The organism is Methanosarcina sp. MTP4, assembly GCF_000970045.1.
GTDB lineage: Archaea > Halobacteriota > Methanosarcinia > Methanosarcinales > Methanosarcinaceae > MTP4.
Genome location: NZ_CP009505.1, coordinates 1,845,486 through 1,903,156, shown reverse-complemented (window position 1 = coordinate 1,903,156; position 57,671 = coordinate 1,845,486). Strand labels below are relative to the sequence as shown.

Annotated in this window: 43 protein-coding genes and 2 pseudogenes (2 of these 45 cut by a window edge); 26 read left to right on the top strand and 19 right to left on the bottom strand. The window is 43.2% G+C overall.

The annotated features are described in order from the left end of the window. A protein-coding gene (locus MSMTP_RS08035; protein ID WP_048183063.1) for a 4Fe-4S binding protein crosses the window boundary here: on the top strand, positions 1-530 show its end. 742 nt of this gene lie to the left of the window's left edge; only the last 530 of its 1,272 coding nucleotides appear in the window; its start codon lies beyond the left edge, outside the window; the stop codon is at positions 528-530. A 97-nt stretch (positions 531-627) separates the two neighbouring features. On the opposite strand, the gene MSMTP_RS08030 is transcribed toward MSMTP_RS08035, so the two are convergent. Beyond that, positions 628-1,716 (bottom strand): transposase, encoded by a 1,089-nt coding sequence (locus MSMTP_RS08030; protein ID WP_052718324.1) that lies wholly within the window; start codon positions 1,714-1,716, stop codon positions 628-630. A gap of 68 nt (positions 1,717-1,784) precedes the next feature. On the opposite strand from MSMTP_RS08030, the pseudogene MSMTP_RS08025 reads away from it, so the two are divergent. Beyond that, positions 1,785-3,125, top strand: a pseudogene (locus MSMTP_RS08025) (IS1634 family transposase); the annotation flags it as partial. A 64-nt stretch (positions 3,126-3,189) separates the two neighbouring features. On the opposite strand, the gene MSMTP_RS08020 reads toward MSMTP_RS08025, so the two are convergent. The 4 genes from MSMTP_RS08020 to MSMTP_RS17930 form a co-directional block, all read right to left on the bottom strand. Further along, positions 3,190-4,314: an IS256 family transposase gene (locus MSMTP_RS08020; protein ID WP_048183057.1), complete on the bottom strand. Its 1,125-nt coding sequence runs from the start codon at positions 4,312-4,314 to the stop codon at positions 3,190-3,192. Positions 4,315-4,792: 478 nt separating this feature from the next. Further along, positions 4,793-5,065: a hypothetical protein gene (locus tag MSMTP_RS08015; RefSeq protein ID WP_052718323.1), complete on the bottom strand. Its 273-nt coding sequence runs from the start codon at positions 5,063-5,065 to the stop codon at positions 4,793-4,795. Between the two features lie 174 nt (positions 5,066-5,239). After that, a complete protein-coding gene (locus MSMTP_RS08010; protein ID WP_048178561.1) occupies positions 5,240-6,187 on the bottom strand; it encodes an MvdC/MvdD family ATP grasp protein in 948 nt (315 codons plus the stop codon). 84 nt (positions 6,188-6,271) lie between these two features. Then, positions 6,272-8,200 (bottom strand): S8 family peptidase, encoded by a 1,929-nt coding sequence (locus MSMTP_RS17930; RefSeq protein ID WP_052718322.1) that lies wholly within the window; start codon positions 8,198-8,200, stop codon positions 6,272-6,274. Positions 8,201-8,372: 172 nt separating this feature from the next. Here MSMTP_RS17930 and MSMTP_RS19145 point away from each other — a divergent pair, with 172 nt between their 5' ends. Continuing rightward, positions 8,373-8,522 (top strand): hypothetical protein, encoded by a 150-nt coding sequence (locus MSMTP_RS19145; protein ID WP_156153743.1) that lies wholly within the window; start codon positions 8,373-8,375, stop codon positions 8,520-8,522. A 146-nt stretch (positions 8,523-8,668) separates the two neighbouring features. On the opposite strand, the gene MSMTP_RS19140 is transcribed toward MSMTP_RS19145, so the two are convergent. Next, entirely contained in the window at positions 8,669-8,833 is a 165-nt protein-coding gene (locus MSMTP_RS19140; protein WP_156153742.1) for a hypothetical protein, read from the bottom strand. A gap of 281 nt (positions 8,834-9,114) precedes the next feature. Here MSMTP_RS19140 and MSMTP_RS07995 point away from each other — a divergent pair. Beyond that, a pseudogene (locus tag MSMTP_RS07995) lies at positions 9,115-9,846 on the top strand (IS5 family transposase). A 267-nt stretch (positions 9,847-10,113) separates the two neighbouring features. On the opposite strand, the gene MSMTP_RS07985 reads toward MSMTP_RS07995, so the two are convergent. Together MSMTP_RS07985 and MSMTP_RS07980 are read right to left on the bottom strand one after the other, a co-directional pair. Then, complete coding sequence (locus MSMTP_RS07985) at positions 10,114-11,964, bottom strand: PAS domain-containing protein (RefSeq protein ID WP_052718321.1); 1,851 nt, start codon at positions 11,962-11,964, stop codon at positions 10,114-10,116. Positions 11,965-12,085: 121 nt separating this feature from the next. Beyond that, positions 12,086-12,553: a universal stress protein gene (locus MSMTP_RS07980; RefSeq protein WP_231582967.1), complete on the bottom strand. Its 468-nt coding sequence runs from the start codon at positions 12,551-12,553 to the stop codon at positions 12,086-12,088. Between the two features lie 322 nt (positions 12,554-12,875). Between MSMTP_RS07980 and MSMTP_RS07975 the strand changes: the two genes are divergently transcribed. The 10 genes from MSMTP_RS07975 (at position 12,876) to mauJ (ending at position 25,268) form a co-directional block, all read left to right on the top strand. Continuing rightward, positions 12,876-13,529 carry a DUF2284 domain-containing protein gene (locus MSMTP_RS07975; RefSeq protein WP_048178558.1) on the top strand — a complete coding sequence of 218 codons (654 nt, stop codon included), beginning with the start codon at positions 12,876-12,878 and terminating at the stop codon, positions 13,527-13,529. Between the two features lie 886 nt (positions 13,530-14,415). Further along, positions 14,416-14,625 (top strand): hypothetical protein, encoded by a 210-nt coding sequence (locus MSMTP_RS19135; protein ID WP_156153741.1) that lies wholly within the window; start codon positions 14,416-14,418, stop codon positions 14,623-14,625. Positions 14,626-14,629: 4 nt separating this feature from the next. Next, positions 14,630-16,531 (top strand): Glu-tRNA(Gln) amidotransferase subunit GatE, encoded by a 1,902-nt coding sequence (gene gatE, locus MSMTP_RS07970; RefSeq protein WP_048183043.1) that lies wholly within the window; start codon positions 14,630-14,632, stop codon positions 16,529-16,531. A gap of 451 nt (positions 16,532-16,982) precedes the next feature. Continuing rightward, positions 16,983-17,372, top strand: a complete 390-nt coding sequence (locus tag MSMTP_RS07965; RefSeq protein ID WP_048178557.1) for a response regulator — start codon at positions 16,983-16,985, stop codon at positions 17,370-17,372. 369 nt (positions 17,373-17,741) lie between these two features. After that, positions 17,742-18,155, top strand: coding sequence for a response regulator (locus MSMTP_RS07960; RefSeq protein ID WP_048183040.1), 414 nt, complete (start codon positions 17,742-17,744; stop codon positions 18,153-18,155). Between the two features lie 446 nt (positions 18,156-18,601). Beyond that, positions 18,602-18,997, top strand: a complete 396-nt coding sequence (locus MSMTP_RS07955) for a response regulator (protein ID WP_048178556.1) — start codon at positions 18,602-18,604, stop codon at positions 18,995-18,997. A gap of 386 nt (positions 18,998-19,383) precedes the next feature. Then, positions 19,384-20,496 carry an IS200/IS605 family element RNA-guided endonuclease TnpB gene (tnpB, locus tag MSMTP_RS07950; RefSeq protein WP_048178555.1) on the top strand — a complete coding sequence of 371 codons (1,113 nt, stop codon included), beginning with the start codon at positions 19,384-19,386 and terminating at the stop codon, positions 20,494-20,496. A gap of 136 nt (positions 20,497-20,632) precedes the next feature. Next, the gene (locus MSMTP_RS07945; RefSeq protein ID WP_048178554.1) at positions 20,633-22,117 is read left to right on the top strand and encodes an aldehyde dehydrogenase family protein; all 1,485 of its coding nucleotides are present in this window, start codon (positions 20,633-20,635) and stop codon (positions 22,115-22,117) included. Between the two features lie 141 nt (positions 22,118-22,258). Further along, positions 22,259-23,647, top strand: coding sequence for an aminotransferase class III-fold pyridoxal phosphate-dependent enzyme (locus tag MSMTP_RS07940; RefSeq protein WP_231582966.1), 1,389 nt, complete (start codon positions 22,259-22,261; stop codon positions 23,645-23,647). A 289-nt stretch (positions 23,648-23,936) separates the two neighbouring features. Next, positions 23,937-25,268, top strand: a complete 1,332-nt coding sequence (gene mauJ / locus MSMTP_RS07935; RefSeq protein WP_048178553.1) for a methylamine utilization protein MauJ — start codon at positions 23,937-23,939, stop codon at positions 25,266-25,268. A 273-nt stretch (positions 25,269-25,541) separates the two neighbouring features. On the opposite strand, the gene MSMTP_RS07930 is transcribed toward mauJ, so the two are convergent. Together MSMTP_RS07930 and MSMTP_RS07925 are read right to left on the bottom strand one after the other, a co-directional pair. Beyond that, positions 25,542-26,393, bottom strand: coding sequence for a methyltransferase domain-containing protein (locus MSMTP_RS07930; protein ID WP_048178552.1), 852 nt, complete (start codon positions 26,391-26,393; stop codon positions 25,542-25,544). 225 nt (positions 26,394-26,618) lie between these two features. Then, positions 26,619-27,029: a hypothetical protein gene (locus MSMTP_RS07925; RefSeq protein ID WP_048178551.1), complete on the bottom strand. Its 411-nt coding sequence runs from the start codon at positions 27,027-27,029 to the stop codon at positions 26,619-26,621. Between the two features lie 197 nt (positions 27,030-27,226). Between MSMTP_RS07925 and MSMTP_RS19130 the strand changes: the two genes are divergently transcribed. Continuing rightward, a complete protein-coding gene (locus MSMTP_RS19130) occupies positions 27,227-27,436 on the top strand; it encodes a hypothetical protein (RefSeq protein WP_156153740.1) in 210 nt (69 codons plus the stop codon). 284 nt (positions 27,437-27,720) lie between these two features. On the opposite strand, the gene MSMTP_RS07920 is transcribed toward MSMTP_RS19130, so the two are convergent. After that, positions 27,721-28,218: a hypothetical protein gene (locus MSMTP_RS07920; protein WP_048178550.1), complete on the bottom strand. Its 498-nt coding sequence runs from the start codon at positions 28,216-28,218 to the stop codon at positions 27,721-27,723. Positions 28,219-28,408: 190 nt separating this feature from the next. On the opposite strand from MSMTP_RS07920, the gene MSMTP_RS07915 reads away from it, so the two are divergent. Beyond that, positions 28,409-28,849: a hypothetical protein gene (locus MSMTP_RS07915; RefSeq protein ID WP_048178549.1), complete on the top strand. Its 441-nt coding sequence runs from the start codon at positions 28,409-28,411 to the stop codon at positions 28,847-28,849. 295 nt (positions 28,850-29,144) lie between these two features. Here MSMTP_RS07915 and MSMTP_RS17925 read toward each other — a convergent pair whose 3' ends face one another. Next, a complete protein-coding gene (locus MSMTP_RS17925) occupies positions 29,145-29,789 on the bottom strand; it encodes a hypothetical protein (RefSeq protein ID WP_052718320.1) in 645 nt (214 codons plus the stop codon). Positions 29,790-30,424: 635 nt separating this feature from the next. Further along, complete coding sequence (locus MSMTP_RS07905; protein WP_197076168.1) at positions 30,425-31,024, bottom strand: hypothetical protein; 600 nt, start codon at positions 31,022-31,024, stop codon at positions 30,425-30,427. A gap of 385 nt (positions 31,025-31,409) precedes the next feature. Here MSMTP_RS07905 and MSMTP_RS07900 point away from each other — a divergent pair, with 385 nt between their 5' ends. The 3 genes from MSMTP_RS07900 to MSMTP_RS19945 all read left to right on the top strand — a co-directional run bounded on the left by MSMTP_RS07900 (position 31,410) and on the right by MSMTP_RS19945 (position 33,945). Beyond that, a complete protein-coding gene (locus MSMTP_RS07900; RefSeq protein ID WP_048178547.1) occupies positions 31,410-32,405 on the top strand; it encodes a hypothetical protein in 996 nt (331 codons plus the stop codon). An 810-nt stretch (positions 32,406-33,215) separates the two neighbouring features. Further along, entirely contained in the window at positions 33,216-33,419 is a 204-nt protein-coding gene (locus MSMTP_RS19950; RefSeq protein ID WP_231582965.1) for a CatA-like O-acetyltransferase, read from the top strand. Between the two features lie 55 nt (positions 33,420-33,474). Further along, the gene (locus tag MSMTP_RS19945; RefSeq protein ID WP_231582964.1) at positions 33,475-33,945 is read left to right on the top strand and encodes a CatA-like O-acetyltransferase; all 471 of its coding nucleotides are present in this window, start codon (positions 33,475-33,477) and stop codon (positions 33,943-33,945) included. Between the two features lie 429 nt (positions 33,946-34,374). Here the strand turns inward: MSMTP_RS19945 and MSMTP_RS07890 are convergent, their stop codons facing one another. Both MSMTP_RS07890 and MSMTP_RS07885 read right to left on the bottom strand, forming a co-directional pair. After that, entirely contained in the window at positions 34,375-35,895 is a 1,521-nt protein-coding gene (locus MSMTP_RS07890) for a hypothetical protein (protein WP_048178546.1), read from the bottom strand. A gap of 581 nt (positions 35,896-36,476) precedes the next feature. Continuing rightward, complete coding sequence (locus tag MSMTP_RS07885; RefSeq protein ID WP_048178545.1) at positions 36,477-37,337, bottom strand: tetratricopeptide repeat protein; 861 nt, start codon at positions 37,335-37,337, stop codon at positions 36,477-36,479. Between the two features lie 782 nt (positions 37,338-38,119). Here MSMTP_RS07885 and MSMTP_RS07880 point away from each other — a divergent pair. Further along, entirely contained in the window at positions 38,120-38,716 is a 597-nt protein-coding gene (locus tag MSMTP_RS07880) for a flavodoxin family protein (protein WP_048178544.1), read from the top strand. A 289-nt stretch (positions 38,717-39,005) separates the two neighbouring features. On the opposite strand, the gene mtaA is transcribed toward MSMTP_RS07880, so the two are convergent. Then, positions 39,006-40,043, bottom strand: coding sequence for a methylcobamide:CoM methyltransferase MtaA (gene mtaA, locus MSMTP_RS07875; protein ID WP_048178543.1), 1,038 nt, complete (start codon positions 40,041-40,043; stop codon positions 39,006-39,008). A 74-nt stretch (positions 40,044-40,117) separates the two neighbouring features. On the opposite strand from mtaA, the gene MSMTP_RS19125 reads away from it, so the two are divergent. Further along, a complete protein-coding gene (locus MSMTP_RS19125) occupies positions 40,118-40,273 on the top strand; it encodes a hypothetical protein (RefSeq protein WP_156153739.1) in 156 nt (51 codons plus the stop codon). 95 nt (positions 40,274-40,368) lie between these two features. Here MSMTP_RS19125 and MSMTP_RS07870 read toward each other — a convergent pair whose 3' ends face one another. The 3 genes from MSMTP_RS07870 to MSMTP_RS07860 form a co-directional block, all read right to left on the bottom strand. Then, positions 40,369-41,286, bottom strand: a complete 918-nt coding sequence (locus tag MSMTP_RS07870; RefSeq protein WP_048178542.1) for a glycine betaine ABC transporter substrate-binding protein — start codon at positions 41,284-41,286, stop codon at positions 40,369-40,371. A gap of 420 nt (positions 41,287-41,706) precedes the next feature. Next, the gene (locus tag MSMTP_RS07865) at positions 41,707-42,537 is read right to left on the bottom strand and encodes a proline/glycine betaine ABC transporter permease (protein ID WP_048178541.1); all 831 of its coding nucleotides are present in this window, start codon (positions 42,535-42,537) and stop codon (positions 41,707-41,709) included. Next, on the bottom strand, positions 42,531-43,976 hold the full coding sequence (locus MSMTP_RS07860; RefSeq protein WP_082090549.1) for a glycine betaine/L-proline ABC transporter ATP-binding protein: 1,446 nt from the start codon (positions 43,974-43,976) through the stop codon (positions 42,531-42,533). The genes MSMTP_RS07865 and MSMTP_RS07860 overlap by 7 nt, the downstream gene beginning before the upstream one ends. A gap of 990 nt (positions 43,977-44,966) precedes the next feature. Here MSMTP_RS07860 and carA point away from each other — a divergent pair. The 5 genes from carA to MSMTP_RS07835 all read left to right on the top strand — a co-directional run. Then, positions 44,967-46,073 carry a glutamine-hydrolyzing carbamoyl-phosphate synthase small subunit gene (gene carA, locus MSMTP_RS07855; RefSeq protein ID WP_048178540.1) on the top strand — a complete coding sequence of 369 codons (1,107 nt, stop codon included), beginning with the start codon at positions 44,967-44,969 and terminating at the stop codon, positions 46,071-46,073. After that, positions 46,073-49,276 (top strand): carbamoyl-phosphate synthase large subunit, encoded by a 3,204-nt coding sequence (gene carB / locus MSMTP_RS07850; protein WP_048178539.1) that lies wholly within the window; start codon positions 46,073-46,075, stop codon positions 49,274-49,276. Before carA ends, carB begins: the two co-directional genes overlap by 1 nt. Before the next feature lie 1,118 nt (positions 49,277-50,394). Continuing rightward, the gene (locus MSMTP_RS07845) at positions 50,395-51,582 is read left to right on the top strand and encodes an argininosuccinate synthase (RefSeq protein ID WP_048178538.1); all 1,188 of its coding nucleotides are present in this window, start codon (positions 50,395-50,397) and stop codon (positions 51,580-51,582) included. A 287-nt stretch (positions 51,583-51,869) separates the two neighbouring features. After that, entirely contained in the window at positions 51,870-54,674 is a 2,805-nt protein-coding gene (locus MSMTP_RS07840; protein WP_052718319.1) for a HEAT repeat domain-containing protein, read from the top strand. A 273-nt stretch (positions 54,675-54,947) separates the two neighbouring features. Next, positions 54,948-57,671, top strand: the 5' portion of a protein-coding gene (locus MSMTP_RS07835; RefSeq protein WP_048178537.1) for an AAA domain-containing protein. The gene runs 1,731 nt beyond the window's last position; only the first 2,724 of its 4,455 coding nucleotides appear in the window; its start codon is at positions 54,948-54,950; its stop codon lies beyond the right edge, outside the window.

The following is a 57,671-nucleotide window of genomic DNA, read 5'->3' as shown; positions in this document are numbered from 1 at the left end:
TGCAAAAGCCCATGGAAGGGCAGCTCAGCCTCATCGAAGCAAACCTGAAAGAGTGTGACCCTCAGGGCTGCCGCGGCTGTTTCAACGTCTGCCCCTCGGACCTCTGGTACGTCCCCACAGACCCCGAAGACCCACGGAAGATCGCCTTTGTCGAGGAATACTGCACCTACTGCGGAGCCTGCGTACAGGCCTGCCACCTGCAAGCCATAAAAGTCGAGAGGACCGAAGTCCACCACACCGAAATCCCCGAGACCCCCTGGGCAGCCCAGTGGAGAGACGCCATCGATTCATTGAAGACCGGCGTCCGGAGCGGAGTGGACAAAGCTGTCTTCCGGGAAACCGAGACCCTCAAAGCCCAGAAGTTCCTGGGAGTCGAACCTCCCGAAGTCGACGAGGAGAGGCTTGCAGCCGTCCAGGCAAAGATCGACTCACTTATGCCTGCCCTCAAGAACGCAAAGGTCAGGAAACTCTGGGAAAAGGATACTGCAGAAAACGTCCTTATTGCGGTGAAAAAGAAGATGGAAGTTTGATTGGCATCAAACTTCTTTATATTTTTAAGTGCGAATTTGTTTTGAAGATTTATCCTTTTCAAATTGGGTGGAAAGCCTCATTATATCAAAGTTGTAATCATATGCACTTACACCCAATTTCTTTGCTTTTTGAACATTTGTCATGTGTATCATTTGCCTTTGTTCCTTCATCTGTTACAGAGTGAAGGCTCACATCTCTTTTTCTGACCTTTGCTCTTGCTGCTAATTCTGCTGCGTTGTTATGCAAAGGTATTTCTGGCAAAATTAATACCATCAATAGACTTTCCTTGTTTTCTTTTGTCTTACTGATTCTATCATCGAGCTGTTCATATCCTGTTTTGGTCGAAAATAACTTATTAAACTCAGTGGATAACCGCTCCGCTACCTCTGATTTTGGATTTTCTCTAAACTCACAAAGTTTTCCATAATAATCCCAGTATCTATCCAGAAAAGCTTTCAGCTTTTCCTTACGATAAGGTACTACTGGACGCAACTTCTTGTAATTCCTCCCATCATGAATCCAGCATAGGGCATGATGGTATGTAAGTTGCTTGAATTGACGTGCATCATCACTTAAAAGAGTGGTAACCACAGGTATGTTTGTCATCTGATGATATGAAGCAATTTCACAGGCTTCAAGGATTCTCTTCTTAATGGTTTTATATCCATCAGGTGAGAAAAGAAGATCCAGTTTCCGATGCATTTCCTCGTCACTGAATACTTTGTTTTTGAAAGCAGAAAGTTTTTGTTGCCACTTTTTTGCTATGTTAAACGTTTCCATCAAATCAAATGCTTCTTCATTGAAGCAGTATGTTTTTTCATTTCCACATTGTAGTATCTCTAAAATTGTTCCCCGATTCTTACATGGAACTGTAAAATAAGCAGTGTAATGAGGATTGCAAAGGATCTGAGTATACCAATTATCTCCATTAACTCTAGCACTTGTGTCATCGATTTGCTGGTACTTTGTGGAATTGAGACCTGCTTGAAAAATCTCAGTTTTCTCTTTATGGAGGTAATTAATATTTTTTGTCAGCATCCGAGAAATTGTGGCTTTGGATATGAAAACATCCATATTTTCCAGAAACTCGTGGATTTTAGGTTCTGAAACATTGGCAACATGGTATAACGTCAGGACAAGGGTCCTGAGTCCAGGACCAAATTCACCTTTGATACCATCTGGCAATTTACCTGAATCCTAAGTTTGACAGTTAAATAAAAATCATAGTTCTTAGTAATGTTTGATCGACCAAAATGCAAGCAAAACTAAGAACATACGAAATAACTCCTAACGAGAATATATGCTTTCCCATCGGAACCATTCTTGCTGTTGAAAACCTGTATGAACAGCTTAATTTTTCCTCAATTTTAGGAAAGCATAAGACTAGAGGTATCGACTTCAATTCTTTGATCAAAGCTTTGCTTAGCTATAAACTTACAGAGAACTTTAGCATTGATCGGGCTCATAAATGGATTAACCAGGACGAAGTCCTGGAATTTTTCAATCTTGAAAAATTCAATGAAAGGGTTCTGTACAGAACCCTTCAAACTTTGGGAAGTAATAAGGAAGAGATCATTCTGGATATTCAGGATGTTTTGTTCTCCATATACAATTTTGAACACACTAATATCAACATGGACTGGACAAGTATCGTTCTTTATGGTGACAAGTCTCCACTTGGTAAATATGGTTACAGCCGCAACCATCGTCCGGATAAAAAACAGATTACTTTAGGAGTAAGCGAACTTGCAGATCCAATAAACTTACCTGTTGGAATTACTGTAGAAAAAGGAAACGTTCCCGATCAGACTCATTTTAAAAAAACGTATCAGCAGGTAAAAAGCAGACTTAATAAAGAGTCACTTGTTGTTTTTGACAAAGGTGCAAATAGCATAAAAAATCTAGCTCTGATCAAAGAAGATGAAATGAATTACCTTACTGCGAAAAAGCTCAACACCAGTGATGATAAGCTGATTAAAAGGTTTGATCAGCTTGAAACTGAAGTCGTTGATAAAGAGAAGGGAATCTATGGAATAAAGATCGCAAAACCCAGTAGTACAAACTACCTCTATTTCTCAGAAGCTTTAAAAAAACAGCAACTGGAAGCAAGAGTCAGAAAAGTGCAGAGAATGGTGGAAGAGGCAAAAGAGATACAGAAATCAATTGATGAGAATAAGAAACTTCCTAAGAAATTCAGAATCAATAATAAACTCATTGATATAAGTTATTCATACCAGACAAAGCTGGTTGAGATGACTGAAAAAGAAGCCTTTGATCTCCTTGAAGAAGAGGTAATTAACGGAAGAGAAGGATTTTTCTGCCTAAAATCAAGAAAGAATTTGACACTTATAGATGCTCTTGAAACCTACAGGAAAAAGGACTCACTTGAAAAAATATTTAACTCGCTGAAAAACGAAATCGAAATAAAACCACTAAGGGTCTGGACGGATGAAAGCATCTACGGAGCAATAATCATAGGATTCATTGCTCAATTACTCATATCGCTGATGCGATATGAGTTCAAAGAACTCAAGCATACGTCAACAAAATTCATAAAAAAGAGCCTATCGAATTTGACAGTTACCGTAGATTTTCTGAATAGATAGTGTCCCTTGTTTTCTGTAAAATTCTCTCTGTACCCTCTACTCTCTATTTTGATTACTCTTCCATTACTAAATATCTGTTGCCTGTAATCCAATCTTCGTTGATGTCTATCAGTATTGAGACTGCAAGTCTCAATACTGACTCCTGACTCGGGAATGCTCCAACTACCCTGCTTCTCCTTTTGAGCTCCTTATTTGTCCTCTCCACCATATTGGTTGTTCTTACCCTTCTCCAATGTTTTTTTGGAAACTGCATATAATTCAGTAAATCAAACTGGAAACTTTCAATGGTATTTGCTGCACTTTTGTATCCACTTCCATCAAGTTCCCTGATTAAATCCCTCAACTTTTCCGGGTCTTGTAATGCTTCTTTAATCTTGTCTGCTATCTCTTTGTGCTTCTTTTTTGGTACCTTCTTAAGAGCTTGCCTTATCAAATGTACGTGACACATTTGCCAGCTTGCACCGATAAAAGACTCCTTTACTGCCTTCTGTATCCCTTTATGGCCGTCAGAAACGATTAGTTCAACACCTCTCAAGCCTCTTTCCTTCAAATCGTCAAAGAGATCTTCCCAGAAAAGAGAGTCTTCACTGTCTGCTAATCTTGTTCCAAGGATTTCACGGTAACCGTCTTCCCTGATGCCGGCAACGACGAAGAGGGCCTTGCTTCTATAATGGAGCCCGTCTCTTACTTTAAAATAAGTTGCGTCAACAAAAAGATATTTAATTTCATGCTCAATCGGCTTTGTAAGGAATTCTTCAACCTTCTCATCCAGCTCTTTAGTAATCCTGGATACAGAAGATGCTGAGATATTTCCCACTCCCAGGGCAGTCATAATTTTATCCACCCTTCGGGTGGAGACTCCCTGTAAGTAGGACTCTGTTACGGCTGTCAAGATGGCCTTCTCAACTCGAGAATACTTCTCAAACACTTCTGTCTCGAACGAAAACTCTCGGAATTGAGGTTTGGAGAGTTCCAGTTGACCATATTTCGTAAGGAGAGTACGAGGTTTGTAACCGTTTCGATTGGCTCTGTGGGAATCAGTCCTCTCGTAGCGTTCTGCACCTGACTGTAGAAGGGCTTCCTCTTCCATTACAAGGTTTAAAAACCAGGTAATTAACTGGCGAAGTCCTTCTTCCTGATCGATAAGATAATCTCTAATAAGTGGTAATACATTGATCATTGACTCTGCATCCTGTTTTTTTTGTGGTGAAAGGAAAAGGATACAGAGTCAATCATATTTTACAGAACTTTCGGTACGCTATCGAAGAATAAGAATAAAACTTATATTTATGCCAATTTTGATTCCATAAATCGCTTGATTTTAACCCAAAAACAGGGAATTTCTTAGAAAAATTGACAAATTTATTTGAACTGTCAAATACCTTTTTCTGACAAAAATCGGGAAAACTGAAGGAAATTTTAATTAAAATTAGTGGAAACTGTCAAAGTCAGGCTGAATATGTTTTACCTTCTGAAGGTGAGTAAAAAACCTCTATCAGATGGTTGGTATTCCAGGGTTTCACAATGATATCTCTAACCGTTACGCAACGATAACCTTTAAAACATGCATCGCCAGGTAAAGTAGATTTATCAACTTTGTAAGTTTCAGTATGATGAATCTCGATTTTATCTTTTCTTGAATTATAACCCCTAATCTATGGAGGGGTTCTTATTTTTCTTTCTTTTTCAGAAGAGATGTCACGATTCTTTTTTGAGCCACGAATTTGAGGTTTGGCTTGTTCACCTTTGAGTAAGTTGATTTCATCTCGAAGCTTCTGGTTTTCTGCTTTAAGGAATTCAATCTCTCTGTTCTGTTCCTCAATGATAAAAAGTAGAGTGCGAATAATTTTGGCATAGTTTTCATTTTCAATGTCATCTGGATCGACATATAAAGATGTCAATAATTTTGTGAGAGTTCCATGATTCATTTTTATACCAAAAATGTGAATAAGAGTACATGGAACAACTATTATATTTTTCCTGTGATTGAAAATCCATCAGATTTAAAGAGGATACGATTAATTGCATATCTGTTGGTTTTGTGGAAAATAGTATTGCTATTCCTGAGATTTTCTACAAAACCAACCAATTATACGACAAAATTATCGATCGTGTTCAGCGAGCAAGTTAGCAAAGGCAGTTGTTATTGGTTGGCCAGTTCGTTCCTCAATGAAAAGCCACTGTCCCGCCGGGTTTATTTCAAAAAATACATAGCGTCCTTCGGGAGTCACACGCATATCGATTGCGCCATAGACTATGCCGAGTTTTTTCATGTATTTATGCAATTTTTGCTCAATATCTTCTGGAAGATGAAAAGGCTCGATTCGAGCACGTGACATTTCCATGCGGTAGTCGACTTTATAGTTCACATCTTTGGAATGAATTGCTGAAGCAAAAATTTGCTCTCCAACAATTGTGATTCTGAGGTCAATTCCCGCAGGAATATACTCTTGAAAGATTACAGGTGCATAGCGTACGCAGTCTATTAGAGCTAGTTCTTCATGTCTTAGGAGGCGGGTTTCGCGCCATTCCTGTTCGGTCGCAAGAAATGATTTGTAAACAGTCTTGTCATAGCCTTGGTCGGCTATGAAGTTCTGTGCAGCGCCAGGATCATTGGTGATGAGAGTGGTTGGGATGTTAAAACCTACTTCTTGAGCGATCCGAAGTTGGTAGGCTTTATGACTAGCAACCTCGTCACGAATTGGATGGTTAATCCAAAAGGCATCTATTGCCTGCCACAAACCAGAAAACGCCTCATGACTTTCACTGTAAGCAAATCTGCGATGCGATTCTTGAACAATTTCAGGATGTGGGTCAAACGGTTGTGGGCGTCGAGACCAAATGACCTTGCAGTCCCCTAGTGGAAGATCGACCTGATTTGATAGGCATAGGGAAAAATTGCGGATGGAGTTTTTATAAGACATGGTTAGATGCATTTGCTGGGGAAATTTAGACAGGTCAAGCAAACTGGCATTTGCTCCCATCTGCATCAGTTTCTCCATTACAATTTTCGCGTGGTCGTCGCTTTGTGATGAAATAATAAGAATCAAATTCCTACCTCCGTTAGCTCGTAGAGAGGAGGCAAACCAAGTGAGAGAACTTCAACTCGGCAAGCCACCACATCTACAACACTATTAACCCTGTTGAGTTATTTCTTGATATTCTGAAAGTAATGCCTGATACTGCTGGCGCAAATATTCAAGTTTCTGCATTCCATTTTCAGTTAGTCCATTCTGTTGACCTACCTCTTCTAGCAAAGCTATATTTGACGCAAGGTTTGCGAGATTGACCTCGTAGTTTCCAGCCATAGCCGGATAATCTGCAGGATAAGATGCAACCCAGGCATCAGAATGGTGAGGTGTTGCAAGTATGAATGGTGCACACCTTTCTGGCAAGTAAGGTGGACGGCCCTGATCAAGGCCCGGCTGCTTAGGTTCATCTCTAAACTTAAATTTTGGTGGATCATCCCGAAACTTCAGCTTTATAGGGTCATCTGTAAACTTAAACTTTGGTAGATCATCCTGAAACTTAAACTTTGGTTGATCATCCTGAAACTTAAACTTTGGTTGATCATCCTGAAACTTAAACTTTGGACCATCTACAAATTTCAGTTTAGGGCATGCTCTGTTAACGGCAGCTTTAGCATCCACAAGACCATAACCGTAGTTATCATTTGGCACTGGATCATCTGCTTTGTCTCTAAGTGCACGAGTCGTGTCTCGCAGAATTTGAGCAACTTGGGAGCCTGTCAGGTTGGGGTTGCAAGACTTAACCAGTGCGGCTACACCGGACACGTGAGGCGCAGCCATCGAAGTGCCACTTTTGTGAGAATATGTGTTGTTCCAATCGGTGCTACGAATCATGAGACCAGGGGCTACGAGATCAATATGGGAGCCAGTGTTGGATCCCCACCAACCGTTCGTATTCTTTTTCGTTACACGCTGTTCGCTCTGATTGATGGCTCCAACAGCCACTACATCAGGATAGGCGGCAGGATATGATAGATCACTAACATCATCGTTGCCCATAGCGGCAACCACCACGCAACCTTTCATTATAGCATAAGCGACAGCATTTCTCTCAACGAAGGTATCGTTATAGCCGCCCAAACTCAAATTGATTATATGTGCTCCATGGTCTGCTGCATGGCGAATGCCAGCAGCGATATCCACAGCAGAACCAACACCTGAAACCCAGCCGTGAATATTGTGCACAATGCGCGCTAGGACTTTCACTGGCAGTATCTTGCATTTCCAAGTAACTCCTGCAACGCCAATGGCGTTGTTCGTAAGGGCAGCGATTGTGCCTGCAACATGAGTGCCATGACCTACTTCATCCTGTGGGTTGTTGTCACGAGTCAGAAAATCGCCCTCAAAATGCCATCCTGGCTCTGGAGAAACGCCAACCAGATCAACCATATCATAGCCTGGCAGCAGGTTCTCTTGGAGATCAGGATGATCGAGGTCTACGCCCGTATCAACAACAGCCACAGTCACGGAAGCACTTCCCGTAGTCCGGTTCCACGCCTCTGAGCAGTTAATCTTCTCTAAGCCCCATTCCGTGCTGTACAGCGGGTCGTTTGGAGTCACCAAAGAGAACCTAAAGTAGTTAGGAGATACCTCGACTACAGATTCGACATTGGAGAGCTTTTCAGCCGCATTGTTCAAATCCTTTGCAGGGTTAAAACGCAGGCGATAGGTCGCACTCATTTCTTCAGCTGTGCTCGCCAACCGAGTTTGTGCAGGTCTCCTTGAGACGAGACCAGGAATCTCTTCAGTAAAGAGTTCATCAATCCCCGCCATGGTTATATTCGATATGGGACTGTGAACTTTTGAGATAGACTTGATTTCGAATTCCTCAATTACCTGATCCAAAGCTTCGATACCAAAATGAGTCGGTAGCGTTGAAGAGACGCGACGAATAGGTCCAGAAGGCATGCTTTCAGTTATACTCATCTCGGCTTCCTGGTTAATCTTCACTAGCAACTCTCCAGGAACGCGATTATCAAAGTCTGGACCGAACGGAATACCTTCTTGAATATCCTTAGTTCCTTTTGTAGACACTTGTTATTCACCTTCTTTTAATTTATTAGACATCATCATTTCCCCCGAGCGCCTTGCTCATTGCATCCAAATCGGCTTGGTCTACCCCATCTGTTGTACGAAGTAGTGCGATTACTTTGCGTGCTTGCACTTCGTTGGGCAAAACAGCCGTCATAATGTGAGGAGGGATTCCGTGTGGTTCGGAAAGGTGAGTTCCTCCTGCGTCCAGAATAATCTTCTTGACCTTGGCCCACTTTTCTGGCTCTCGGGTGGGATTTTCAATGAATTCAAATACTATACGCTGACCCATCATAATCACCTTTCAATTACAGTGTTCGTGTGAACACCTATTGGACAAATGATACTGGAAAGAAACCCCTTTTCCCTCTTTCTTGAGTACGGCTTAGTCCAATATAAAATTAGATTATTGTTATAAATAATATTGAGAATTATCTATCCTTTTCAAATTTAGTGGCAAGCTCTTCACTTTCAACTCAATGCACTTTTTTCTTTGATGAGTTGAACCAGAGATTGCATCTCAAATTTATTGCTCATTCTATCAAGGATGTAATCATATGCATTTAAACACAATTTCTTTGCTTTTTGAATATTTGTCATGAATGTATCATTTGCCTTTGTTCCTTCATCTGTCACAGAGTTAAGGCTTACATTCCTTTTTCAGATCTTTGCTCTTGCTGCTAATTCTGCCGCATTGTTACGCAAAGGAATCTCTGGCAAAGTTAATACCATCAATAGACTTTAATTGTTTTCTTTCGTCTTACTGGTTCTATCATCGAAATTTTCATATCCTTTTTTAGAGCCTATCCGAAAAGTAAAAGAACTGCTATGTATGGTAATTTGTAGTAGTGACAAAACGAAAAAAGGGACATAACTACGAGATCTCAGACGAATTCTGGAATATAGTCAAATCTTAAATACCACTCCCAAAGACGAAAAAGAAGCCTGGAAGACGGCGAGAAGACGATCGGAAAATAATGAACGGTATTTATTATCTCCTTCGCACTGGCTGTCAATGGAAAGCCTTGCCAAGATGTTATGGAGCTCCAAGCACTGTACATGATATATTTCAGGAATGGCAAAGGGCAGGATTATTTGAGACAATGTGGCAGAGTATGACAACAAAAAAGGATTAGAGTGGGAGTGGCAAGCAATTGATGGAGCTATGACAAAAGCACCATTGGGAGGAGATGGAAGCGGTGCTAATCCTACTGACCGTGGTAAAAAAGGAACAAAAGGGAGTATGTTTACTGAGGGTAAAGACATACCACTTTCTGTTGCCGTGGATGGAGCCAATCGTCACGATAAAATGCTTGTAAAAGAAACTCTTGATGCCACAATTATTGAAAGACCTTCACATGAAGTAATTCAGAATATGTGCATGGATAAGGGATATGATTTTCCTGATATCAGAAAATTGGTTGAAGAATATGGATATACTGCCCATATCCCAAGACGTGGAGAAGAAAAAATAGAAAAAGATACCAAGTCATAAGGCAAGAAGGTGGGTTCTATAAAGGACGTATTCTTGGCTGAATCGATTCAGAAGACTGCTAATTCGATGGGAAAAGAAGCTTGAGAATTACTTTGCTATGCTTCATTTCGCATGCTCATGGGTTACTTTCAGAGCAGCGGGACTTTTCGGATAGGCTCTAAGTTGATTTCATCTCGAAGCTTCTGTGTTTCTGCTTTAAGGAATTCAATCTCTCTGTTCTGTCCCTTAATGATAAAAAGTAGAGTACGAATAATTTTGGCATACGTTTCATCTTCAATGTTATCAGGATCGATATCCAGAAAGGTCAGTAATTGTTTGAGAGCTTCAGGATTCATATTTATACCAAAAATGTGAATAAGAGTATTGATTCTAAAATTTGTTCTGGATCATTATTCTGCCCATTAACGTCTGCTTTTTACGATTACTTTGCCTTCCCGAACCCTATCCTGAACTCTGTCCCCCCGTTTGTTTTAAGCTCGATATCCCCGTCGATCTGTTTCACCAGAGTGTTTACGAGCTGGAGACCCAGGGTCTCGGGGTTTTCAAAATCGATGTTTTTCGGGAAACCTGAGCCGTTGTCCGAAACGATCAGCAGGCACCTGAAATTTTCGCAGCACCTGCCTTTTTTCATATCGCCTTCTGTTCCACCACTGTCCCCATTCCTGGCACAGTTTTCCATGCTGTAGAGCTGAATCCGGATTTCCCCTTCCCCCCCTTCGGGAAAAGCGTATTTCAGGGAATTTGAGACGAGTTCGTTGACAATTATCCCCAGGGGAATTGCGGTATCCATGTAGAGGTAAATCTTCTTTTCAGCCTCCACTCGGAGCCGGATTTTACTGTTTCCTACCCGGTAGGACTCGAAGAGGCCGGAACTTAGTTTCATGAGGTAAGCCGAAAAATCAAGGGTTTCGACGTCTTCGGACCTGTAAAGCTCTTCGTGGATAAGAGCCATGGAAATCACCCGGTTCTGGCTTTCCCGGAAGGCATCTATTACTTTTCTGTCCCTGAAAAAGTCGGCCTGGAGGTCGAGGAGGGAGGAGATCACCTGCAGGTTATTCTTGATCCGGTGATGAATTTCTTTCTTGCTGATTTCTTCAGCCCTCCTGATGGCTTCTTCTGAGAGCTTTCTTTCCGTAATGTCCTTTATTATCCCGATCAACCGGTAGACCCGTCCGGCTTTGTCTTTCAGGAAGATCCCGCTAACGTCCACGTGGGCATAAGTTCCGTCTTTTCTTTCCACCCGATATTCCTGATGGTACTTCCCGCCCTTTTTCAGGGCCTTTCCAAAAAATTCGGCTGCCCTCTTCTGGTCTTTGGGATGGATGTGGGATATCCAGAGTTTTTTTGAGGCCAGGCAGGGGTCTTCACAGGAGTAGCCCGTGATCTTTTCCACAGCCCCTTCCCAGCTCAGGCGGTCCGCAAAAACGTCGTAGTCGTAGATCCCCTGCCCGGTCTGCTCCACAATGAGCCGGAAACGCTCCTCGTTCTTTTCCAGTCTCTCCCGTGCAAGTTTCTTATCCGTTATGTCCTTTACCATGGCAAGAACCCGGTAGACGGAGCCTGACTCATCCCTTAAACAGATCCCGGTGCCTTCTACACAAATATAACTCCCGTCTTTCCTCCTGAACCTGCACTCCCCGTGGTACTTTTTTCCGGTTCTCATGCATCTTGCATGAGCTTCCAGGGCTTTTTCCCGGTCTTCGGGGTGAATATGCTTCGTAAAGGTATGGAGGTCAAATTTCCGGAACTCTTCCGCAGAGTATCCCGTAAGTTCCTCAATGGCTCCCGCCCACTCAAAACATCCTGTTTTTACATCGTAGTCCAGAATGAACTGTCCTGCCTGTTCTGCAAAGTGCCGGTACTTTTCCTCGCTTTTCCTCAGTTTTTCTTCCGTACGCTTCTGCTTTGTTATGTCAAAGCCGCAGATAGTTACATACCTCTTTTCCGGGACAGGGTGAAACACAAGTAAAAAAACCTTTTCTCCGACCCTGAGCTCTAACTCTTCCTGCTCACCCCGGGAAATCGATGTTTTCGCAGGATTTTCAATTGTTTGCGGCAGTTTATCTCCTACCCGGAGTCCCCATTCCCTGAGGAGAAAATCCCCTGCCCTGTTTGCATAGAGAATCCTTCCGTCTTTTCCCGTCAGGAACACGAGATTCTGGCTTGTTGCAAGGAATTCCTCCATCCAGTGTTCCTGATATTCCCCTTTTTCAAACTGCCTTTCAGGCTGCTCAGTCTCTTTAATGCCCCTCACATCCGGCTTTCTGTGCATTTATGCCCTTCTTGTCCTGAATAAAATTGTGTAGGAAGCTTTGAAGAAGATAAACGTTCAATTCCCTCTCCTGCTCCCGCTCCCTCAATCCTGAAACTGAAACTGAACCTTTAACTTTAGCTTAATTTCCAGGCTGGCTTTTTCTCCTTACAACCATCACCGGTACCTTGCAATGCCTGACAACATGCCCTGCAACACTCCCCAGCAAAATCCGGTTCAGGCCTGTCCTGCCGGTCGTCCCCATGACAACGAGGTCCATCGCGGTATCTTCTGCAAAATCGATCAGCTCGGGAGCCGGATGTCCTTCAAGCATGACGGGCTCTACCGGGACCCCTGCTTCCTTACAGGCAGCAGCTACGTATTCAAGGGTTTCCTTTCCCTCTTTTTTCAGGAACTCGTACATCGATTCCCAGCCCGCGTCAACCGCCATGGAAGAAAAATAGTCCGTTGACACGACGTACACCGCATACACAACTCCCTCGCTCAGACGGGCCAGTTCGATCCCTGCAGAGACAGCCTCCTTCGAACATTCCGAACCGTCCGTAGCGACCATGATTTTCTTAAAAGTAGAACTTCTCGCACCTGCCATGCAGTCCCCCCCATTAACTATTAACTATCCGCATGCAAGAAATATAATGGCATCGAATTTTCAGGAAAATAAATTCCGGAAATAAAAAGGCCTGTCCTGAAAAAGGCCTGTCCTGAAAAAGGCCTGTCCTGAAAAAGGTCATCTCAAAAGGTCATCTCAAAAGGTCATCTCAAAAGGTCATCTCAAAAGGTCATCTCAAAAGGTCATCTCAAAAGGTCATCTCAAAAGGTCATCTCAAAAGGTCAGCCCAATGCATCAGGCACCTCCGTGGGTCATCCCGATGCACGAAACTATTTTTATTTTATACCCTGTTGTATAAGCCATGATGATCAACGCCGACAACTACCGCCTCCTTGAAGAAAAAGCAAAAGCACTGGGCGCAAAAGCCGTCCGGCTGATCCCCGCAGAAACCATCGTGGTCGAGAACCGGACAATTTTAAAGTGCATCTTCGGCTGCAACGGCTACGGAAGCCGGGTCTGTCCCCCTTACATCCCAGGCGTGGATGAGTTCAAGAAAATGCTTGCCGACTACGACTGGGCCCTCCTCGTTGAATGGAAATCCGAAAACGTCTTTTCCCGGGAAGTTAGCGAGAACTTTATAAAATTCAGCGTCGAACCCCCCGAAAGCGAAGAAACGAAAAACCGGTTTTTTGAAAATTTGAAAACCGTAATGAAAGACCGCAAAGAAACAATCCAGCCCGGAGTCCTCGAAATCGAAAAACTCGCCTGGACCCTTGGTTACAACACCGCCCTTGCCACCTTCCCGGGCATGTGCACCTGGTGCGCTACCAGCGACTATTCGGACGTAAAATGCGCAGGCTCTGGCCCCTGCCACCACCCGACCCTCCGCAGGCCCTGCCTCATGGGGCTCGGGGTAAGAATGGACAAAACGCTTGAAAAGCTGGGAACGCCCCTTCAGAACTTCCCGATGGATGATACGGCTCCATCGCCTTATACACTGGTTCTGCTGGATTGAAGAAAATCAGGCATTTCAGGGCTTCTGCCCCTTTTTCCGGGGTTGAGCCCCCAATACTAAATTAGAGACTGGATTAGTAATTGCAGGAAGTTTCGATTAACGACAAAACTATAATTCTATATATGGGAGGAAATTATTGTATAATTTATGACAGACTCTCCTAAGAATTCCCCCTCCCCTTTGAAACAAAACATCTCCTCTTTGAAAGCTCATAAGGTAAATCGTGAAGTAATGATTGCAATATTGCTGCATTCATTCCTTTTTCTTTGCCTGATCATTTTACTATACCTCTTAGCAAAACAGTTTATGTTGATATGATAAGTGAAACTGTACGGCGCAGACCCAGACAGGGCCTCACCCAATCTCCTTTCGTAAGCCTGTCTCATTGGGCTCGGGGTGAGGACGGAGAAGATAATTGAAAAAACGGGGTTTCAACTTTATAATTTTTAGATGGGTGAGGGGACTCCGGTGACGTATACGTTGATATTTCCGGATTGAGGGGAAAACCCCAAATCCAGAGTATCTCTTTTTTCTTCAGTATCGATATGGATGCGGGGGTTCTATCGACTTTCGGGAAACGGGGCTCTCACCGGTCAGCTTGCTGACCGGCTTTTCCTTGACTGAAATGAAAAAGAAGAAGCAATTTGTAAGACATAACAACCCTTATCTGAAAAATTATTGGAAATTATTAGCTAAAGGCTGCTTTGGTGAAGTGCACGCAGCTGCCCTCCAACCGGCATAATATAAAAATCAAGTCTTGAAAATTTCATTCCGCTTGAGCGAGCGTAGCGAGCGAAACGGACAGCGTACTGTTGCGATTTCATCGCAACTAAAAGAAAAATCAAAGATTTTTCTGATGCCGAGCCGCAACTCGGCTGGCGCAACTTTGCCAATAGATACCTTTATACCTTCAGGCACACCTTTTACATTCAGTTTCATATCATCAAATACAAGAATTACAGCACCTAAAAGAGCTAAGAAAGGAAATCCGGAGCCCAAAGAGACTGTTTTAGGCGATGGAGTTAAAAGGAAAGGGAGAACAAAAAGAGCTGGACTTGAAGAAAAATACGGGCGCTTCCTGCTTAGATTCGGGTGAGAATATGGAAAAATACGATTACAGTGAACTAGGGCTAAAAGCCGGGCTTGAAATTCATCAGCAGCTGGATTCGGAGGAGAAACTTTTCTGCAGGTGTCCTACGCGGATAAGGGATACCGGAGAGTCGAACTTCGAGTTTTTCAGGTACCTCCGGGCTACGGAAAGTGAGATGGGAGAAAAGGACAGGGCTGCCGTGGAGCAGACCAAAGTCAGGAGAAAGTACATCTATAAGGCTTATGATACGACCTGCCTGGTCGAAAATGATGAGGAGCCTCCGAGAGGGATGAACCGGGAAGCCCTGGAGATCTCCCTTGGGGTTGCAAAGCTCCTGACCATGAAGCCGGTTGACCAGATGCACGTCATGAGGAAGATCGTCGTGGACGGGTCGAATACCAGCGGGTTCCAGAGGACAGCGCTCCTGGCAAGCGGCGGGGAAATCGAGACCTCGGAAGGGCCCTGCGGGATTGACAGTCTCTGTGTGGAAGAGGAAGCCGCCCAGAAGATCGAGGAAATAGGAGATTCCATCGTCTATTCCCTGGACAGGCTTGGGATCCCGCTAGTGGAAATCGCAACCGCGCCCGATATCATATCCCCCAGGCATGCCCGGGAAGTTGCCGAGCAGATCGGGATGATCCTGCGCTCCACCGGGAAGGTCAAGCGGGGGCTTGGGACCATCAGGCAGGACGTGAACATCTCCATTGCCGAAGGGGCAAGGGTCGAGATTAAAGGAGTCCAGGCCCTGGACCTGATCGAGGACATAGTCCGGCGGGAAGTCGAAAGGCAGCTCAACCTCCTGTTCATCAGGCAGGAACTTATTGAAAGAAACGCCTTTGTCTGCCAGGAAGTCTTTGACGTGACCGGGCTTTTCCTGGACACCAAGTCCAAGGTCCTGCAGCGGGGAGTGAAGAAAGGGGCAATCCTTGCAGCCCACCTCCGGAAGTTCGACGGGCTAGTGGGAAGAGAAGTCCAGCCCGGAAGAAGGCTCGGGACCGAGTTCTCGGACCGGGCAAAGACCGCAGGAGTAGGCGGGGTCTTCCACACCGACGAACTCCCGAACTACGGGATCACAAAATATGAAGTCCAGGCCCTCAGGGACGCGATCGGGGCAAAACCCGATGACGCCGTGGTCATGGTCGCAGACAACGCAGATAAAGCGAGGCTCGCCATCGAAGCCGTCATCACAAGGGCAAGGGAAGTCCTGGAAGGCATCCCCGAAGAGACGAGAAGAGCCCTTCCTGACGGAAACACCGCCTATATGCGCCCGCTTCCGGGAGCAGCAAGGATGTACCCGGAAACCGATGTCCCGCAAATCGAAATTTCCCACGAATATTACAATTCAATCGAAACCCCGGAACTCCTGACCGAAAGGGCAAAACGCTTTGTATCCGAATTCGAGCTGAATAAGGAACTTGCCGAAAAGGTCGCCTACTCAAAGGACCTTCCCCTCTTCGAAAACCTGCTCGAAACCTACAAAAAAGACGCAATTGTAAACGCAACCCTAATAGCCAGGACGCTCGTTGGACTCGTCCCGGAACTCCGGCGGAGCGGCGTGGAGACCGACCATCTCAACGAAGAGCACTTCAAAGGACTCTTTGCAGCCATCTCAGCCCAGGAGATTGCAAAAGAAGCCATCCAGGAGCTCCTGACCGCCCTTGCAAAAGAGCCGGAACTCAGCGCCGAAGAAGCCATTTCCCAGCTCGGACTCAGCACCTTTGACCCTGCGGAAATCGAAAACTTCATCAAGGAAATGGTAAGGGAAAGAGGCGATTTCATAAGGGAGAAAGGTCCGGCAGCCCTCGGCCCCCTCATGGGCATAGTCATGAAGGAGTACAGGGGCAAAGTCGACGGGAAAATCCTGAGCCAGATGCTCAAAAAGGAAATCGACAGCTTCATGGACCAGGGCTAAAACCCGGTCCAGCTTTTATTTTTTTTCTTTTTTAATATAACACATTAATTTTGTTTATTGATCTTTTTCTTAATTCCATTTTAATATAGCACATTAATTTTGTTTGTTGATCTTTTTCTTAATTCCATTTTTTAATTTGGCTGCACGAAAACCGAATAATTTATAAAAATTTATATACAAAGACATGTATTTTGTATGAAAAAACTAATTTAAAATATGAAATAATCATAAAATATTAGCATAAATAATCCCTTGAAAGCTAAAAAATCGATACAAATGATCATAAGATGTTGATTATAAAACTAACGATCATTAGCATAAAAAATCGGTACTTATACCGGGATCAAGGTCTCTTATTTTAAAAAAAACGGGATTTCCGAAAACATCGCTGAACACTGGAACAAACTCGTATCACACAAATCCATTAATTCCGAAAATCGGAGCAAAGAACATGGCTAAAGTTTTACTAGTAGACGATGATCCTTTCTTCCTCAAGCTATCAGAAGAATTTCTTAAACCATACCCGGACATTAAGGTTGAAACTGCAGGATCGCCATGTGAAGCAATTCCAAAACTGCAGACAGGTGGCTATGACGCAGTGGTTTCGGATTACGAGATGCCAGGGATGAACGGCATAATCTTCCTGAAGAAAATCAGGGAACAGAGTATCAATGTCCCGTTTATCCTGTTCACCGGAAGAAACAAAGAAGACGTCATGTTTGAAGCTATGGAAAACGGAGCCAGTGCATGTCTCCATAAAGGGGGAGACCTTAAGGCCCAGTATTCAGCCCTTTCCCGACAGATAGAAGAGGCTGCCAGGGAGAAAGGCGGGATGAATTAGGAATTCTGCAGGGCTTCGGGTCTTGCCCAGCCAGTTATTAGAAATTTCAGTTGTTAATGCTTCAGCTTGAGTTGTTAATGCTTCAAATGGAATACTTCATCGGCGATTTTCCAATTCAGGGAAATTCTAACGGGAAACTGACCCTTACGTCACAAAAATGTGAAGGAAGAGTTAAAATTTATATAGAATGACAGGCAAATTCGACTGAGTAGAAAATTGAAAAACGAACCCCAGACCCGAGTACTTGTCCCACCCCAGAAAAACTCAAACCTGACCTGTCATGAAGGACTCATAGAAGCCTTATGTCCCTGAAACCTGAATAGTTCAAGCAAACCCAGCCAGCACATGAAAGAAGCCGGAGGGACAAACATGTTAAGGATTTTACTCGTGGATGACGACCCAGCATCTCTGGAACTTTCAAAAGATTATCTCGAAATTTTTTACGAGATTGAAGTTGATACTGCATGTTCTGCAGGCGAAGCCATACCCAAACTCAGGACCGGAACCTTTGACGCCGTGGTCTCGGATTACCGGATGCCTGGCATGGATGGAATAACTTTTTTGAAGACTATCCGGGAAAAGGGTATTGAAACACCTTTCATCCTGTTTACCGGTGCAGGCAAAGAAGATGTACTGATAAGAGCCCTGGAGAGCGGAGCCAGCTTTTTCCTGCAGAAAGGAAAAGAACCGAAAGCCCTGTATGCCGAACTCTCTGAACATATCCAGGAAGCCGTGGGAAGGAAAACACAGCTTGAGACCGGATTCTTTCCCATAACAGGATAAGTCTGGACAGGCTTCCCGGGGCATAAAAGAACGGGCTTCGAAAAGGAATTAAGCAAATCTCACGAGATAAGGTTTTTTGATCCGGAAAATCCTGATTATCACCGAAATCTCTATTGGGAAACCCGGGAGTGGAAGCAGGACCCGAAAAAAAGCAGCCTTAAAATTGAGCAAGGTTCATGAAAATAAGTTGGAATATGAAAATAAGTTAGAATATGAAAATAAGTTGGAATGTTAACTTTTTATATTATTTGAATCGTTTCTATTATTCACAGTATAACATTTAACTAATATATACATCATAGTAACAATTAGTAGTCCCGTAAAATAATATAAAATCAAAGAAATCCAACCCTCATAAACGTACTAAAAGTACACAAAAAGTCGGAACATATCATTCCTGCAAAACGGATTTATTTAACCCCAATAAGAAAATTGGAGAAAACCCCATGAGAGTACTGCTTGTAGATGACGACCCCTCATTCCTGGAATTATCAAAAACGTTCCTGGAAATGTTCCATAATATTTACTCCGATACGGTGGATTCTGCAGGAGAAGCAATCAATAAATTGCAAAAGGATGCCTATGACGTGATAGTCTCGGACTATGACATGCCTGCCATGGACGGCATCACCTTCCTGAAATCTCTCCGTGAGAAAAGTATCAACGTTCCCTTCATCCTGTTTACGGGCATAGGAAAAGAAGAAGTCATGCACAGGGCCATTGAAAACGGTGCAAATTCCTATATCCAGAAGGGAGGAGACCCCAAAACCCAGTATTCCGAACTATCCAGGCAAATAGAACGGATCGCAGAAAACAGGGCTGCAAGCTTCTTCCAAAGGTGAAAAAGAGTTCCTGCACTTTTGCACGGTTTTTCCCTCTTTACCCTTGTATCCTTTTTCCCTCTTTACCCTTTTTTGATTCATTTTATTCTCCAACAATTCCGAACAAACCGCTTTGAACGGCCTATTTGAACAATCTTTTTTGAGAGATTTGTTTTAAGAGATCTGCTTTGAGGAATTTGTTTTGAGCTCCTGCTCTTAGTTTCTGCTGGATCTATTTTCCGGGAATATATTTATAAATAAGAGCGTAAAAACCCTAGGTCTTTAGCCTAGGGGATATAAGCGTAAACTTAACCCTGATTCCGCATATATATTTCTAAAGTTTCCCTGCTAACTTCTTTTTACGTTTACTAGAACGTATATAAACCGTTAAAGCATATGGTGATATGATGTTAAAAGCCTATAAATTCAGGTTGTATCCTACAACTGAACAAAAAACGATGATAGCAAAACATATAGGTAGCTGTCGATTTGTTTTTAATTGGGCTTTAGAACTAAAAATTAAATCATACCAAGAAGAAGGAAAATCGTTTTCCAGATATGACATTAATAAGATGATTCCAGAACTGAAAAAAGAACATGAATGGTTAAAGGAATCAAATTCTCAGTCATTGCAAGCAATGACTAAAAATGTGGAAAATGCTTTTACTAAGTTCTTTAGAGAAAAAGCAGGTTTTCCAAACTTTAAATCAAAGAAGAATCCAGTTCAATCCTTCGAAATACCTCAACATTACATAGTTGATTTTGACAAAAATATAATAAAACTTCCTAAAATAGGGAAAATTAAAGCTGTCCTGCATAGGAATTTTGAAGGTAAATTAAAAACAGCAACAGTATCCAGAACTTTAACCGGAAAATATTTCATTAGTATATTGGTGGATGATGAAAAGGATTTGCCCGAAAAGCAAACATTCACAGAAAATACTACAGTAGGTGTTGATGTTGGAATAAAGGATTTTGCTGTTTTGTCAAATGGAGAAAAAATAGATAATCCGAAATATCTTTCAAAATCTTTACAGCGTCTTAAGGTAGTTCAAAAACAAGTAAGTAAGAAGGTTAAAGGCTCTAATAACCGGAAAAAAGCAATAAAAAGGCTTGCTAAAATCCATGAAAAGGTAACAAATCAAAGAACTGATTTTCAGCACAAAGTTTCATCAAGATTAATCCGCGAGAACCAAGCAATAGCGTTTGAAACTCTGAAAGTCGAGAACATGGTACAAAATCACTGTCTTGCACAGGCCATAAGTGATGCTTCATGGTCAAGCTTCATAACAAAAATGGAGTATAAAGCCGAATGGTACGGAAAAACCATTCTGAGAATAGGCCAGTTTGAGCCATCAACAAAATTGTGTAATGTTTGCGGCTATCATAACAAGGACATTACCCTAAAAATAAGGGAATGGGTATGTCCCAAATGCAAAACAGAACATGATAGGGACATAAACGCAGCTATAAACATTAAAAAGTTTGCTTTGCAAGATCAAAATTTGATAGTCATATAATCCCTATGGAACGTGGGGTTAAGCTTGTGGATTCGTCTAGGATGCTAGGGAAAATGAAGCAAGAAGCCCGTTAAATCTTTAGATTTAGCGGGTAGTTCACCTCCTATTATATTCAATGCATTCTGGGGGATGAAATATGCAGGAGTATGGACTGCTTATAGGTGGAGAGTGGACGGATTCTTCAACAGGAGAAACTTTTGATGATATGAACCCGGCAACCCTGGAGAATTTAGCTGTGCTGCAGGTTGCCGGTATAGATGATGTGAACAGGGCAGTTGAAGCTGCAAAGGCGGGATTTGAGCTGTGGAGCAAGACTCCGCCTCCGAAAAGGGCTGAGGTGCTTTTCAGGGCTGCCCGGATCTTGCAGGGGCGAAAGGAAGAGCTTGCCTCCCTGATGACGCAGGAAATGGGAAAGGTGCTTGCCGAAACCAGGGGGGACGTGCAGGAAGCCATCGATATCACATATTACGCCGCAGGCGAGGGACGCCGGATGTTCGGGGAGACCACGACTTCGGAACTCCGGGACAAGTTCTGCATGACCGTGCTCCGGCCCCTGGGGATTGTGGGCCTGATTGCACCCTGGAACTTTCCGATTGCTATTCCTGCCTGGAAAATCATGCCAGCCCTTGCCGCCGGAAACTCGATCGTCTTCAAGCCGGCAAGCGATACCCCGCTCCTTGCAATCAAACTGGTGGAAATCCTGATGGAAGCCGGTCTGCCCCCGGGGGTCATAAATCTGGTGACCGGGCCCGGGGGGACTGTCGGAAAAGCAATCGTCCGGCACCCGGATATCCGGGCAATTTCCTTTACCGGCAGCCTTGAGACCGGGAAATGGATCATGGGGGAATGCGCAAAAGCCATGAAGCGGGTCTCCCTGGAACTGGGTGGCAAAAACCCTGTGATAGTCATGGACGACGCCGACCTGGACCTTGCCCTTGACGGTGTCCTCTGGGGAGCCTTCGGGACAACCGGCCAGCGCTGCACCGCAACCAGCCGCCTGATCCTGCACGAAAAGGTAAGGGAAGAATTTACCGCCCGGCTGCTTGCAAAGACCAGAGCCCTCAGGGTAGGGGACGGCCTCCTTCCCGAAACCGACGTGGGACCTGTGATTAACAAAGCCCAGCTCGAAAAGATCGAACGCTACGTCCGGATAGGGCAGGAGGAAGGAGCAAAACTGCTTATCGGGGGAAAGCTCATTGCCCCGGAAACCTCTGGCCTCTCCGGCTATTTCTTCGAACCCACGGTCTTTACCGACGTTAATCCGGACATGCGAATCGCCCAGGAGGAAATCTTCGGCCCGGTGCTCAGCATCATCACGGTTTCAAGCTTCGAAGAAGCAATAGAAGTCGCAAACAACACCCAATTCGGCTTATCCTCTGCCATCTACACGGAAAACATGGGAAACGCCTTCCGGGCAGTCGAAATGCTCGAAACCGGGATCACCTACGTCAACGCTCCCACCATAGGCGCCGAAGTCCACCTGCCCTTCGGGGGCGTAAAAGGGACAGGAAACGGTTTCCGGGAAGCAGGGACCGATGCCATAAGGGAGTTTACGGAAGTAAAAGCCGTGTACATCGACTACAGCGGGAAGCTGCAAAAGGCCCAGATCGATACCGATTGAAGGGATTTGAAAGAAAGAGCTGAAAGAAGGGAATTGACGAAAAGGATTTGAAAAAGGGGATTCAGAGCAGGGGATACCAGATAAAAAGATCAAAGATAGGGGATACCAGCTAAAAGGATTAAGAACGAGGGGGAATGGTTTGTGGAAGATAAAAGAAAAGGGGAAAGAAAAAGGGAAAGAAAGGAAGAGCACGGAATGGGAACAGGAGATAAAATGAATCCTCAGATGCAGGAAATCGGAATGCTTGACACCATCGGTCCAAGGTCCCTTGAAGTGATCGAAGAGGACTGCAACGTGATGTCCGCCTGCGAGACCCGTCCCTACCCCCTGGTGGTGGACAGGGCGAAAGGTTCCGTAGTAACGGACCTGGACGGCAGGGAGTACATCGATTTCGTTGCCGGGATCGCGGTCCTGAACGCAGGCCACTCGAACCCGGCTGTACAGGCTGCCATCTCCGCCCAGCTTGAAAAAATGACGCACTGCTGTTCTGCGGACTTTTTTGCCGAGCCTCCCCTGAAACTTGCCCGAAAACTCCGGGAACTTTCCGGCTACTCGAAAGTCTTCTACTGCAACAGCGGGACCGAAGCCGTGGAAGCCGCAATCAAACTTGCCACCTGGAAGACCGGTAAGCAGAACCTGATCGGCTTTTACAACTCCTTCCACGGCAGGACCTTAGGCTCGCTTTCCCTCACCTCCTCCAAAGCCCGGCAGAAAGAGCACTTCCCCGGCATCCGCACCGTGCACACCCACTACGCCTACTGCTACCGCTGCCCCCTGAACCTGGAATACCCCGGCTGCGGGGTCGAGTGCGCAAAGCAGATCGAAAACCTGATCTTCAGGAAAGAACTGAACCCCGAAGACACAGCAGCCGTTTTCGTAGAACCCATCCAGGGCGAAGGCGGCTACATCGTCCCTCCCCCCGAGTTCCACAAAGAGCTCCGGAAAATCTGCACCGATAACGACGTCCTCCTGGCAGCCGACGAAGTGCAGGCAGGCTGCTTCCGCACCGGCCCCTTCCTTGCCATGGAAAACTTTGGAGTAAAACCCGACATCTCCTGCCTTGCAAAAGCCCTCGGCTCAGGCCTTCCCATGGGCGCAATGCTCGCCGACGCCTCTCTCATGGACTGGCCCCCCGGTGTCCACTCAAACACCTTCGGCGGAAACCTCCTCGCCTCAGCAGGCTCCCTTGCAGCCCTGGAATTCATGGAAAAAGAAAAAACCGGAGCCCACGCCAGGTCCCTCGGCTCCCATATCCAGCAGCGCCTCCGGGAACTCCAGGACTCCTACCCCTGCATAGGCGACGTCCGGGGCCTCGGCCTCATGATCGGCGCCGAAATCGTCAAACCCGACAAGTCCATCGACCCCGCAACCCGGAACCGCATCGTCCGGGAAGGCTACAAACAGGGCATCATGCTCCTGGGCTGCGGGGAATCTGTGATAAGGTTTTCACCGCCGCTGGTTATGACAGAAGAGGAGGCTGATAAGGGGCTGGAGAGGTTTGAAGAGGCGGTGAAGAGGGGAGTGAGGTGAAAGAAGGTTCGTGTTTTTTTTGAAAATTGCTGTAGCCGGAAAAGTCTGATAGAAAAAAAAGCCAGTGTGGCCGGAATAGCCGTCTCACATGGTTATTGTTACCGTGCTCAGCACGGGCTTTTCCGGAAAGAAGTGGAGTAAGAGGAAATGAAAGATCGGATTAATATATAGAACATCTCAATTTTCTTCATAAAATTAGTTTTTCAAAATCTGAATCCCAAACTCCGATAACTTAATCTGTTTTTAAAATCTAACCGTAAAGTCGTGATAACTTTTATGATGTGGTATCATGGCTAGGTTAGGCGGCATTCACCTTGGAGGAACTAAGAATATAAGTCCAAATCAAACGTTTAATAGTGGTGTCGGTTTTTTTCTTGCTTCAAATAGTGAAATTAGCAAACTTTATTCATTAAATTGTAGGTCAAATGAAAGTTTTCCATTAGTTACTGAAATTGAGAAAACATTTTCATTTTTTGATGAAACACCACCTTTAAGCATTGAAAATAATGAGACATTTTCTTTAGATGACGGTATGTGGGAAGTAGAAGTAAAAAAAGACCACAAATCGATTGTTGCAAGATGCCCCCACTCTTTAAGCCCCGGCCAAATATTAAAATATGGTTTCGAAGCATGCCAGAAAGCTTTGGATCTCATATCTGTCATTCATAAGAAAAATATGATACTTAAAGATCCAGGAACTTCACACATATTACTTTTCAAAGAAAAAAACAAGTACATACTCAGAGAAGTTTCAATGGTAGATTTAGCTATTTCATTTGAAGTATCAGTTACTAAAATGGACAAGAATGGAAATATTGTTCCCGAACCGGTTCAACCAGAACCTGAATGGTTACCAGCATTTCGATACTATCGTCTATCTCAGTCAACTAACGACCTGTATGAAGCCTATAGGAATCTTTACTTGGGCTTCGAATCATTATTAAATGAAATACATACAAAAAGTAAAGAGGGAGAGGGAAAGTGGCTAAAAGATGCATTGTATAGTATAAATAAAAAGATTAACCTTTCAGAATATGTACCATCTGAAAGGATGGAAAATCCTGTAGATTTTATTTTCAAAAATCAGTATATATCAACGCGATGTCCCCTTTTTCATGCCAAAGATAAAGTAATTTTACCTCATGCACTTCTAAACCCTGAACAGGTTTCAACAGAATACAGAAGGTTGATAGAAATCTGGCATGCGATTGTATCAAGATATTTCAACGTATCTCCAAGTGGAGGTTTGGTTACAGACCAAGGATTTAAAGCTTTGATGGGGGGAATGTTTGATAATGGTTTTACATTTCAAGTAACAGATGACCCAACACCTTTGTCACCTGATGATTCTGTTGTTAGTCCCCTGAATCATCCAGTGATATCATTAAACGATATCGAATTTAAGAAAGATCATGCATTATGTCAAGTTATGCTAGCTGGAAACTTAGAAGGAACTGGCTTAAAAAAAATTGAGCTAATTCATCGTATTGGCCTGTTAAAAGAAGGCTTAATAACTGAAGAATTTATAGATGATGGATTGTTTTTGGAAGGAGTTGATCGGATGGAAATAAATCAAACCATTAGGTTAATAAACAAAAATAAACCCAAGACGGAGTTCTGAAAAAATTCATTCAACTGAATTTTAAACCCGAAAAAGATTCCCAGATAGAGAATCACATCAACTTCCTTAAAATACCCTTTTAGTCTACAAGCTAACCTTCCCATACTTTATATTTCTTTTGGAATACCTCCCTCTATACCCGCAGATTATGAAAATGCAGTCCAGCTTTGTGAAGTGTTCGCATTTCCTGCACTCCGTAAACCTTACGCTTTTCCCGATCTTTGGACAATTTACCACCCATCCCTCAAGCAATGAAAACACCCCTTAACCATCTTATTTTATCAACCCGACAACCCTGCCTAAAAACCCCTTCTCCTCTCCTCCCTCTTTCTCAATAACTGCCACATACACCGAATCCCCCGAATCAATGAACTTTCTAACCCTCCACCCGCTCCCCTTCAATATCTCTTTCATTTCGCCCTTTGACACATACAAATAATCAAACCACGGAGTCACGTAGCCACCGTACCTAACCCGAAGTCTCAACTGCCCGGGCATCCTCCCCCTCTTTTTGTTGGACTCCAGGTATTGCAGGTAAGAAGGATCAATCGAATTATACGGATCGGTGCTCTCGGCAATGATCCTCGCGTTATCCTCCGTAATTTCATGGAACTTTTCAAGCAGCAGCTTTGCCCTTTCGAAGCTCCCGAAAAGCCCGAAGTTATTTCCCAGCATGAGAATGGTCCCGAATTTTCCGGGTCCGGAATCTACTTTGGAATCAATCACGGAACAGACCTCGCTTATGGACATCACTTTTACTTTTTTAAGGCCCCTCAGTTTACAGACTTCAACCGCCAGGGGAGAAGTATCTATACCAAGGACATCGAACCCTTTTTCCTGAAGATACAGGGCATGCCTTCCGGCTCCGCAACCTATGTCCAGAACCCGCCCTCGTACGTAGCCCATGGCTTTTTGCTGGTATGAAGGCCAGTCTTCATATTCGGAAAGATAAACCTCCGGGCTTTCGGATACGCATAAGTGCCCGTATTCGCATTCTACAAGCTCAGATGCGCATTTTCCTCTAAAGCAGTCGTAGATTTCGTGGCCGTATGCATCCTGGTCGTCGTTTAGAACCTGGCCGTCGTCCACAAGCTGGTCATTGTTCAAGGCCCTGTCATCGTGCATAACTTACCCCACAAAAGTTCCCTGGATATCGATAAGAAGACAATGGTGAAAAAGGTGATGATATCCGGGTGATTTATCTGATATTTTACCATTAAGGAATTCTAAAGGCATAACGATAACCTGAAATATATTCAAAAAGAGGAATGAAACCCTGGAAAATCGAATATGAATTTCAGGATAGTCCTCCAATCGTCCTCTTATATTTCTCTTTCTCGACGTGGACTCTCAAACCGTAATCATGTCTATCAGTATAGGGGACTCGCTGTCTTGATATACATGTATAAAAACCGTGCTCCAACGGTGCAGGCTTACGTGTACTTCTTCCTCTACGGTTCCGTTATCCAGCGTAATCCTGAACGTATATTCTTTCATCTCAATGGAGTTTCGGAGGGAAAACGGCTTTTCTTCCGAGACCTTTTCATTTGGGCCAGGGGTGTATGTCTCTTTGAGTACGGATCTGTTATTCGAATCCAGTATTTCGACAGTTACTTCATGGCTGCCGGAATCATGGTTTACAACCTCAAAAAAGTGGGGCAAAGCCGGCCCGCCGAGCAGAAATATCAATACGTAATAACCCACGATTGCAGCCAGGGGCACCATTGCTACAAGGATGAGTATTTTCTTAAGATCTCGCATTTGCATCCCCTCTTCTGGAGAACAACTTCACAACATGCCCCAAATATTTCATATTTGTAGTTGAACAAAGGGATATATGCCTTTTATGGCCAAACCATCAAACTGTCAGAAAGAAACGGTTTATTCACTGTGCGCAACAAGGACCTTTTAGAAAACACAGCTCCTGCATAATAGTTAAAAAATAATAATGATCTCTATTGACAATTATATGGCATCAAAAAGATTATATAAAAGAGGGTGCATTGGAAATTGTGTTTGAAAATATTATGGAAGTTGTGGGAGAGGGAGTATGGGATATATTGCTAAATTTCTTGGGCATAGGAGTGGTATTTTTCCTACTGCTTGGTCTGGCCGTTTTTGTGTTTATTCTTCCATTTATCTGGCGGAAATTTTTATTTGGAGAATAACCCTCAGCATTAAACCCTAAAGTTTCCACATACTTTTTTGACTCTTTTATTATATATAGTGAGAGTCGCCGTTTTTCCCAACCCCCCTCAAAAATAACATTAGCCTTGCTGAACCGGCACTGATTTTTTGAAATCAAGCCAGCTTCAAGCCGCCTAATAAAATGAAAAAAGAGCAGCCCCCCTGCCCCATATCAGAAAGGAAAGCTTCCCTGATTCCTTCCTTTTTACTTCTGAGAACTTCCTGATTACTTCCTTATTCTTTTTTATTTCTGATTACTTTCTGATTATTTCCTGTTCTTTTCAGCATTCTTCAGCTTCTCTCCGGTGCTGCTGAGACTCATCAGCCTGCTCTCAACCGGTCCCTGTGGAAGATCAGCGCCAATGGAAAAGGACACGACTTTCTCTCCGGAAAGTGTTCTTCCCGGGATGTCGGGTTTAATTTCAAGCCTTTTCCCGGCTGGAAAATCAAGCCCTTCAGGTTTTGCTTCCATGGGCATGCCTGTCCCGAGCCCGAAGCCCTGGCCTGAAAAAAGCCTTGGTCTGGTCTCGGAGCTGAGTCTGGGCTGACCGGAAGGGGAAAGCCCTAAATCCCTGTCCTGGGAAAGCCGCCTGTTCAGGTCGGGAAATACGCCGTCAAACTGGTCAAGGGCGGGTTTGGAAAAAGCTGCGGTTTCGTAATTCGGAGTCACGTTTAATGCCTTATTTTCCCCCACTGCGGCCTGCCTGGAATGTTCGGATGAATGTGAAGATGAATTTGAGTCCTCGGATTTACTGCCTATCATACCAGTATGAATTGTCTCAAAGGTATATCAATTATACGAGGGGTTTGCGCATAATGTATCCGGGTCTTGCGAGCCAAAATAATTTTCTCTGGATCCACAAAGGATATTTGAAAGAGCTTCCCGGAGGGAAAGGCCCAATAACGAGAAAAATAAAGTAAATTCTTTGTAAAATGTGATGGAGTAAAATAGAATGATCAAAAAGATTACAAAGTTTATCACGCCAATTGTTACTTCAACTATTATTACAACTATTATTTTACTGGGATATTTTTATCTTGCACATGGTATCCCTCTTGTTCACGAAATGGGAAGAGATAATATCGCATCTGTACAACTTATGCAGGGAAACAAAACCATTACTCTCACTGATGATGAAGATATTGAGCAAGCGGTCAATGTTGTAAAAGTATTAAGTTTTCGATTTGGAGAAGCCAATGGCGGACCTGCTGATACGACATGCACATTTAATCTTAGAGATGGTTCAAAGATAGAAATAGGAGCCAGCAATGATACCATTTTTAAGAATGGCAAGCAACATGCTGGTATGAATGATTCATGTCGACTTTTTGGAAACTTAATGCAAGCTATTTTCTTCCCGGAAACACTGCAGGATGGGAAACTGTATAATTAACGAATTAGCTAATTCCAAAACTTGATTTAACCGCATTACTTTTGGGGGAGGTTCATTATAAAGAAAAGCCCCATGCTATTAATTGCTTTTTTTATCTTCCTTAATTCATCATCTGAAAAGACAAGATCCTGATAATGACGCATAGAGGTTAATGAATCGTGACCCTGAAGCAAACATAAACTGTATAAAATAAGCTATTTTTTACAATTAAATGATTCTAGAGTTTATAGGAATTTCATTTAAGGATTATGAGGAATCTTATATACCTTGTCTACCTTTGTTGTATTTTCAGTCTTTACTTTATAAAATTATACAAATCAAGGTAAAATCTCAGGTATTCATCATAGTCTTTTTCGTCAGCTTTTATTTCTACCTCTGCTCCAAGAGAAGGGCATGAAAAGATTAGCTTCGAATTAATACAATCTAGTTCTAATATATTTAAATACCTTCCTTCGCCATCCCCATAACTGAAACCAAAATCAGAAATTGCCTGAAACAGATATTTGTTTGTGTAATTTATGAAAAGTATGGCTACATCTAAAGCATCTTCAACTTCTTCTTCGCTTGGATTCTTGTACTCATGTTCTAAAAGATTTCTTTTCTTGTTGATTTTAGTCAAAATTCTAGGTGAAATTACCCCTACTTTATTTAAGAAATCAATTTTTTGGGGGAATCTCCATTTTTTCGATCTTTCAGATAAGCCAAATCCAATTAATAAGGAATCCAATTGAGCATCAATAGCTCTTTTAGAATTAGATAATGAATTTACTAAGTGGTGATCGTACTTAGCTGTCAAATCTTTCTCAGCAAATGTAAGAAAATCTGTTGGTGATATTTCAAAATTTGTTTCAACATTATCATAAGAGCAATGACTAAAATTATCCATAAAATTATCCATATCAATAATACTATTAAGGGACTCTAAAATAAATTCTTTCACGCACATCACCCTTTAAAACCAATCAATAAGAGTCTAGGAAAAGTCAACAATGCATGCTGTCAATGTTTCAACAGGATACAGGAGACTAAAGCTCTAACTTTCATTTCTACACCATTTAGGTGTATTTAAGTCCATAATTATTTCTTTTTCGATTTTGTTTAAATTTAATCTAGTTCATACAGTATCTAGTGGAAAGGGAATCCAAAGTCTTTACCTGAGTTGTTTTCCCTGTTGCTAACATTGCCCTAACGCCTTAAAAATACTTAAATTATCCAAACTTAGTTGTTGAAACCTGCTTTCGGCAGGTAAACATAAAAATTCATTTTATTTTTTACCGCTATCGATTATTACTATAGTTTGTGAATTTATTTAGTGTAAATTCCTTTGCTCTGTTGACAATATCCTCTAAAATTTAGGTTCATAGTGGAAGAGGAATATTCCAAAATACTTTAAATATTTAGTTATATTGATAGTGATTTTTAGATTTGTATCAATAATAATGCGATCTAAAATATTCATATGTTTAAATGTTGTTGCTGCCGAATGTAGGTTGAAATACTAGATTGTGGAATTATAATTAAAACATTCAGCTACCATCTTTCATTTATTTGAAAGAAACACTAAAAGATTTACCCTTATTCACTGTCTATTTTTCCTTTGTTTAGCAGTTCATCATACCCATTTTTCTTGTTATATTTCTGAGCCGAGTGTATAAATAGGGTTTCAAATATATCTATAAATTTTTTATTTGTGTCTTCAAAAGGAAGTATTGCAAACCAGATACTTTCTTTTTCGAATTGTGAGAAATCTAATGCTCCATATAGGCGTTCATATGATCGTATTGTTATTTTCAGGTCTTTTTCGATCCGTTCCTTAATCATTTTCTTATCGTTCTTATCGTAACTTTCTAACTTTTTTTTAAAGCCGCCTAATTTTGGTTTAGAATAATAATCTCTTAAAATTTCAGAGATGCCACATTGAGTTGGACTTTTATATGTTGTACCATTTTTTCGAGGTATATATCTGTTAAATAATCTCTTTTCAAATGATTTTTCTGTTTTGCCTATATATCGGGGTATGTCATCACGACCCCAAAGGTAAATTCCTGGCTGCTTAAAAAGAGGATAGATTTTATAGCCTGATGCTGACGTATAAGGTATTTTATGTAAGAAAAGTTCGCTCTCATGTTTACATAGACCATTATTATTTAATTCCTGTATCCATATGTCGAACATTTTGTCACAATGATTTTGCAAAGATGTGGACAAACTATCGCTGATACTTCTAGAGATACTAAGGATATCTTCTGAGATTTCTCTTCTTTCTTCTGTTATCGACTCTATTTCTTTTTCTAGTAAATTAAGACATTCCATATAAACCAAATTGACTACAACATATTAATAATTTTATTTAAGATTCAGGGTCAATTTTAAATAAGAACTCAAAAACTATGTTTATGGAGAAATGAGGATAAGACTAGAAAAACACATTGTTAGCAGGAAACAAAGAAAACACACAGGTTTTACTTTAAAACCTGTGTATGAATCTTTAATAATAGATGAAAATAATTTATAAGAAAGAATAGAAGGAAAAATAGAATTATTTATCGAAGGCGTCATCGTGTTTGCAACAGTTAATGATATGGATGTGAAATGTCCCAAACTATCTTGTTTGCTCAAAAGTTCTGACGTTAAAATTAAAATTTTTGAAGAAAACAAAGATAGAGATGAGGAACTTTTAGAAGTCGAAACTTTAATTTGCGACCTTAATCAGCTTGGATGTAGAGGACTTAACTCAAAATTCGATAGTGTAGATACCAATGAAACATTTAAGTCAACAGTTTCTGAGCTAAAAGTTGCAAAAATATTACTGAATAATAAGTATGACGTTGAATTATTATCTGAAAAAGATCCACGTTTTAAGAAAAAGAAAGGTGAGACATACAAATCTCCAGACATAATTTGCATAGACAATGATTCTACGATATGCATAGAAGTAACTAGCCTCAAAAATAGAACCGAATTTGAAGACTTTTTATCTATCTTCCTTTCTTCAGATTTGACTGATAAATGGATTGAAGTTCCTGTCCCTGGATCAAAGAAACTTTTAGAAAACAAACAAATAGATGGCAAAAATAAAGTAAAAGATTTTCCCAGCGAACTCACAAAAAATCCATTTATTATTGCCATCGAGATTCATGAATGGGGAATTAACGACGAGGATATTCGAAAAATATTATATGGGAATATATGCTGTTTTGGTTCAAACACTATGGGTATTCCAGAAGAGGCTTACGAAAGATCGAAACTCGAAGATTGGGAAAAAGTTAACACTGATGTGCAGACTCGTGATTCATGGATAAAAATCCAGAAGGCAATAAGTAAAGGATGGGGATCCTTTTTGAGTAAATATTCCTTGATTCCAAATTCATCAAATAACTCATATATAAATGAGGAGGGAATATTTGTTTTAGATAAAATGGATGATGTAAGTGCAATTTTAATACTTGACCACAGTAGTGACTGTTTCTTTTATCCTAATCCTTTTTGTAGGGATGAAATAAACAGTACAGAAATAACAAATTTCATCAATATGACTGAAGATGCTGAAGTATAAAATAAATGGTTCTACTTGTAACCTCAAGTTTCTGAATTGTTTCCCTGATTCTATGAGCAATTTCCTTACAGCTCTAACAGGTCAGGATAACATTTTCCTCTTTCAAATATCCTATAGAGCAGCCCCCAGATTTACAAAATAAACCCAAATCTTTAAACATTTTTTCACTCCTGCATAAATAGCTCAAATGCCAGTCTATTCTATTTTCTAATTTGGAAACCACACCAAACCGAGCCCATATCCTCGCAATTCGTACATTTCAGGAGATTGTTTGATATTCTGGGAAGCTGTCCTGAACTGAATGTTATATATCCAGTAAGTCAGGCCAGGTTTGGGGCTCATGCTCTTTTCTAGATAATCAGATAGATATACTGAAGGAGCCTTCCCGCCTGCGTCCTAGGAGATTCACGAGCCCAGGTCCAGCCCCCCGATCCTGTCGGAGAGCATATATATCCACTATAGGACCACTACCATAGCTGACCCATATTTTTTTAAAGCCTAAATTAGGAGGAGCCAGTTTATACCGAATATGATTACATGGAAATGCAAACGTCCATTTTGCTGGAAATTCTGGACGCATATGTATGTTAAACCCCTAGCAAGTAAGAATCAAGGAAGCGGCCTGTTTTCCCCAAGCTTTTAACATCTGAATATTTGTATCTCAAAGGGACATGGCACGAGGTGGAGCGGTAAGAGTCAGGAAAACGGCTTAAGGAAACGGTAATGTATGAGATCTATAGCGAAAATAGGTCGTGAAACTAAAAAGGAAATATATCGTAATGTAGATTGTGTTGAACGAAGGTGTAAACTATGGGAAACAGATACCAGATAACAGATTTTGAAACATGGAAAAGAAAAGAGTATTGTCAAATATACAGGAGCGCTGTGCAGCCTCAATATTGTGTGAGTTTTGAACTTGATGTGACAAATTTTAAAAAGCACGTTAAAGAAAATAAGGCTCTTCGTTGTCTTGTGTGGGAAGCCATCACAAAAAACAACATGGGCTTGAAGTGAAAATCACCTAATCCATCGAGAATGACGAAGAGCCGAAAATAATTGGCCATTTACGATGGCGTTTATATTTGCTGTTACGAAATGCGCAAATGAAATCGAGGAATTTCGGTATCGTTTTCTTGATGGTGAAGTTGTGTTATATGAATCCATTGATAAATCATTTACATATCTGGATAAAGAAACAGAATTATTTAAGGTAGTAAATGTTCCCATGCAGGATACGATTGAGAAGTTTGTACAATTGGCAGTCGTAACGGCAGAAAATCAAAAAGAACACTTTACAGGACCTGTAGAAAATGATGTATATCAATTCTCTGCCCTGCCGTGGATAACATTTACGCATATTTCGCACACGGATTTTGGAAATCGGGAAAAAGCGCAGCCCATATTTGATTGGGGTAAATATCATGAAAGAGAAGGCAAACTTATGATGCCGTTTTCAGTCCAGGTTCATCATGCATTTGTTGATGGTATTCATATTGGAAAACTTGCAGATAAGCTGCAGAGATACCTGGATGAAGTGTAGGTTAAAAGCATAACGTGAGAATCAGTAGTTCACTAATTTTTACTTTTCTTAAAGTTATGTCTTCAGATATCTGTATAATTGAAACATCGCCAGCCGGTTACATACCTGTATACGCTCGGGATTAAAAGGATTACTTTTACCTTCGGCTAGGCCGCAAGACCTCGCGGAAGTGTTCCAGGGCCCCAGAGAAGAAGGCGTAGAGTCTGACCTATGGGAAACCCTGTACCCGGTTATTTTGCTGACTATACCTTTTAAAAAATGTTTTGCCTGGCCGTTTTTATTGCTACCTCACCTAAAAACCTTAAAAGTTTCTAAATCTGCACATTTAGAAACCCTTTGCAGGTAAAAAAAGAAACAGGTTTTGTGCTAAAAAATGTGCACCAATGAATCATTAATGTTATTCACCCTTAGGGGGTGGGGGCTTTCCCCTTATGTTGTGTCTTCCCCCTTATATCGTTCGCCCTTAATGGTTGGGGCTTCCCTCTCACCCTTAGTGACTGTCCAATTGCCATGAGCAAATGTGGATTCCCCTTTCCCCTTAGTGACTGTGGAGTTCCACTTGCCTGTGACTGTGGGTTCCTCCTGCTTCGCGCCCTTTGAGACAACTATTGTACGTCTCAACGGAACTTTCCAGTCGCGTGGCGTGATTCTGTAAATCCCATCTAATGGTGTATTTCCAGCAGCATCTTTCTGGCTTGTATCCCAAAGACATGAGTAGGTGCCATATTTGGGTATAGCTATATTGGCTTTTGCATCTATAGTAAGCTCATAACGACCATTTTTATAACGCTTGTCTTCTGATGTAATTACGCAAAATGCACCATTTGAATTAAATTTTAACTCCTTTTTTTTATCCAAATTTGTGACTGTAATTCTTATTTTTTCATTTAATTTACACGAAACTCTGTCAATTACCCAATCTTCAAAATATTCTGACTCTCTTTTAAGTTTCCCCGTTTTAACTGAATAATTAATACGTATATTTGTAAATAACTCTATAAAGAATGCTCCAATCACTCCGATAATAGCTAAGATAAAAATAAGAATACTTACGATATTAACTTCGTAATTCAAATTTGGAGTTATATAATATGCAATAGTAACAAAAACAAAAGTCACAAGAATCATATGAATAATCGTCGATAATATTATTCTCTTATCATCGGCTTTTTGAGATTTATACCTATTATGCATAATGATAAAAAGAAATATAAGCGAAATAAACAGCAAAATACCTTTTTTATCATTTTCTTGAATAAGCGACCAATCTTTATAACTTGCTTCGTTAGTTGACAGAGTACTGGAATTTACTACCTTAGTTGATGAAGTACTGGTATTTGTTTCATTAGTTGATAGAGTACTAGAATTTACTACCTTAGTTGATAAAGTGCCAGAGTCTACTATGTTTGTACTAGTAGAATGTACTAAAGTAGAATTTACTGAAATATTTGATGGGATACCCGAATTTGATGAAGTAGTATTGATACTTGAATTTATTGAAGTAGTTGTTAGTGGACTAGGAGCTGCGGAAATAACAACCATGATACCAATTAATACCGCTATCAAAATAAACCCGATATAAATCCATTTGATATATTTCTTCAAATCTTCTTGCTCAAATCTGTCGGAAAGCGTTTCATTTAACTCGAAATTTAATACTGTTGTTTCGAGAATTCTTGCTCTAATTGTGGCTGCCTCAATTATTCTTTGATAGTATATATCCAAAATATACAAACCAATGATAAATGCGATGGTTATCACAATTAGACCTATTTTCGCAGGGTTGCCTAACTTGATGTAAGACTGAATAGCATCAACGGCTAATAATCCAGTAATTACAGTAAAACCATATCTTCGTAAACCATCTAAACATTCATCACATTTAGATATAGTAGCTCGAGCTTCTTTCCATTCAGTTAAAGCATTCTTATAAGACTCGTCATCCGGCACTTCACTCCTCCATTACAAACTGATTTTCATTGGTCATCGGTTAAGGGACAATGTGTCTAGTTTGATGAAAATTCACAAATTGACACTCTCAGAATTTCCTTTATTCATCGAATTTGATAACATGCTGATTATTATCAAAATATCAGCCCGTAATGATTGACGACCTATGTGTAAATGAAATCACAAAAAGCCACAAAAATTATTATCAAATTTATATATATTATAAACTATAGAAACGCAGTTCAGAATCTAAGGAACTGTCACAAGATAAGTTATGAGTGTTATCTACGAAGTAAATTCTAAATTGGTGACAATGGTCATAAAAATCAGGGAATCCAATCGAAACCTGTACATCAATGAAACAGAAAAGAATGCAAGTTTGATTCTGAAAGGTATTTAAGTTTTCAACTGCGTTGCAATTCCAATCTAAAGCAGAGCTTCCGCTATCTGATTTTATATTTTCCATTGTTAGAAGCTAATTTCAATTAGTCTGGAAACTCTGGTGAAATTTCCGTCTTCTATTTCCACCTTCAATCTGCCTTCAATTTACATCTTCACTTTCAACCCTTATTTTTCCCTCTTTACTTTTCGTCCTCAAGCTTCTCGTTTATCTTCTCTTCACAGAACTCTTTTCCTTTCCTTGCAGCCTCATTCCCGGGGCTTAGTTTCAGCGCCCTTGCATAGCACTTGAAAGCCTCCCGGTATTCCCCGAATTCGCAGAGGAGTCCGCCTCCGCTGAAGAGGGAGTTCAGGTGGTCGGGGTCACTTTCCAGGGAATGTTTGTAGGCTTCCAGGGCTTTTTCCCTTTCCCCGAGTTCCAGATAGGCTTTGGCTTTCCAGTACCAGGTCTCGGCGTTGTCGGGACGCATGAGGGGAGCCTTGTTCCGGGAAAAGAAACTGAACCTGGGAAGCTTACATGCCCAGTCCGAAGCCTTTTTGGGCTCCATTTTCAGGGCTTCTTCGAAAACCTCCAGGGCTCTTTCCGGAAAGCCCATCCTGAAATAAACCACGCCCTTGCTGGTCATGGTTTTGGGGGATTCTGGGTCCAGGGAAAGCGCTTTATCAAAGGCTTCGAGCGCTTCTTCATTTCGCCCGAGAGCCGAGAGCACAAAACCCCGGTTGGACCATTCGGTTGGGCTGTCGGGGTTCAGTTCCAGGGCTTTGTCAACGACTTCCAGGGCTTCTTCGTACTTTCCGAGCTTGAAAAGAGCCATCCCGCAGCCGGACTCTGCTTCAAAGACCTTTCCCAGGAAGGTGTTTGCACTCTCCTCTTTGCCATTTTCGAAAAGGAGGTCTGCCATTTCTTTCCAGGTCTCAGCGGCTTCCCCATATGCTTCCAGGGCTTCTTCATATTTATCCATCTCGAAAAAGACCCTGCCTTTGCCGGAGCTCTCTTCGGCGGCTTTTTCAAGGGTTTTAAGCGTTTTTGCCATTTTTGCCATTTTTTTACCTCATATCCACAACTATCGGGATTACCGGTACTGCCATATTACCGGAATTATCGAAATTACCTGAATCAATATAATTATTAGAATTTGTATCCGGATTCAAAACCAGTTTATTAAACCTGTTATTTATCCAGATAAATATTTGAAGTTTTATAATATATAATGTTCTGAGATTTAATAAGGTTCATTGATTCTGACTAGAATTTCCAGCCCTGATTCTACAAAATATGAAGCTCATTTTCAGATCCCTTAGAAATCCAGTCGTATTGCTTGACATATTGCTTGAAACGGCCCTGTTTTTAGTGGAAGGGTTTACTATAGACCCCCAGTTCCGGGATTTTCCCTCATCGCATTGATAACAGGGGCTCTCACCGCCCGCTTTGCGGGCGGCCTTTCCCTAAATATCTAAAAAAAAGAGCTTGCAAACTAAATTGCCATTACTGGATTTTATTTTTATTCAACTCACTTGACGTCAATATTCTGCCTTTACAGTCAATGCCCCAAATTCCTTCATCAATCTCAAGTTAAAGTTTAACCACAGAAAGCACGGAAAACACGGAATAAAAGAAATGGGGAACAATCCTTCCGTGCTTTCCGTGTCATCCGTGGTTTAAAATAAGTGTAAATATTTACTTCCGGGACTGCAAATCTAATTTCTGCCTTTAAACCTAATTTCCACAAATCCAAAACAAATTGCATTTGTTGAGGGCTTCTACATAGCCCATTTCCCGAACTTATTTAACCCGCTATTCCCGATACAATACGAGGTTTACATAATGAATGCCGTAAAAATTCTCGGAGTAAGCGGAAGCCCCCGGAAAGGCGGGAATACCGACATCTTGCTCGACAACTTTTTGAAAGGAGCGGAATCAGCAGGAGCTGAGACGAAAAAAGTCCTGTTAAGGGAATATTCAATCGAGTCCTGTGTCGGCTGCGAAGGGTGCCGGAAAGCCGGGACCTGCATCAGGTTCCACGACGGGATGGAACTCCTTTATCCCGAAATCGAGGAAGCTAAGGGGCTTATCCTCGGTTCCCCGACCTACAACTACAACGTAACCGCCCCGATGAAAGCCTTCATCGACCGGCTCTACCCCTACTACAATTTCACCGACGAACGCCCGGGACCTTACTCGAGCAAGCTTGGAGACCAGGGACGAAAGACCCTTGTTTTTACAGTCTGCGAGCAGGAGAAACTTGAAGAAATGGGCTTTACGCTCGAAGCCCTCGGTATGCCTCTTGAAGCCCTGGGTTATGAAGTGGTGGAAAAATTCCTTGCTACAAAGTGCTTTGCGAAGGGCACGGTTTCAAAGAATGAAGAATTGCTCGAAAAGGCGTTTGAAAGCGGAAAAAAGATGGCAGAGGCTCTCCGGTGAGCCTGAGGAGTGAGGCTAAGCCGGTGAAGCGAAGAAACTTTCAAAAAAAGATTGATGATTGATTTTTGAGTTCAATCAATTCAGAAACCCTTGATGAATCCCTAAATGGAGAAGATTTTCAGAAATTTATGGCAGGAAAGGAACAATTTCTGCGTATTCAAGGATTTATTCAGGGAAAAGCCGGCCGCCTTCGGCGCCCGGTGAGAGCATGGGGTTCGATTTGCAGTAGTCGAACAAACCCTGCCCTAAAACCAATTATTATTTTTTTGGCACTTCGGTTATTTTGTACTCACTTTCTCCCGCAAAACTCATTCCTTGCTTCCACCAGAGCCTTCAGGTTTTTAAGCGGGGTTTCCGGCGCAAGCCCGCAGCCCGGAGCAAGCACATCAACGCCTGCTTGCAGGGACTCGAATGCTCCTCTTTTAACGTCTTCCGGCTTTCCGGCAAAGAGTGTCCTCGACGTTGAGACGTTTCCGATGACGGCAGTCCCGCACTCATGGGCTATGTGCACGGCGCTTTTCAGGTCCTTTATGCTCTCCTCAAGACTCAGCCCGTCATACCCGCACTCGGCCATATCCGCAATAATCGGGTCGGCGGAGCCGCAGATGTGAAGGACGCTTTTGCCCCCCAGGGCTTTCGGGATCCTTGCCATGCCCGGTTTTATCAGGCTCCTGAAGGCATTCGGGGAAATCATGACAGGGGAGGAGACGGCATCGGCTATGACGACTACATCTGCTCCTCTTTTCAGACACTCCCTGCCGTACATAATGCAGGCGTCGGTGCAGAGGTCCACCAGCCTGGTTACGAGGTGGGGGCTTTTGATCGTCCACTTCAGGAAATTCGAAATCCCGCAAAGGGAGGTCGCAAGGTCTCCGGGGCCTTCCATTCCCACGATTAGCGGGAGCTTCGAGCCTGCTTTTTCCCGGAGGATTTCCGTGGCTTCCAGGACAGCCGGAATCCTGCCCTTTTTAAGGAGAACTTCTGGAGCTTCGGGGAGTTTGGGGATTACAGGAGGACGACCGACGATGCCTTTTGTCACTGCCGGGGGCCTGGCTTTCGTGCCAGGGTCAATGCTGCAACCCAGGGCTTCTGCAAGCACAACCACGTCAAAGGGATACCTGAGGGTTTCAAAAGAAGCGTTCACGTACTGGGAAAAGGCAAGCAAAGCCATTTTGTCGGGCTGGCTGTCAGCCTCCGGGCGGGCTGCCCCGCTAAGGTCCATCAGTTCGAGGACAGGGGTGGTTGTGAAACTGCCTACCGGCGGGTTTGCAGGGGTCTTGCCTGAGAGAACGTTGAGGATTTCTTTCCTGAAGTTTGGTTTTTCCATAAAAACTGCCCCGGAATAGTATTTTTAGCTGAGAGGTATTTTGGTGGAAGAGTATTTTCAGCTGGAGAGATATTTTGGTGGAAGATGTATTTTTAGCTGGAAAGTTATTTTCAGCTGGAGAGGTATTTTCAGCTGGAGAGGTATTTTTAGCTGGAAAGTTATTTTCAGCTGGAGAGGTATATTCAGCTGTAAAGTTATTTTCAACTGAAGCTATTAGCTGTTATCGGTAATCGTTGAAGAATAGATGAAAATAAAAGATATTAAGAAAGATGTTAAAATGATGTTAAATAGATGCAAAAAATAGAAAGGGAAAGAGAAGAGAAATTTACTCCTCTCCGATCCATTCGTTGACTTTTTCGGGGTTGTTTTCGACCCACTTTGAGGCAGCCTCTTCAGGAGCCATGCCGTTTTCGATGTCCATCATAACGGACTGGATGTCGTCATGGGTCCAGACAAACCTTTCAAGGATGCCGTAGAGGTTTGGCATGTCTTCTGCAAGACCCAGTCTTGCGAGGGTCTCAACGTGGTCGGCTTCTCCGTAGAGGCCTTTGGGGTCGTCAAGGTATTTAAGCTCCCAGCGGTTGAAGGTCCAGTGGGGAGACCAGAGGGTTACAACGATGGGGTCCTCGTCGTCCACGGCTTTCTTTAGGGCAGCGGTCATGCCTGCACTGCTGCTCGATACCAGGTTGTAGTCGAGTCCGTATTCCGTGATTGCATCTTCGGTGACCTGCATGATGCCCGATCCGGGGTCGATTCCGACGATTTCGCCGTCGAACTGGTCCTTGTTGGCATTGAGTTCCTCGATGGAGTCAATTTCCACATATGCGGGCACAACAAGTCCGATCCTGCAGCCTTCCAGGTTCACCTGGACGGAGTCAAGCTGGTCCCCGTAGGTTTCCCAGTAGTTTGCCTGGGTCTGGGGGAGCCACGCTGATGTTGTGAAGTCGAACTCACCGGAGGCCACACCCTGGTAAAGGGGTCCTGCATCCACTGCAATGATGTCCACATTGGTATACCCAGCCTGCTGGAGGACCTGCTGGATTACATTGGTACTGGCAATTTCCCCATCCCAGAGGACGTACCCGATCTTCACAGGCTGATCAAGTTCGGAAACTTCAGCAGTTCCTGCAGCACCTTCCTCAGAGCCGTCTTCAACTTCTTCTCCGTTGTCAGCACAGCCTGCTCCGAAAATGAAGAGACCGAGGACAAGCCCGACTATGAAAATTAATTTAAGTTTTTTCATATTATTTGTCTTTATATCATTCAATATAACACAACCACTTGTAATTCAACAACTTAATTCAACAACTTAATTTAACAACTTAATTCAACGACTTAATTCAACAACTTAATTTAACAACTTAATTCAACGACTTAATTCAACGACTTAATTCAACGACTTAATTCAACGACTTAATAACGACTTAATTCAACGACTTAATTTAACAACTTAATTTAACAACTAAATAGGATAACTATTTTTCTGCAAATATTTTTAAATTTCAAGTAACATATTTAATTAAGTTGATATGGGACTTAATTTCGGAGGGATATTCAAAAAACACATCGACAAAGATGCATGCAACTTTACATATTTTTTAAAAAATAAAAAAATGTAAAAAGGATTTCTATAATCTTTTACAACAATTATTTTTTACAGCAATTACCTGGGGCTCAGGTGCTGGGTGAGCCGGTCCAGGACAACCGCAATAATAACGATCCCGAGGCCTGCTTCGAAACCGAGGCCGATGTCCACCCTCTGGATGCCGAAAAGCACCTGGTAGCCAAGGCCCCTTGCCCCGATCATTGCCGCTATTACCACCATGGAAAGCGCGAGCATGATGCACTGGTTAACCCCTGCCATAATAGTCGGGAGGGCTACCGGCAGTTCCACTTTCACAAGTTTCTGCCAGCCTGTGGACCCGAAGGCGTCAGCAACTTCCACGAGTTCTTTTGGGACCTGCCGGACCCCCAGGTCCGTGAGCCTGATTGCCGGGGGCATGGCAAAGACCACGGTTGCGATCATACCAGGGACGTTTCCGAGCCCGAAAAAGATCAGGGCAGGGATAAGGTAGACGAAAGAGGGCATAGTCTGCATCAGGTCAAGCACCGGCCTTACGACGTGGTTAAGGACCTCGCTTTTTGCGGAAAGGATGCCCACCGGAATCCCGATAAAGAGGGCCAGCATGGCTGACGAGAGCACAAGGGCAAGGGTTTCCATGGAAAGGGCCCAGAGCCCCATGTTCTGGATCAGCAGAAAGCCTCCAGCCGTCCCGACAGCAAGCTTGGTATTCCGTTTCCCTGCAAAATACGCAAAGAGAGAGAGGGCGAGAATGAAGATTTCGGGAGGCAGGAAAAGCAGGACGTCTTTCAACGCCGAGATCAGGAAATCCAGCTGGTCACTTACCAGGTCCAGCACAACTCCAAAGTGGTCCTCGATCCAGTCCACCGCAAACTCAACGGTGTCACCTATAGGAAGCTTGGGGATTAACATGCGTTCACATCCAGGTCCTTGTCGAGACTTCCGGGTCCCTTATTATCAAGCTCCCTGTTATCAAGCTCTTTATTCACTTCGATCTCAGGAGGAGCTTTTCCCTTTAATTCTCCCTCGGGTCCGTCCGAGACAGGGCTTTTTGAAGTATTGCTCCCTTCAAGCGTACTTTCCCCGGAAACCCGGTCAGGAGACTCCATTTCAGCTGTGCTTTTTGTGTCAGCTCCAAGCTCTTCGGCTTCACCGTTTGCGGTATCCTCGGACATTGCCAGGGCTCCGAGCACGGTACCCCGAACGATGATTCCTTTAAGCTTCCTGTTTTCATTGACCACGGGCAGAGGGTATTCGCTGTCCGCAATAAGGGGAATGATCTCGTTCAGGGGCATTTCCGGGGGTACGGAGGGGACTTCCCTGATCATGGGCTCGAAACTCTTTTTGGATTTCAGGGCTTGCACGGCATCGTCTATCATGAGGATACCTTTCAAAATCCTGTTTTTCCCTTCAACCACAAAGATCGAGGAAATCCCGTGTTCCTTCATCAACTGCACGGCAACCCTGGGTCCGGAACTTACGGCTACGAGGGGTTCGGGCCTCCACATCACGGCTTCGGCAGTGAGGACTTTTGAACGGTCCACACCGGCAACGAACTTCGAGACGTAGGAGTCTGCAGGGTTGGTCAGGATCTCTTCCGGGGTGCCGATCTGGACAACTTCCCCGTCTTTCATTAGCGCGATTCTGTCTCCCAGTTTAAGGGCCTCGTCAAGGTCGTGGGACACGAAGATGATGGTCTTTTGCATCGCGTCTTCCAGGGAGAGCAGTTCGTCCTGCATCTCGGACCTGATGAGGGGGTCAAGAGCGCTGAACGCCTCGTCCATGAGCAGGATGTCAGGGTCGTTTGCAAGAGCCCGGGCAAGCCCGACCCTCTGTTTCATTCCCCCACTGAGCTGGGTGATTTTGCTCTGCTCGTACCCTTTAAGCCCGACGGTTTCAATTGAGACCTCGGCCTTTTCGTAACGCTCTTCTTTTGGAACTCCCTGGATTTCCAGGCCGTAAGCCACGTTATCGAGCACGGTCCTGTGCGGGAGCAGGGCAAAGTTCTGGAACACCATACCAAGTTTGCTCCTGCGGATCTTCCTCAGGGCTTCCGCATCCATGGACGCGATGTCCTGCCCGTCAATGAAGATGCTCCCGGCCGTGGGATCAATAAGGCGGTTTATACAGCGCAAAAGAGTGGACTTTCCCGAACCCGAGAGTCCCATAATAACAAACGTTTCTCCTTCATAAACTTCGAAACTGACATTGTTAAGTCCGATAGTCTGTTTCGTTTTTTCAAAAATCTCGTGTTTGGAGTAACCTTTATTAAGAAGAGAAATTACTTTCTGGGGGTTTTTACCAAAAATCTTTGAAATGTTTCTAATTTCCAATTTTACTTTCCTATCCACAATAAAACCTCGGGAAAACCACTATGGTGGCTCCTTTGGGAAATCTGAGTCAGAAGTCGGAATAATTGAGTCAGAAAATCGTTACATTAATTAGTATAAGTGTTTTGACTATATTATATATAGCTACTGGCATAAATTATATATATTTATTCTCATTAGAGGGAAAAGATCTAAGATGTGGGGTCAACTGATTCGAATTTACAGAATAAATAGATTTTCCGTCCCGGGATAAAACTTTTGAGAATGGCAGAATAATTTTTGAAAGAAAATAGCTTCATGGCAGAGCCCAAAACGTAAGTAAACCCGGATTACATATCCGTTTTTAATCGTGTTACCTTCCACAGTTACGTCGATAACACGCCATAAACAGTAGAATAACCGACCTGCGGTATGGGCAATAACCTGCGATGCACAATAACAGGTCACAGTATAATATAGTGCCCCATTATGTCATCTGACAACACCGGCAGTAGATAATAGGAATTAGCTATCCCGCATCAGCTTATGACCAGTGCGGACCCTACAGGCTCTTCACAGTATTATAATACTATCAGGGCTACATGCAGGGTTACGGCAAGCAAACGAGATTATGTATCATTATAAAAAACAGGCCCCTGGAAACAAAAGCAGCATTAAAGGAGAGAAGATCGGAGGACAGGAGAAATCGGGAGGACAGGGAAAAAGAAGAATAGGGAGATCGGAATAGAGAAAGCAGAAAAGCAAGAGAACAGGGAAGCAAGAAAGCAAGAGAGCAAGAGAGCAAGAAAGCAAGAGAGCAAGAGAGCAAGAGAGCAAGAAAGCAAGAGAGCAAGAAAGCAAGAGAGCAGGAGAAGCAGGAGAGCAGGAGGATAGGGAGGTCAGCCTGGAGGAAACCTGGGACTCCTATCATTATAGTATATATATATTAAAAGGCATATGAAAACCAGAAAGAGTTCAGAATCATCGTAACACTTATAGGTCACCTATGACATTTATGCGCAGGTTCAGATGATGAAGGCAGTACTAGGTTTAGAAGACGGAACAGTTATTAAAGGCACGGGTTTCGGTGCCGAAGGAACAGCGTGCGGCGAACTTGTTTTTACAACTCAATTCACTGGATATGAAGAGGCTCTGACAGACCCTTCCTACAAGGGACAGCTCCTTATGTTCACCAGTCCATTGATCGGGAACTACGGGGTCAGCGGAGAGCGTTTCCAGTCCGACAACATCCATGCGGAGGGGCTTGTGGTGCGGGAGGCCTGCAGAAACCCCTACCATTACAAATCTACCCGTTCCATTCACAGATTTTTAGAGGACGAGGGAAAAGCCGGGATCGAAGGCGTGGACACCCGGGCCCTTACCATCAAGACCAGAGACCGCGGGACCCTCAGGGCTGCCCTGATCACGGGGAGTGACGATGGGGAGGAAGCCGTGGAAATGGCCAGGAATTTCCCCCAGATCTCGGACCAGGAACTGATTTCCCTGGTTACCTGCAAGGAACCCTACTCCATCCCGGCGGCAAAGGGAGCCTGGAAAGGAAACGGGAATCCCAAAAGAGCGGTTGTAATCGACCTCGGGATCAAGAGGAATATCCTGAAGAACCTTAGCAAGAGAGGGATTGACCTGACGGTTGTCCCGGCAACAGCAACCCCAAAGGAAATCGAAGCTTACGAGCCCGACCTTCTCTTTGTCTCCAACGGGCCGGGAGACCCCGAACTTGCAAAGGACGCAATCAACGCGGTCAAGCACTTTGCGGGCACGGTCCCTGTCTGCGGGATCTGCTTCGGGCACCAGATCATTTCCCTGGCCATGGGAGCCAGGACCTACAAGCTCAAATTCGGGCACAGGGGAGGAAACCAGCCTGTTAAGGACCTGGTGGAAAACAGGGTCTTTATCACTTCCCAGAACCACGGCTTTGCGGTGGACGCCGATTCCCTGGACGGGACAGGGCTCTACGTAAAATACCTGAACGCAAACGACAGGACCGTGGAAGGCGTATCCCACAAAGACCTAGACGTTTTCAGCGTGCAGTTCCATCCGGAAGCCCACGCGGGACCCACAGATACGGAGGAAGTCTTCTTCGGGAAGGTCGTAAAGGTCCTCGGAGGTGAGGTTTGATGCCAAAACGCAGTGACATTAAGAAAATTCTCCTTATAGGCTCCGGCCCGATCACTATCGGGCAGGCCGCAGAATTCGACTTTTCGGGCAGCCAGGCCTGCAGGTCCCTTAAAGAAGAGGGATACGAAGTCGTCCTTGTCAACTCGAACCCGGCAACCATCATGACCGACCCTGAAATGGCGGATGCGGTCTATATCGAGCCCCTGGACGCCAAGGTCGTTGCCAGGATCATCGAAAAGGAAAGGCCCGACGGGATCATTGCCGGAATCGGAGGTCAGACCGGGCTGAACATCACCAGTGAGCTTGCCGAGATGGGCGTCCTTGAAAAGTTCGAGGTAGAGACCCTGGGGACCCCTGTGGAAGCCATCACGAACACGGAAGACAGGGAGCTATTCAAGGAGACCATGCTCAGGATCGGGGAGAAAGTTCCCCTGAGCAAGGCGGTCTCTTCCCTGAAGGAAACCGAAGAAGTGGTCGAGGAACTCGGGCTTCCCCTGATCATCCGCCCGGCTTACACCCTGGGAGGAGCAGGCGGCGGGATTGCCCGTACAAGGGAAGAACTGCTGGAGATTACGGAAAGGGGCCTGAGGAGGAGCCGCATCAACCAGGTCCTGATCGAGGAAAGCGTGCTCGGCTGGGCAGAAGTCGAGTACGAGGTCATGAGGGATGCAAACGATACCTGTATCGTGATCTGTAACATGGAAAACTTCGACCCCATGGGTGTGCACACCGGAGAATCCGCGGTTGTGGCGCCGTCCCAGACCCTGACCGACGAAGAGCACCAGATGCTCAGGACAGCATCAATCAAGATCATCCGCGCCCTCAAGATCGAAGGGGGCTGCAACATCCAGTATGCCCTGAAGGAAGGGGACTACCGCATTGTGGAAGTCAACCCCAGGGTTTCAAGGTCTTCGGCTCTCGCTTCAAAAGCAACAGGCTACCCGATTGCCCGTGTGACTGCCAAGATCGCTGTGGGAATGACCCTGGACGAGATCGTAAACAGTGTCACTAAAAATACCCCGGCCTCTTTTGAACCGGCCCTGGACTATGTGATTACGAAGATCCCCAGGTGGCCCTTTGATAAGTTCACAACCGCGGACAAGACCCTGACCACGGCTATGAAGAGTACCGGAGAGGTTATGGCAATCGGCAGGACGATTGAAGAGTCCCTCTTGAAGGCCTTCAAGTCCCTTGACATCGACAGCCAGGTCGGGATAAAACAATGGGACGAGCATGAGATCACGACGCTCCTCAAGACCCCTACCAGTGAACGCCTCTTTGTTATTTACAACGCCCTTGAGAAAGGGTATTCCATAAAGGAGATCTGCGACCTTTCGGGGATCAACCCCTTCTTCATCTCAAAAATAAAGAAAATCGTGGACAAGGAAAAGCGCATCCGCGCAGAAGGACTCACTCCGGAGCTTCTCCGCGAAGCAAAAAAGATGGGCTTTCCGGACTCGCGCCTCTCTGAACTGACAGGAAAGGCCATGGAGGAAATCAGCGATCGCAGGCACGAGGCAGGAATCGTTGCAACCTTCAAGATGGTGGATACCTGCGCTGCCGAGTTTGCGGCTGCAACTCCTTATTATTACTCTACATACGAAGACGTCTGCGAAACCGACCCCACGGACAGGAAAAAGGTCCTTATCCTGGGCGCCGGCCCTATCAGGATCGGACAGGGAATCGAGTTTGACTACTGTACCGTGCACGCGGTAACGGCGCTTCGGGAAGAGGGAATCGAGACCCACATCATCAACAACAATCCTGAGACCGTTTCCACGGACTTCGACACTTCGGATAAGCTCTTCTTCGAGCCCCTGACCCTGGAATACGTGATGAACGTAATCGAGAGGGAAAGACCGTATGGGGTCCTGGTGCAGTTCGGAGGGCAGACCTCGGTGAACCTGGCAATCCCCCTGAAAAAGGAACTTCAGCGCAGGACGGACCTTGACACCATTATCATGGGCACCGACCCTGACGACATGGACCTTGCAGAGGACAGGGAAAAGTTCCACCAGATGATGGAAGAACTCGGGATCGAACAGCCCGACGGCGGGTATGCGACCTCCGAAGCCGAAGCAATCGAGGTTGCAAAAAGCATCGGCTTCCCGGTACTGGTCCGCCCCTCCTACGTGCTTGGCGGCAGGGCAATGGAAATCGTCTATGACGAGACCGACCTCGAACGCTACATGAAAGAGGCAGTAAGGGTCTCCCCGGAACACCCTATCCTGATCGACGACTTCCTGGAAGGCGCCTGTGAAATCGATGTCGATGCCGTCTGCGACAAGCAGGAAGTGCTCATCGGCGCAATCATGGAACACATCGAGGAAGCCGGGGTGCACTCCGGAGACTCCGCCTGTGTGATCCCCCCGCAGTCGCTTTCGGAAGAGACCCTGGAAACGGTCAGGGAGTACACGAGAAAGATCGGGCTTGCCCTGAAGGTAAAGGGTTTGATCAACATCCAGATGGCAGAAAAGGACGGGAAAGTCTTCGTGCTCGAGGCAAACCCGCGTTCCAGCCGCACCATCCCCTTCGTTTCAAAAGCTGTCGGAATCCCCCTTGCCAAGATCGCATCCAAAGTCATTGCCGGGCACAGCCTGAAGGACCTTGGCTACACCGACGAGCCCAAAGTCAAACACGTCTCGGTAAAGGAAGTCCTCCTGCCCTTTGACAAGCTCCCCGGAGCAGACCCGGTGCTCGGCCCCGAAATGAAGAGTACGGGCGAAGTCATGGGCATTGACTACGACTTCGGAAGGGCTTACTTCAAAGCCGAGATCGCTGCCGAAAACCTTCTCCCCCTGACAGGGAAGGTCTTCCTCTCCATTCGGAGAGATGACAAGCCCAAGCTCGTGGAAATAGCACGGAAACTCGAAGCTGCCGGCCTTGAACTCATGGGCACCAGCGGGACGGTCAACTACCTTGCCGACCACGGGATCTTCCTGGATACGGTCAAAAAGGTACACGACGGAAGCCCGAACGTAATCGATATGATGCGCCGGGACGAAGTCTCCCTGATCATCAACACCCCGACGAGCAGGCTGTCCAGGCGGGACGGCTCAAGGATCAGGAGGGCAGCCGTGGACTTCAAGGTGCCCTACATCACCACAATCCAGGCAGCCAAAGCCGCAGCTGATGCCATCGAGGCAATGAAGACCGGCGAGCTTACCATCAAATCGATTAACGAGTACCACGCCGAGATCTGAGCAGGCAGGTACTATAAGAAAGGTAACAGGTGAACGGGATCATACGGGATTGAACATCCGAAGCCCCGTAAAAATGACCGGGTGGTGAATGTTCAGCCTGAGAACCGTTTCTTTCGCTGGCTTTTGGGTACCGGGATACTCACCGGTCAGCTTGCTGACCGGCTTTTCCTGTGTAATAAAAAAAGAAAGATACAGGGAATAATGTCCGGAACAACGCCTTTAATTGCGCCTGAAATAACATATTGAACAACGTCTTGAATTGTGCCTGAATAATGTATGGGACAATTTCTGGAATAATATCTGGAATGAATAGAGAAAATAGTCCCGGACGCAAATATTTTCACTTACATTAAAACCACGGAAGACACGGAAAGCACGGAAGGATTGTACCCTTTTTCATTTCCTTAATTCCGTGCTTTCCGTGGTTAAACTTTCACTTTAAACTGGTGAAGGAATTAAGGACATTGAATATAATCAAATATAATACGAAGCGTAACGAATAAATTAAAATTCGGGCTATACTCTAGGGCGCAAGACTTCTGGCAAGAAGGCAGAGGTTTCAAAGCTTGCTTACAAATTTCTGGCAAGAAAGTAGAGGTTTCAAAGCTTGCTTACAAATTTCTGGCAAGAAAGTAGAGGTTTCAAAGCTTGCTTACAAATTTCTATATATGAATTCAGGGAAAAGCCGTCCGCGTCGCTTTGCTCCGCGGCCGGTGAGAACGCCGGTACTTAGAATTCATGACGAAGCAAAGGTAGCACTGTGACCTAAAAATATATCCGGATGACCTGCAGCCTGGTAACTAAAAAATACATCTGAACGACCTGCCACCCGGTGACCGGAAAATACATCCGGATGGCCTGGAAGGGCTGCAAAATAATTTAAAATGAAAGCCCTGAAGAAAGGGCATGGAGAAAGAGCCTGGTTTCCTGGTAAAATTCTCCACAGTTATTTGTTTTCAGCTTATATTCACAAACAATTCACAAACATCAGTAATTATTCATAGAAATCAGTAGTTCGTGAATCCATTAATTTGTGGGTTCATGATTCCGTGAATTCGTGGGCTCATGAATTCATGAGTTCATGCATTCATGAAAAGATTTACCAAGGGGTAGTTAACATGGTAAAGAAAGTAGCATTAGCATATTCGGGAGGGCTTGACACCTCAGTGTGCATCCCCATCCTCAAGGAAAAGTACGGGTACGACGAAGTAGTCACTGTTGCAGTTGACGTGGGCCAGCCGGCAGAGGATATTAAGAAAGCCGACGATAAAGCCGCAAAGATCAGCGACGCCCACTACACGATCGACGCAAAGGAAGAGTTCGTTCAGGACTACGTCTTCCCCCTGATCAAAGCCAACGGCGACTACGAAGGCTACGTGATGGGAACCTCCATTGCCCGCCCCCTGATCGCCAAGAAAGTGGTCGAGGCAGCAAAGAAGGAAGGGGCAGTTGCCCTAGCTCACGGCTGTACCGGAAAAGGAAACGACCAGCTCCGCTTCGAAGCCATCTTCCGCCAGACCGACATGGCAGTAATCGCCCCGATGCGTGAGATGAACCTGACCCGCGAATGGGAAATCAACTACGCCAAAGAACACGGCATCCCCGTCGAAGCCACCAAAGCCAAGCCCTGGAGCGTTGACGAAAACCTCTGGAGCCGCAGCATCGAAGGCGGCAAGCTCGAAGACCCCTCCTTCGTCCCCCCCGAAGAAATCTTCGAATGGACCCAGTCCCCCGAAGAAGCCCCTGAAAAGCCAATCGTCCTTGACATCGGCTTCGAGGCAGGAGTCCCCGTCTCCCTTGACGGCAAAGAGATGTCCGGCTACGACCTCATCATGACGGTCAACGGAATCGCAGGCACCCACGGCGTAGGCCGCACCGACATGATCGAAGACCGCGTGCTCGGCTTAAAAGCCCGCGAAAACTACGAACACCCCGCAGCCACCGTCCTCCTCGCCGCCCACCGCGACCTCGAAAAACTCGTCCTCACCCGCGGTGAACTCAAGTTCAAGAAAAGCGTGGACGACCAGTGGTCCGAACTTGCCTACTACGGCCTCGTGGATGACCCACTCTATGCTGATTTGAATGCGTTTATCGACAAGTCCCAGGAAAAGGTAACCGGGACGGTCAAGGTTAAGCTGTACAAGGGAAGTTTGACGATCCTGGCTCGCAGTTCTCCGAATGCGCTCTACTCTGAGGAACTGGTTTCGTTTGATAGTCAGACTATTGACCAGAAGGATGCCGAAGGGTTTGCGAAGTATCACGGGTTCCAGGCAAGGTTATTTAAGAAGTTTGTGGATAAGGAATAAAACGTTTTTTTGCCTGTTCCCTTAGAGGGGGCAGGCCCCCCTTTTTTATTGAGTTCTTTTTAGCCTTTTTCCGATTTCGTTTTTCTGTGAATTTTAAACCGTTAGTCAACGTGCTTATTTTAGATATCCGGGGAACTCACCGGTCGTCGAAGACGACCGGCATTTCCTTAATAACTGCTTGAAAATAGAATTGTATGTATAAACAAAAAGTTTTAGAAATGATGGAGGCAGAAAGAAGAATAATTTATAAATTTTGGAGTGTTAGAGGATAATGGTGCAGGGAATTGGTGGACCAAGAAGAAATTTTCAATAAATGTCTTAGTATTAGTACGGAAGAATGCATTGAAGGAATTCAACAACTAAAAAAAGAATTCACAAACCTAACCAATAAAAAAACTGCATTAGAGATCTTAGTAATGCTCGCAAAAAGTGGGGAGCCAGAAGTAGGGTGGCTTGCATCATGCACCATTGGCCTTATATTCCCACATGTTCAGGATAAATTTCAGGTTTGGGAATTTATACACAAACTAACCGAGAGCGAAGAAATTTACATAAAATGGGGAGTAGCCTCCTCATTAGGGATCGCGTTTCCCTTTATTCCAGATAAAATACAAGCTTGGGAAGATTTACATAGGTTAACTTCCGACGGGCAAGAAGGTGTTCGGTGGGGAGCAGCGGTTTCCATTGGTGATGCTTACCCATATATTCAGGATAAACGACAAGCTTGGGAGGATTTACACAGACTTGCATCAGAAGAAGATAGTGAAATCCTGAGAGGTGTAGCATGTTCTCTTGGATTTGTACTGCCTCATGTAGAAAATAAAAATAAAGCATGGGAAGATTTGCACAAATTAATAAGGCACGAAAAAACTTATGTTAGAAGTAATGCAGCTTATTCACTTTCTATTTCTTTCCCATTTATTCCGGATAAAAATCTAGCATGGGAAGATATACATTGGTTAGCAAAAGACGAATATAGCGAAGTAAGAAGTTTTGCAGCAGATTCTTTTGGCACTGCATTTCCTTACATCCCCGATAAACAAAAAGCATGGGAAGACCTGCACGAATTAACTAAAGATGAAAGTAGTGAAGTCAGAGCTGGAGCTGCAATTTCAATAGGAGATTCTTTTATTTCTATTCCTGATAAACAACAAGCTTGGGAAGATTTATGCAGATTAACAAAAGACAAAAATAGTGAGGTAAGAATCGGAGCTGTAACTTCAATAGGAAACTCTTTTACTTCAATTCCTAACAAGCAAGAAGCTTGGGAATATCTTTTAAAATTAATCGCTGATGAAGACGTAGACGTTGTAATAAATGCCGAAAGTAGGATACGAAAAATTTTTCAGTTTATCCCAAATAAAGAGAAAGCTCTAAATGATCTCATCAATTTGATGTTGAGTAAAAAACTTGATGTTCGGGTTACAGCACTAGGTTTGATAGGATCGCTATTTGAATATGCTAAAGAGAAAAAACAAATCTGGAAAATATTACACAATGCAACATACGATGAAAATTCAGATTTGAGGATTAATGCTGCTTATTCACTCGGTGAAGCATTCCCACATATCCCAGACAAAAAACAAGCTTGGAAGGATTTAAATCAGCTTACTAATGATGAAAATGTTGATGTTCGAGAAAGTGCAATAGCATCAATTGGACAGGTTTTTTTATTCATACCAAACAAAAAACAAGCATGGGATCATTTGCATTTAATGACATTCGATTTGAACAGCGCTTTAAGAAGAAGTGCAATCGAATCGATTGCTTCAGCATTCCCATATATCTCAGACAGAGATCAAGGGTGGGAAGATTTGCACCGATTGGTTAATGACGAAGAATTCTTTGTGCGGATTGCTTTGGCAGGTTCCATAGGTTCCGCCTTTCCCTACATTCCAGATAAAGCACAAGCTTTTAAAGATTTATATAAACTATCTATAGATGAAAATAGATTCATTCGAATTAGAGCAAACCACTCTTTAGGGAAAGTTTCCATATATAGAGCATCTGTAGCAAAAAAAGAAGACATTTATCAGAAAGAGCTAGAGAAAGCAATAGAATTCTTTGAAAAAACATCTGAAGAATCTGGTGATATTAATCCTTCGCAATTTTGCCTTCCATTCTATCGATCTTTTCATTCAATATTATTCGACAAAAGTGAATCTAAAGAAGTGATAGATAGTTATCTCTACGAAGCGAGAAATGCTGTGAAAGGTTCAAAAAGTAAACAAGAACTTTTAGAAATACTTGAAAACTTAGCAAATGCACTAAAAGAAGTGCAAAATGCTGAATATCTGGACTTTGAATCCAAGAAGGAAGAACTTAACTTTTACAGAAAATATTGTGAACAAGCCACTAAATTGATGAAGAATGCCAAAAAGAAAGCACCTTCTGCCACAATAGTACTAAGAAAAGGCCTTCCCATCCTCGATCGCAAACTAAAATCCCTCCTCGAAGAAATCCAGGAGAAAGCAAAGACCGCGTGCCGGGAATCTCAAGGGACTGAGACGGAAGAAATTGCATGTGCTGTCAGTCGAGAGGTTCAGAAATGGGAAATTGGGAGTCAGGAAGAAATGACTCAAAAAGTAGAGGACGCTGCTTATCTTTTAAAATCGAAAGTAGCAGATCTACCCGAAAACGAGTATATTCTGAATAAGATTGAAGTAATGAGGCATGAAAGAGATCTGACGAAACAGTATGAAACCCTGCTTTTTGTGATTGGTCAGATCCCTACGGTGAAAGTTGTTCCTGAAGATGTTGTTGTCGAAAATATCAGCAAAGTAGGGCAGGATTTAGGAACAAAACTGGATGGACTTACTCAGGAAATGAACGAAATAAGGATTTGTCTGAAGCCTGGAATAAAAGAAGAAATCGAAATATCTTCGGGAATTGAAATTTTGGGGACAGGGGCAAAGCACATAGTAACAATTCCTTTGCAGGAAATTTCTTATGATGAGCTAAAAGACGATTTGAAGAGAATAAAAGGGAAGCACATTACCAAATTGTCCAGGCTTCCGGATAGATTAGCCAGGAAAATTAAAGGCTATCTGTTACTGAATGACAGAGAAGATCTCGTTGAAAAGTTAAGCTGAAACTATCGATTAGGGGGAAATTCGAGCAAAAGGTTTCAGGGGGTTTAGATTGAAGCAGCCCGCCGACAGAAAAAATATATTTTAATATTTATGTAGTCAAAAAACTTCATAATCACCCAAAATTCGACCATTTTATCATTGTTAGTAAATCCAATAATTCCATATGGTGAAGATTTTTGGAGTTAAAGTTCAATTATTGTGTTTTATCTACAAACTCCAGACATTACCAACACTCTCAAATAATCATAAATACATTGGAGACTATTTTTAACAGTGGTGTGCAAAAAAAGAGAAATTCCATGGTTAAAAGTAATCCAATTTCATAAAGAAATTGTTCAAATGAGTCAGGATAATTTCTTTAGTCTACCATTGGGGACCCAAAACCAATTAAATTCTGACCGTTGGACACTTATTGATCAATTTCCAATTGAAGATATGGCCGGTCCTTGGGAAATTCCATACGAATCCATCACAAGTAAACCATTATTAGAACTTATATCAAGTAAAAGTACTTTAGAAGGGTATCTTGGTGGTCCATGCTGGATAAATTCTAAATGGGATAAAAATTCATTTGTAAAATATTTAAATCCACTCTTTTACAGAAGTGTAGAACTTGAAATGGATGAGGAATGTATACGTATATTACCTAGTGAAGGAAGTTGGAATTTATCTCCAAAAATCTATGAAATTTTGAGTGAAAATGAAATAGAATCAGAAAAACCACTTGAAGATACTACACAAGAAATCATTGAAAAAGCACATGTTCTTTCTGATAAAGATGAACAAAATCTTTCTCAATGTCTCCTCAATGAAATATTTAATCTGGTACCAGAACTTAAAAAAATATTCACTAAGACATCCACTAAAAATGAAAATTTAAAAATAACAAATCATCCATGGGCATTTTTTCTTCCCCCTACCACCAGTTCCCCATATACACATCATATTCTTCAAGATTATTCAGAACTTGAAAAGCAACTAAGAGATGAACCTTCTGTAATAGGTGGCCTAAAATTACTTGATTATTGGCCTTCACGTCAAAATGTGAATGAATCTGAGTTGCTCCCTATAGTTCCTCTCAATGATTCACAAAAGATGGCGGTATCTGAAATACTGAAATCAAAGCCAATTACCGTCATAAGTGGACCTCCAGGATGCGGAAAAAGCCAGGTTGTTGTATCTCTACTTCTAAATGCATGGGCAAACAATATCAGTGTACTATTCTCAAGCACAACAAACGCTGCAGTAAATATCGTATTTGACAGACTTTCAAATTTTGACTGTGAATACCCTATTGCAATACGTGCTGGAAGAAAAAATATAAGCAATATAGACGAGGCTTTCAGTAAGATTCTGAACAACGTATCTGCAAGCACGAAACACTCAGAACTAAATGAAATTGAAAAAAGGATAGATGAACTTGTTTCTAAGAAAGAAGAGATGCAAACATTTCTCAATAAAAAAACACCACAAGAAGTGACCGAAGCTCTTAGATCAGCATTAACATCTTATGCGTATTTCCTTGATAAAAAAGCGGAAATCGAGCTAGAAAGAGAAAAATTCTCCCTTGAAATTAATTCAATAGGCTATAATGTATCTCCTGAATCTTTCACTGAAACAGTTTCAATTCCCTTCCAAAAATGGATGGACGGAATCAACAGATGCAAATATCAAATTAAAATTGATTCCCAACAAAGAATTGAGATTAAAAATAAATTGGATATAGCCACAAAGAAGAGAAATGTAGAGCTACAAAAACTTTGTGTAGATCCAGATTTATTTACCAACTTTGATTGGGTAATTAAGGAACAGGGCCCGGAAAGATTTGAAAAGTGGCTCAAAAATTATCAGTCTCTAATCAATCAATTTGTTGATGAATGCCTTAATCCAATTGAGATGAAAGACGAATTCCTTGAATGGCAAGAAGAAAAAGAAGCTATTGAATGGACGAATAAAGCAGAAGAACTAATGAAAGAAATACAAATAGTATTAACGGATTATTCTAAACAGCTCAGAAGCATAAATGAGATCAGAAAAAAGCTTGATAAAACAAGGAACGAGCTTATAGCTGCAGGTTTATCAGAAAGTACAAATCATGATGAAAATAAACTCATAAAATGGAAAAACGAGTATGCTTATATTTCTTCAATCCCAGGCGGTATAACTAACATATTTAAAAGGAAAAGAGCTAAAAAGCAAATCCAGAAGACGGAAGAAGAAATCCGAAACTATTATTCAATTGAGATCTGGAGTAATTTTAGCGAGAGTGAACAAAAAGGACGTGAATTGCTTAATGAAGCAATTGACAAAAGCCTTAGCTGGATTGAGATTCAAAAAGAGTGGGATCCTCAGAAAACAATCTGGGAAGAAATTGAAACTAAGTTCATATCTCTTCAAGGTAAAGCTGTAGAGCTTAATTTATCTCAAAAAGTGGATATTACAGATACTGAAACATTGTTAAAACTAATAAAGGAGATTGAACTAAAGAAAAAGATAGCTTTTCAGGCTGCAGAAGCATGGAAAGCAAAACAGAAATCTGACTTACTCAATCATGAGTTATTAAAAGCCTCACAGAAATTTCAACGACTCTTAGTAAACATTCAGGTACTTGATTCCTGGATGAATTCAAATGAATTAGAGTTTACCAAAACAGTGTTGTCTTTAATCTCCGGGCCTACTCAAAAAAATATAACATCTGCTCAACGCTCTTTAAACACTATTAGATTTGATGCTTTGATTTCAGAATGGGATGGGGCCATAAAAGCGGAAAATAAAGTTCAAGAATACACCAAACTAATTGATCAAATCCCATCAGATAAAATTAGAATTTCCGCCTGGTGGAATGAAAAACCGCAGATTGCAATAGAAAAGCTAGACAATACATTGCTTCCCCAGCAAAACGATCTTTTATGGAAACACTTAGAAGAATGTAATAAGTTGGATAAGAAATGGAAAGAATACTCTGAAACAACTCTTTTTGCCAAAAATAAAGAAATG

Bases quoted from the DNA above. Each gene is read 5' to 3' on its own strand.
- MSMTP_RS08015 (WP_052718323.1), bottom strand. From the start codon at position 5,065: ATGAATCATGGAACTCTCACAAAATTATTGACATCTTTATATGTCGAT.
- MSMTP_RS07985 (WP_052718321.1), bottom strand. From the start codon at position 11,964: ATGCACAGAAAGCCGGATGTGAGGGGCATTAAAGAGACTGAGCAGCCT.
- MSMTP_RS07980 (WP_231582967.1), bottom strand. From the start codon at position 12,553: ATGGCAGGTGCGAGAAGTTCTACTTTTAAGAAAATCATGGTCGCTACG.
- MSMTP_RS07975 (WP_048178558.1), top strand. From the start codon at position 12,876: ATGATGATCAACGCCGACAACTACCGCCTCCTTGAAGAAAAAGCAAAA.
- gatE (WP_048183043.1), top strand. From the start codon at position 14,630: ATGGAAAAATACGATTACAGTGAACTAGGGCTAAAAGCCGGGCTTGAA.
- MSMTP_RS07965 (WP_048178557.1), top strand. From the start codon at position 16,983: ATGGCTAAAGTTTTACTAGTAGACGATGATCCTTTCTTCCTCAAGCTA.
- MSMTP_RS07960 (WP_048183040.1), top strand. From the start codon at position 17,742: ATGTTAAGGATTTTACTCGTGGATGACGACCCAGCATCTCTGGAACTT.
- MSMTP_RS07955 (WP_048178556.1), top strand. From the start codon at position 18,602: ATGAGAGTACTGCTTGTAGATGACGACCCCTCATTCCTGGAATTATCA.
- tnpB (WP_048178555.1), top strand. From the start codon at position 19,384: ATGTTAAAAGCCTATAAATTCAGGTTGTATCCTACAACTGAACAAAAA.
- MSMTP_RS07945 (WP_048178554.1), top strand. From the start codon at position 20,633: ATGCAGGAGTATGGACTGCTTATAGGTGGAGAGTGGACGGATTCTTCA.
- mauJ (WP_048178553.1), top strand. From the start codon at position 23,937: ATGGCTAGGTTAGGCGGCATTCACCTTGGAGGAACTAAGAATATAAGT.
- MSMTP_RS07930 (WP_048178552.1), bottom strand. From the start codon at position 26,393: ATGCACGATGACAGGGCCTTGAACAATGACCAGCTTGTGGACGACGGC.
- MSMTP_RS07925 (WP_048178551.1), bottom strand. From the start codon at position 27,029: ATGCGAGATCTTAAGAAAATACTCATCCTTGTAGCAATGGTGCCCCTG.
- MSMTP_RS07920 (WP_048178550.1), bottom strand. From the start codon at position 28,218: ATGATAGGCAGTAAATCCGAGGACTCAAATTCATCTTCACATTCATCC.
- MSMTP_RS07915 (WP_048178549.1), top strand. From the start codon at position 28,409: ATGATCAAAAAGATTACAAAGTTTATCACGCCAATTGTTACTTCAACT.
- MSMTP_RS07905 (WP_197076168.1), bottom strand. From the start codon at position 31,024: ATGTTCGACATATGGATACAGGAATTAAATAATAATGGTCTATGTAAA.
- MSMTP_RS19950 (WP_231582965.1), top strand. From the start codon at position 33,216: ATGGGAAACAGATACCAGATAACAGATTTTGAAACATGGAAAAGAAAA.
- MSMTP_RS19945 (WP_231582964.1), top strand. From the start codon at position 33,475: ATGGCGTTTATATTTGCTGTTACGAAATGCGCAAATGAAATCGAGGAA.
- MSMTP_RS07885 (WP_048178545.1), bottom strand. From the start codon at position 37,337: ATGGCAAAAATGGCAAAAACGCTTAAAACCCTTGAAAAAGCCGCCGAA.
- MSMTP_RS07880 (WP_048178544.1), top strand. From the start codon at position 38,120: ATGAATGCCGTAAAAATTCTCGGAGTAAGCGGAAGCCCCCGGAAAGGC.
- mtaA (WP_048178543.1), bottom strand. From the start codon at position 40,043: ATGGAAAAACCAAACTTCAGGAAAGAAATCCTCAACGTTCTCTCAGGC.
- MSMTP_RS07870 (WP_048178542.1), bottom strand. From the start codon at position 41,286: ATGAAAAAACTTAAATTAATTTTCATAGTCGGGCTTGTCCTCGGTCTC.
- MSMTP_RS07865 (WP_048178541.1), bottom strand. From the start codon at position 42,537: ATGTTAATCCCCAAGCTTCCTATAGGTGACACCGTTGAGTTTGCGGTG.
- carA (WP_048178540.1), top strand. From the start codon at position 44,967: ATGAAGGCAGTACTAGGTTTAGAAGACGGAACAGTTATTAAAGGCACG.
- carB (WP_048178539.1), top strand. From the start codon at position 46,073: ATGCCAAAACGCAGTGACATTAAGAAAATTCTCCTTATAGGCTCCGGC.
- MSMTP_RS07845 (WP_048178538.1), top strand. From the start codon at position 50,395: ATGGTAAAGAAAGTAGCATTAGCATATTCGGGAGGGCTTGACACCTCA.